The sequence below is a fragment of the Sphingomonas sp. BK481 genome (assembly GCF_014194875.1).
GTDB classification, from domain to species: Bacteria; Pseudomonadota; Alphaproteobacteria; order Sphingomonadales; family Sphingomonadaceae; genus Sphingomonas; species Sphingomonas aerolata.
The window spans coordinates 1-57,312 of the sequence record NZ_JACIAP010000014.1 but is presented as its reverse complement, the minus strand read 5'-3'; the positions used below and the strand labels follow the sequence as shown (position 1 = coordinate 57,312).

Genomic DNA, 57,312 nt, shown 5'->3' with positions numbered 1-57,312 from the left:
CGCGGCCTCGGCGACGGATGCGACGGGCAGGCAGCCCGCGGCCTTCGCCTTGGCCAGCGCGTCGGCGCTCAGGTCGAACGCGTGGACGTCATGGCCGTTCTTCGCGAGGTTCGCGGCCATGCCGCCGCCCATGTTGCCGAGCCCGATGAATCCGATCCGTGCCATGTTCTCTCTCCTAAATCTGCCGCGGCGACTGTGTCGCTCGCTTCAATCCCGTCACCTGCGGCTACGTCCTGCCCCCCAATCCCGTCATCCTGACGACAGTCAGGATCCAGAGCCAGGAACGACACCGCCAGTAACCCTGGATCCTGACTTTCGTCAGGATGACGGGCAGCGACGATGACGGGTGACCGCGTTACTTGCCCGTCCAGGCCCCCGCGCGCTTCTCGACGAACGCGGCCATGCCTTCGCTCTGGTCGGCGGTCCCGAACAGCCCGTGGAACAGCCGCCGCTCGAACTGCACACCCATGCCAAGCCCCGTCTCGAACGCCGCGTTGACCATCTCCTTGTTCGCCAGCACCGCGAGCGGCGCCATCGCGGCGATGGTGGCTGCGGTCTTCACCGCTTCCTCGACGAGGTCGTCGGCGGGGACGATCCGCGACACCAGCCCTGCGCGCTCGGCCTCGACCGCATCCATCATCCGCCCGGTCAGCACCATCTCCATCGCCTTGGCCTTGCCGACTGCATGCGTGAGGCGCTGCGATCCGCCCATGCCGGGGGAGACGGCGAGCTTGATCTCGGGCTGGCCGAACTTCGCGGTGTCGGCGGCGAGGATGAAGTCGCACATCATCGCGACCTCGCAGCCGCCGCCCAGCGCATAGCCAGCGACCGCGGCGATGATCGGCTTGCGCGTCCGCGTCACCTGCTCCCAGCCGGCGAAGAAATTGCTCGCATACATGTCGGCAAAGCCCTGGCTCTGCATCTCCTTGATGTCCGCCCCCGCCGCGAACGCCTTGGCCGAACCGGTCAGCACCGCGCAGCCCTGCGACGGATCCGCATCGAACGCGGCGAACGCGGCGATCAGGTCGGCGAGCACCTGCGAATTGAGCGCGTTGAGCGCCTGCGGGCGGTTGAGCGTGACGAGCGTCACCGCACCGCGCTGCTCGACGAGGATCGTTTCGTAATCGGCCATGTCAGTCTCCTGTTCCGTCACCTCAGCGAACGCTGGGGTGACGTGCTCTATGTTCAACCCGGCGTCCACGCCTCGGCAGCTGGCAACGGCGCGAAGATCTGGTCGATCACATGATCGCTCACCGCCTCGGGCGTTGCCGGATCCCAGCGCGGCGCATTGTCCTTGTCGACGATCACCGCGCGCACGCCCTCGACGAAGTCATGCCGCTGCACGACATGCGCGCCGACCGCATATTCCTGTTTCATCTCGTCTGCGAAACTCGCCATCGCCGCGCCCTCGTGAAGCAGCCGGAGCGACACCTTCATCGTCTGCGGCGACTTGGTTTTGAGCGTCGCAAGCGTCTTCGCGGCCCACTCACCACCATCGACGTCGAGCGCGGCATAGATTTCCTCGAGCACATCGGACGCGAACAGCCGGTCGATCTCGTCACGATGCGTCATAATCTCGGCATCGTCGGGTACGTCGGACGACCCTTCGAGTATGACGTCGATCTCGCGGGGACGCTCGACGATCCAGTCCTTCACGCTCTCGAGCTTGGCGCTCGTCAGATAATGCGTCGCCAGCCCCAGCGCCAGGCAATCGGCGCCGTTGATCCGGTGCCCGGTCAGCGCGAGATACTGCCCGATCCGCCCTGGCAGCCGCGACAGATACCATCCCCCGCCGACGTCGGGGAACAGCCCGATCCCCGTCTCGGGCATCGCGAACTTCGTGTTCTCCGTCGCGACGCGGTACGTGCACGGCAAGGCGAGCCCGACGCCGCCGCCCATCGTGATCCCGTCCATGAACGCGACGATCGGCTTGGCATAGACGAACAGCCGGTGGTTCATCCGATACTCGGCGTGAAAGAACGCGCGCGCTTCGGCGCCGTCGCCGGCTCCCGACGCGGCGAGCATCCGGATATCGCCCCCGGCGCAGAACCCGCGCCCCTCGGCATGATCCACGATGATCGCCTCAACTGACGCATCCCCGCGCCACGCCTCGAGCGCCTCCAGCACGCCTTCGCACATCGCCAGATTGAGCGCGTGCAACGCCTTGGGCCGGTTCAGCCGAATCCGGCCGACAGGCCCTTCGACGGTCGTGATCAGGTCATTCATAAATCACCTCCCCGGCGAAGGCCGGGGTCCAGTTGGAAAGGTCGACGTGACGGAGGATCTCACCAAGCCGATTCGCGTCCCCCACCTGGACCCCGGCCTCCGCCGGGGTGGCTGCTATTCGGCAGTTGGTGACCATATCCATCATTGCCGGGTCAGTTCGCGGCCGACGATCATGCGCATGACCTGATTGGTACCCTCGAGGATCGAATGCACGCGCAGGTCGCGCCAGAAGCGTTCGATCGGGTAATCCTGCAGATACCCGTAGCCGCCATGCAGCTGCAACGCGCGGTCGACCACCGACGAGCCGGTGTCGGTCGCGAGCCGCTTCGCCATCGCCGCGAACTTGGTCTTGTCGGGCGCGTTCGCCGTCACCTTGGCCGCCGCGATATAGAGCAGCGCGCGCGCCGCCTCCAATTCGGTCGCCATGTCGGCCAGCATGAACTGCGTGTTCTGGAAGTCCGCGATGGGCTTGCCGAACTGCTTGCGGTCGCGCGTATAGGCGATCGCCTCGTCGAGACACCGCTGCGCCCCGCCAAGCGAGCAGGCGCCGATGTTAAGCCGCCCGCCGTCGAGCCCCATCATCGCGATCCGAAACCCCTCGCCCTCGCCGCCGACCATGTTGGCCGCCGGCACGCGGACGCCGTCGAAGATCACCTGCCGAGTCGGCTGCGAATGCCAGCCGAGCTTCTTCTCGTTCGCACCGAACGACACGCCGGGCATGTCCTTCTCGATCACGAGGCAGGAAATACCCTTGGGCCCGTCCTCCCCGGTGCGGACCATGGTGACGTACACCTCATTCTCGCCCGCGCCCGAGATGAACTGCTTCGATCCTGTCACGATCCAGTCGTCGCCGTCGCGCACCGCGCGCGTCTTGAGCGCTGCGGCATCGGAGCCCGAACCCGGCTCGGTCAGGCAATAGCTCGCCAACCGGTCCATCGTCACCAGATCGGGGAGATACTTGTCCTTCACCGCAGCCGAGCCGAACCGGTCGATCATCCACGCCGCCATGTTGTGGATGCTGATGAACGCGCTCGTCGACGGACACCCATACGACATCGCCTCCATGATCAACGCGGCTTCGAGGCGCCCGAGCGCGATCCCGCCGCTCTCCTCGCTGACATAGATCGCCGCGAAGCCGAGCTCGGCCGCCGCCTTGATCGTGTCGCGCGGGAAGATGTGCTTCTCGTCCCACTCGGCCGCGTGCGGCGTGATCCGGTCGGCGGTAAAGCGGCGCGCGAGCTCCTGGATCTCGCGCTGGTCGTCGGTGAGGTCGAACTGGTTGGCGGCAAGCTGGTTCATCGTGATCCTATCTCCGTCATGCCTGGCTTGAACTTGGCGCCCAGAGCCACTGACACTGGCTTCATCTGCTCTGGGTCCTGACGTGCGTCAGGATGACGATTGGGGGAAATGCTGTGGAACGGCAACCGGCAGTCTACATCCTCGCAAGCTACCGCAACGGGACGATCAATATCGGGGTGACGTCCGACCTGCTGGCGCGGATCATTCAGCACCGTGCGGGGTCCTTCGGCGGCTTTACTACGCTGTACGACGTCAAGCGGCTCGTGTGGTTCGAAATGGCAGCTACGATGGAGGGTGCCATCGGACGCGAGAAACAGCTGAAGAACTGGCGCCGCGCCTGGAAGCTCGACCTGATCGAGGCCGTCAATCCGACATGGCGCGACCTCGCCGAGGATTGGGGTTTCGCGCCCCTCCCCCAGCCGTCATCCCGGGCTTGACCCGGGACCCAGAGCAACGCGCGCGGACGCTGCTGGCTCTGGGTCCTGACGTTCGTCAGGATGACGGAAGAAAGAGAGCGCACCCCACTCACCCCATCGTCGGAATGACGAACGCGTCGTTGTTACGCGCCGGACCGCCATCTTCGGCCATCGCCGGCAACGCGGAGCCGTCGGGCCAGCGTTGCGTGATCGTCTTGACCTTGGTCCAGAACTTCACGCCCTCCATGCCGTGCTGGTTGGTGTCGCCGAACGCCGAACGCTTCCAGCCGCCGAACGTGTGATACGCCACCGGCACCGGGATCGGCACGTTGATGCCGACCATCCCGACATTCACCCGCGCCGCGAACTCGCGCGCGGCGTGGCCGTTGCGCGTGAAGATCGCGACGCCGTTGCCGTACTGATGCTCGCTCGGCAGCCGCACCGCCTCCTCGAAATCCCTGGCGCGGACAATCTGCAGCACGGGCCCGAAGATCTCCTCCTTGTACGCCGACATCTCCGTGGTGACGTGATCGAACAGCGACGGGCCGATGAAGAACCCCTTCTCATGCCCCTGCAACTCGAACCCGCGCCCGTCGACGACGAGCTCTGCGCCCTCGTCGACACCCGTCTGGATCCAGTTCTCGATCCGGCTGCGATGCGCCGCATTCACCACCGGGCCGTAATGCGCGTCATTGTCGGTCGAGACACCCACGCGCAGTGCAGCGATCGCCGGGATCAGCTTCTCGCGCAGCGCGATCGCCGTCTTCTCGCCGACCGGCACCACCACCGGCAATGCCATGCACCGCTCGCCGGCGCTCCCGAACGCCGCGCCCGACAGATCGGCGACGACCTGGTCGAGGTCCGCGTCGGGCATGACGATGCCGTGGTTCTTGGCACCGCCCATCGCCTGGACGCGCTTCCCAGCCTCGACGCCGCGACGGTAGACGTAATGCGCGATGTCGGACGAGCCGACGAAGCTGACCGCCGAGATCGCCGGATGATCGAGGATCGCGTCGACCATCTCCTTGTCGCCGTGGACGACCTGGAAGATCCCCTCGGGCAGCCCCGCCTCGAGGAACAGCTCGCCGAGGCGCACCGGCACCGACGGATCGCGCTCGCTGGGCTTCAGGATGAACGCGTTGCCCGTCGCGATCGCGACCCCGCTCATCCACAGCGGAATCATCGCCGGGAAGTTGAACGGAGTGATGCCGGCGCCGATGCCGAGCGGCTGGCGCATCGAATAGACGTCGATCCCAGGCCCCGCGCCCTGCGTGTACTCGCCCTTGAGAATGTGCGGGATGCCGCAACAGAACTCGATCACCTCGAGCCCGCGCTGGATATCGCCCTTCGAATCCGCGATCACCTTGCCGTGCTCGGACGACAGCAGCCGCGCGAGCTCGTCCATGTTCACCTCGACGAGCCGCTTGAACTCGAACATCACACGCGCGCGGCGCTGCGGGTTGGTCGCTGCCCAGCCCGGCTGCGCCTTCTGCGCGGCGGCGACTGCCCGGTCGAGGTCGGCCTGCGTGCCCAGCGTCACGCGCGCCTGGATCTCGCCGCTATTGGGATCGAACACGTCGCCGCTGCGGCCGCCGCCGGAGGACGGTCCACCCGCGGTGCCGCCTGCGATCAGATGCTCGATGGTGCGAACGGTCATGGCGCCTCTCCTTGTTTTGCGGCCTCTACACCACCGCATCCCGAACGACACAAGCGATAGACTTGCAGGCGCTAGCTGCATATTTGCAGCCGGCATGGACTGGAGCGACCTGCCGATCTTCCTTGAAGTCGCCCGCGCGCAGCAGCTTGGCCGTGCCGCGGCGAGTCTCGGCGTCGATGCGACGACGGTCGGCCGCCGCCTCCGCCGGCTCGAGACCGCGGTTGGCCAGCGGCTGTTCGAACAGGGTCCCGACGGCCAGATCCTGACCAGCGCCGGCGAGGATCTGCTCGCGCGCGCGACCGCGATGGCGGCGATCGCGTCAGACATCCGCACCCCGCCCGCGGGCCGGACCGAGGTCGACGGCACGATCCGCGTCAGCGTCGCCGAGGGGTTCGGCACCTGGTTCGTCAGCCGACATCTCGGCACGCTCGCGCAGGCGCATCCCAAGCTCGCAGTCGATCTCGTCGCGACCAGCGGCTTCCTCAACCCGACGCGGCGCGAGACCGACGTCGCAGTCCTGCTCGCCCGCCCGCGCCGCGGTCCGCTGCGGACGCGCAAGCTCACCGACTATACGCTGCGGCTCTACGCATCGGCGGAGCATCTCGCGGCGCACGGGCCGGTGCACGGCATCGCCGACCTGCGCGACCGGCGGATGATCGGCTATGTGCCCGACATCGTCTATGCGCCCGAGTTGCGCTATCTCGACGAGATCCCGGGCGTCCGCAACCCCGTGCTGCGTTCGTCGAGCATCAACGCGCAGGCGCACATGATCGCGGCCGGCGCCGGCATCGGCGTGCTCCCCTGCTTCATCGGCGAGGCCTATCCCGGGCTTGTCGCGATCCTCCCCGACATCCGCATCAGCCGGGCCTTCTGGCTGGTCACGCACCAGGACACCGGCCGTTTCGACGCGATCCGCGCTTTTACCGACTGGCTCGTCGCGCTCGTCGGCCGCGAGCGCGCGGTGCTGGTCGCCGACTAGGGCTGACGCGGCTCACGCGAAAGGATCGCCTCGATCCGCGCGAGCGCCAGCTTGATCTCCTCCTGCTCGGCATGCGTAAAGGCGTCGCTGTCGACGATCATCTTGGCCGCCATCTTCGCGGTCAGCAACGGCACGAGGAACAGCGGTACCGCATGCATCAGCGCGACCGCGACGATCTTGCCCCCCATCGTCACCGGAAACACGTCGCCATAGCCGATCGTCATCGCGGTCACGAACGACCACCAGATGCCGACATCGACCGGCTTGCCCTCGAACGTCGCAAACAGCACCGCGCAGATCAGGATGGTCGAGACATAGCCGACGATCAGGATCGGCAACGCCTGGATGAACGGCCGCCACGATCCCTTTGCCCTGCGCGCCATGATACCCCCCGTTGTTTCGGCGCATCATCCAGCAAGCGGCCGACATTTCAAGCGGCACGCGCGCGGCTGGTCGATCACGAACCCGATTGCCCCCGCGCGACAATTGCGCCTAGCTTGGCCGCATCCCCTTCCGGAGCGATTGCATGACCCTCAAGCTTGTCCTTCTTGCCTCGATCGCGCTCGCCACCGTTTCGTCGGCGCAGGTGCCCCAGACTGTTTCTGACAAGACTGCCCCCGCCGGCGGCGACGTGCCGGCCAAGTTCGTCCCCGCCACCGCCAACCGCGACTACGTCAAGCGCGAGGTGATGGTCCCGATGCGCGACGGGACGAAGCTTTACACCGTCATCGTCTATCCCAAGGGGCTGACCAACGCGCCGATCGTGCTGACGCGCACGCCGTATGACGCGAAGTCGCGCGCGACGCGGATGGACAGCCCGAGCATCCTCTCGACGCTGCCGCTTGCCGACGAGATGTTCGTCAAGGGCGGGTATATTCGCGTCTATCAGGACGTCCGCGGCAAATATGGCTCGGAGGGCGAGTATGTCGTCACGCGCCCGGTGATGGGCCCGCTAAACCCGACCAAGGTCGATCATGTCACCGACGCCTATGACACGATCGACTGGCTGGTGAACAAGGCGAACCTGCCCGAATCGAACGGCCGCGTCGGCATGATCGGGTCGTCCTATGAGGGCTTCACCGTCGTCATGGCGCTGCTCAACCCGCACCCCGCGCTCAAGGCCGCGGTGCCAGAAAGCCCGATGATCGACGGCTGGATGGGCGACGACTGGTTCCATTACGGCGCGTTCCGCCTCGCCAACATCGCCTGGCTCGGCGGTCAGACCGGGTACAAGGGCGCGGGCAAGGCGCCGCCGACGGGCGGCTATGACGATTACGAGAATTTCCGCCGCATCGGCTCGGCGGGCGACTGGGCCAAGGCGTCGGGCTACGACCAGCTTCCCTATTGGCAGCGCATGGTCGCACATCCCGCCTATGACGGATTCTGGCAGGGTCAGGCGCTCGACAAGTTGCTCGCCGCCAACCCCTCGAACGTCCCCACGCTCTGGGAACAGGGGCTGTGGGATCAGGAGGACATGTACGGTGCTATCACCGCCTGGGAGGCGCTGAAGGCGAAGGGCAAGATGGGTAACAACCATCTCGTCATGGGTCCGTGGCGGCACAGCCAGGTCAATCGCGACGGCCGCAGCCTTGGTCCGTTCGAGTGGGACGGCGACACCGCGCAGCAGTTCCGCGAACAAATGGTGCTGCCGATGTTCGACCAGTATCTGAAGGACGGCCCCGCGGTCACGCTGCCCGCCGCCGCGATCTACAACACCGGCGAGAATCACTGGGACAAGCTGTCGACCTGGCCGCTCGCCTGCGAGAGCGGCTGTGCCGCACCGCTCAAGCCGATCTACCTCGGCGCCGAGGGCGGGCTGGGCTTCACCAAGGCGGCGAGCGGCGGCGACAGCTATGTCTCCGACCCCGCCAAGCCCGTCCCGCATCTGCCGCGCCCGGTCAATTTCGGCGACGGCCGCTGGGGCGACTGGCTGGTCAGCGACCAGCGCGGCGTCGATGGCCGCACCGACGTGATGACCTATACGACCGAGGTGCTGACGACGCCGGTCCGCGTCTCGGGCGCACCGATCGCGGACATCTATGCCAAGACGACCGGCACCGATGCCGATTTCGTCGTAAAGGTGATCGACGTCTATCCCGACGAGGTCGCGAGCGATCCGAAGATGGGCGGCTATGAACTGCCGATCAGCCTCGACATCTTCCGCGGCCGCTACCGCGACAGCTTCGCCAAGCCGAGCGCGATTCCGGCCGGCAAGACGCAGCGCTACAAGTTCCGTCTGCCGACTGTGAATCACGTGTTCCAGCCGGGGCACCGGATCATGGTGCAGGTCCAGTCGAGCCTGTTCCCGCTCTACGACCGCAACCCGCAGACCTTTGTCCCCAACATCTTCCTCGCGAAGAAGGCGGACTACAAGAAGGCGACGGTAACGATCGAACGCGGCGGCGCGTCGGCGAGCGCGGTGTGGCTGCCGGTGGTCGCGGTCGACCAGTCGGCGGTGCTGGCTAAGTGACCCCCCCGCCCCACCACCGTCATTCCCGCGAAGGCGGGAACCTAGACTGGCTGACCTCACGGTGCTGTCACCGAGGCCAGCCAGTATGGATCCCCGCCTTCGCGGGGATGACGGTTATGGGTTCAGGCAATAACCGGCGCGGGCCCGAACAGCCCCGCCTGGTAATCGCGGATCGCCTCGCCGATCTCCTCGCGCGTCGTCATCACGAACGGCCCGTGCGCGACGACCGGCTCGTCGATCGGATCCGCATGGCCGAAGACCAGCCGCACCGGGCCCGACGCCGCGACCTCGATTCCGTCGCCGTCCTGGTCGAACGTGACGAGATGCCACGGTTCGACGAGCGTCCCGCCGACCTCGGGCCGCCCCTCGATCACATAGAAGAAGACGCTTCGATCGCGCGGCGCAGGCAGTGTCACCTTGCCCCCGGCCGCCAGCTCGACCGTCATCATCGCGACTCGTGTCAGCGACTCAACCGGCCCCGCCTGCCCTTCAAACGTCCCCGCGATCACATTCACGACGCCGCCCTCGACCGCGACCACCGGAATATCCTCGCGCTGGAGCCCGGTATAGGCGGGCTTGGTCATCTTCAGCCGCCCCGGCAGGTTGACCCACAATTGCAGGATCTCGAGCGGCCCGCCGTCGCGCTTGAACGACGCGGGCGAGACCTCCGCATGGATCAGCCCCGATCCCGCGGTCATCCACTGCACCCCGCCCGCGCGCATCACGCTTTCGTGCCCGCCGCTGTCGAGATGCGCCATCGCGCCGCTGAGGATGAAGCTGACCGTCTCGAACCCGCGATGCGGATGCGGCCCGAACGGCAGGCCGTTATTGCCCGGCCGATAGGTCTGCGGCCCATGATGGTTGAGAAATAGGAACGGATCGACTTGCGGCAGTTGCGGCCCCGGCAGCGGGCGCCGCGTGACGAGATCGGCGATGTCGTCACGCTGGGCGGGATAGGTCCGCAGCACGCGCCGCATCTCAGTTCGCCTCGCGCACGGTCGACGCCGGACGCGCGATCTCCGCCAGCAGGGCGTCGATACCGCTCAACAGGAAGTCGAGCGTCGACGTGTCGCTCAGCCGCCCGTCGGCGATCTTCTCGTGCACCGCACCGATCACCGATTGCGGCCGCAGCAGCGTGCGCGCACCGATCGACGCCAGCGTCTCGTTCAGCTGCGCCTGCGCCCGCGCGCCGCCGACCGCGCCCGGCGACGAGGTCAGTGTAAACACCGGCTTCCCCGTCAGCGTCGCCTTGCCATAAGGCCGCGACGCCCAGTCGAGCGCGTTCTTCAGCACGCCGGGCATGCCGTGATTATATTCGGGCGACGCAATCACGATCCCGTCCGCCTCGCCGATCGCGGCGCGCAGTGCGGCGACCGCCTCGGGTGGCGTGTCGGTATCGGCATCCTGATCGTACATCGGGATCGCGTTGAGCGGGAAGATCCGCAAGCTCGCCTTGTCCCCCAGCGCATCGGCGAGCGAGTTGAGGATCGCGGCGTTGAACGACTGGCGGCGCAGGCTGCCGGAAATACCAAGAAGGACGGGCATGCAATAATCTCCTGTTGTCACGCGCGAGCGCCGGGCGACGGCGGCGGGCAAGATCTTGGTATGCAAATAGGCGACGGTACCGGCGCCCACCAGCGCAGGGTCGGCAACGCTGTGTTGCCCGGTTGGACGGCGATCACGTCCAGTAGAGGATCCGCGCCTCGGGCAGGCGCAGCGCGATCTCGTCGGCAAAGAAGGCGCGCAACGCCCGCATCGTGTCCGCGTCATAGACATATTTGACCGAGCCGAACTTGGTGCGCTTCTCGGTGCGGTTCGCCATGCCGAGATCGAGCGAGGAGCCGGGATACCAAGTCTGCAGCACCGCCTTGGACCCGGGCGTGTAGCGATGCGTGATCAGCTCGATCGTGAGGTCCGGGATATCGCCGAGCACCCGCCCCGCCTGCGCGATCAGCTCGGCATAGGCGTCGCGCCATCCCTCGGCGGCGATGATCGGCGCGATCGTCAGCCCGATCTTGTACCCCGCATCCGCCATCCGGCGCAGCGCGACCAGCCGGGCTGCGACCGGGCTCGTGCCGCCCTCGAACCGCGCATAGCCGGCGGGGTTGATCGAGGCGCGCATCCGCGTCCGTCCTGCGTGATCGAGCGCGAGCAGCGGCTCGACCGCGTCGAACTTCGTCGTGAAGCGCAGCTTCACGTCCGCCTCCCACGCGCCGAAATGCGCGATCAGCGCGGACAGCGACCCGGTGACATGATCGATCGCGAGCGGATCGGTGTAACAGGACGCCTCGAACGTCGTGCCCTCATGCGCGCGCGTGGCGGAGCGCGACGTGACTGTCCCCTGGCCGAGATGCGCAGGAAGCTCGGCCAGGATCTCGGGCAGGTTCGCATAGACCCGCGTGATCGGCGGCCCCTTCAAAGACCCCGCGAGATAGCAATAGCCGCAATGCGCAGGGCATCCTTCGGCGAGATCGATTCGCCAGTCGGCGCTCGGCGCGATCGGCTGCAACCGGCGTTTCGACGGCGGGGCGACGACCAGCGCCAGCGTCGCCTTCGCCTGTGCATATTGCTGCCGGGGATCGTCGGGCAGGTCGAGGCGGAGACGATCACTGGGCAGCGTCGTCACCGCCACGTCCAGCGCACGCGCGCGCGCGACGATCTGTTCGCCATGGTCCCAGAGGAGCGACGACGGCGTCGCGAGGAGGCGCCGCGGCACCCAGAGGCGGGAGGAAGAGGGCGACACCATCGCACCATAACGCCCGCCCCACGCCAAGCGTTGCGGCTATTTGACCGGCCGCTTCTCGAGTTTGCGCGCGAGCGTCCGCCGGTGCATCCCGAGCTGCCGCGCAGTCTCCGAGATGTTGAACCCGGTTTCCGCCAGCGTTGCGTGGATCCGCTCCCATTCGAGCGTCTTGATCGTCGCGCGGCGTTCGGTCACCGCGGTGTCGACCTTGCCCTCGGTCCGGTCGAACGCCGCCTCGATGTCATCGGTGTTCGACGGCTTGACCAGATAGTGCGAGGCGCCGAGCTTGATCGCCTCGACCGCGGTCGCGATGCTCGCAAAGCCGGTCAGCACGACGACGAGGATATCGGGGTCATGCGCGTGCAGCGTCTGGACGCAGACCAGCCCCGATGCCCCGCCGAGCTTCAGGTCGACCACCGCATATTGCGGCACGTCGTCGGCGAGCAGCACGACCAGATCCTCATGGCTCGCCGCAAGCCGGACCGCATAGCCGCGCCGCTCGAACGAGCGTTTCAGCGTGCGCGCAAACGTCTCGTCGTCCTCGACGATCACGAGGCGCTTGACCGGGGGGATATCAGTCTCGCTCATTCGTCACGCTCCAGGGCGATCGCCGCAAGCGGCAGCATCAACGTCACTTCCGCGCCACCCGTATCGCGGTTGGCGACCGCCACGCTGCCCCCCAGCTTGCGCATCGCATTGACCGCGAGGAACAGCCCCAGGCCATGGCCGGGATCGCGCTTGCTCGACTGATAGGGCTTGCCGAAGCTCGCCAGCTTGTCGCGCGTGAACCCCGGTCCGTGATCGCGCACGATCAGCGCCAGATGATCGCCCGACCGCTCGCCCGAAAACCCGACCCAGGCGGGCGATGCTTCGGCGGCATTGTCGAGCACGTTGGCGATCACCTGCTTGAGCGCGGGATCCGATACGATCAGCGGATCGTCGCCGAGCCGGCTGGTATAGTCGAACTCGACACCGGCGTGCAGCGCGCGCCAGTCCTCGACGATCGCGTCGAGGAAGACATGCAGCGGCACGACCTCGGGTGCCTCGCCGCGCGCCTCGCCCGCCGCGAGCAGGATGTTGGTGACGATCGTCTTGCAGCGCTGGACCTCGGCCTGCATCTCGCCGATCTCCTCGAGCATCCCCGCATCGGTGGCGAGCGCGGGCATCCGCTTCCAGTCGTTGAGGATGACGGCGAGCGACGCCAGCGGCGTGCCGAGTTCGTGCGCGGCGCCCGACGCGAGCAGGCCCATGCGGACGATGTGATCCTCCTCCGCCGCCTGCTGGCGCAGATCCGCCAGATGCTCGTCGCGGGCGCGCAGATTGCCCGTGATCCGCGTCATGAAGAGCACCAGCAGCGTCGCTACGAGCAGGAAATTGAGCAACGACCCGACGGTGTAGAGTGCGAAATACTCGCCCGCATAATCGGTCGGCAGGGCAAGCGGGCGATAGCGGATCGTCAGCAGCGCGAAACACCCGCCCGTCACCCCGACGATCGCCCAGCTCGACCAGCGATCGAGCAGCACCGCGCCCAGTACGACCTGCAACAGATACAACGCGATGAACGGGTTGGTCGCGCCGCCACTGAGGTAGAGCTGCACGGTCAGCAACCCGACATCAAGCAGCATCGCGAGCAGCAGCTGCGCATTCGCCCCGCGCTGCCAGCCATAGAGCCGCATGCTCGCCAGGTTGAGCGCGACCGACGCCGCCATCGCCATCAACATCGGCACCAGCGGCAGGTCGATCCCCAGCAGGAAGCGGACCGTCAGCACGGTGACCAGCTGTCCCGCCACCGCGATCCAACGCAGCGTGACCAGCTGCCGCATGTTCGCGTTGCCCGCGGCATCGGTATCCGCGCGCGCACGGCTGACCCAGGCCTGCCACCGCGAGGAGTCCATCGCCAATCTCATCGTGTCGTGCGCCGTCACGCGGTCCATCTCTCCTGCGACGCTCTCAACGCACGGCGTCGCCGGTCAGCGCTTATCACGACGACGATCGTGGCGCACGAACACGACGAACCCGATCACCGTCATCGCGGCGAGGCCGAACCATGTCAGCATGTAGACGAGATGATTGTTCGGAAACGCGATGACGGTCTGGCCGCCGACCGGTGCGCCGTCCCCGACCTTGTCCGCGTCGATGAAATAGGGCGCCGTGCGGCCAAGGCCACGCGCGCCCGCGATCGCAGCCACGTCGCGCGAATACCAGTTGTCGGTCGCGGGATCGTTCTTGCGCAGGAAGCCGCCGCCGGGTTCGGTGATCCGCAGATAGCCCGTCACGGTGACCGGCCCGACCGGCCGCGCATAGGCGCCGCGCTGTTCGGGCGAAACATAGCCGCGGTTGACCAGGACATCGAAGCCCTGCGCGGTCCGCAACGGCGTCATCACCCAGTATCCGCTGCCGAGTGCGGTCGCGGCGCGGACCAGCGTCGTGCGGTCATGCGCGAGGACGCCGCTAACCCGGATCCGTCGATACGCATCGCTGCTCGCCGTGATCGCCGGCCAGTACGCCGGGCCGGGCGGCGCGACCGGTGCGGCCTGTGACCGCGCGGCCACCTGCCGGATCAGGTCGAGCTTCCATGCGCGCCGCTCGACCTGCCACACACCCAGCGCGCAGAACCCGGCGAACAGCAGCAGCGCGATGAAGCCCGCCACCCAGATCGCCGGCCGCGGCCGGGCATGCCCTGTCATCACATATCTACCGCGGCCTGCATCGGCATCATGTTGGTGTTGAGGTGATACATGACCCAGATCGAGCCGCTGAGCGTGATCACGACCAGGATGATCGTGAAGATCAGCGCCATCATCGTCCAGCCATTCTCCGACTTCCCGTTCATGTGCAGGAAGTAGATCATGTGGACGACGATCTGGATCACCGCGAACAGCATGATCACCAGCGCGGCGGTCGACGGATCCTTGAACGCGCCGGTCATTACGGCCCAGAACGGGATCGCGGTCAGGATGACCGAGAGGAAGAACCCCTTGAGGTAGCTCTTGCGCGTCCCGTGCGACGCGTGGTCGTCGCCATGCCCATGATCGTCATGGGCGTGGTCGGCATGCGCGTCGTGCGCGGTGGCGGGGCGGTCGGTCATCGCAGCGAACCCATCAGATAGACGAAGGTGAAGACGCCGATCCAGATGACGTCGAGGAAATGCCAGAACATGCTGAGGCACATCAGGCGGCGCTTGTTCGCGGCGATCAGGCCGTGCTTCTGCACCTGCACCATCAGCGTGACGAGCCAGATGAAGCCCATCGTCACGTGCAGGCCGTGCGTGCCGACCAGCGTGAAGAAGGACGCCAGGAACGCACTGCGCGTCGGACCCGCGCCCTCATGGATGAGGGTGGCGAACTCGTACATTTCGATCGACAGGAAGGCGAGGCCGAACAGCCCGGTAAAGGCCAGCCACATCTGCATGATGCGCTGACGCCCTTCCTCCATCGACAGCATCGCGAAACCGTAGGTGATCGACGAGAACAGCAGCATCGCGGTGTTCACCGCGACGAGCGGCAGCTCGAAGATCTCCTTGGGCGTCGGTCCGCCGGCATAGCTGGTGCCGAGCACGCCGTAAGCTGCGAACAGCACCGCGAAGATGAGGCAATCGCTCATCAGGTACATCCAGAAGCCCAGCATCGTGCTGCTGCCCTCGGGATGATGATGCTCTTCGAGCTGGTAGAACGAGAGGGGCTCACCCTTCTCGTCCAGACCGTCCTTCTTCAATGATACCGAAGACATCGCGTCAGGCTCCCTGGGTCGCGAGCATGCGGGTGCGCGCGTCCTCGCTGGCGATCACGTCCTCGACCGGGATGTAGAAGTCGCGCTTGTAGTTGAAGGTGTGGAAGATCGTCGTGGCGAAGATCCCGACCAGCGTCAGACCCGCGAGCCACCACATGTACCAGATCATCGCGAAGCCGAAGGCGATGCTGAGCACGCCCAGCACGACGCCGGTACCCGTGTTGCTCGGCATGTGGATCGCGCGGAAGCCGCTGACCGGCCGCTGATGCTTGCGGTCCTTCATGTCGTACCAGGCGTCCAGGTCATGGACGACGGGCGTGAACGCGAAGTTATAGTCGGGCGGCGGCGACGAGGTTGCCCATTCCAGCGTCCGGCCACCCCAGGGGTCGCCGGTGTGATCGGCGAGCGCCTCGCGGTTGCGGATGCTGACGAAGATCTGGATCAGGAAGGCAGCGATGCCGACCGCGACCAGTGCAGCACCGAAGGCGGCGATGACGAACCAGATCTGCAGGTTCGGATCGTCGAAATAGCGCATGCGGCGGGTCACGCCCATCAGGCCGAGCACATAGAGCGGCATGAAGGCGAAGTAGAAGCCCGACACCCAGCACCAGAACGAGACCTTGCCCCACTTCTCGTCCAGCTTGAAGCCGAATGCCTTCGGGAACCAGTAGTTGATCCCTGCGAACATGCCGAACAGCGTGCCGCCGATGATCACGTTATGGAAATGCGCGACCAGGAACAGCGAGTTGTGCAGGACGAAGTCGGCCGGCGGCACCGCGAGCAGGACGCCGGTCATGCCGCCGATCGTGAAGGTCACCATGAAGGCGATCGTCCACATCATCGGCAGTTCGAACCGGATCCGCCCCTTGTACATGGTGAACAGCCAGTTGAAGATCTTGGCCCCGGTCGGGATCGAGATGATCATCGTGGTGATGCCGAAGAACGAGTTAACGCTCGCCCCCGACCCCATGGTGAAGAAGTGGTGCAGCCAGACAAGGTACGACAGGATCGTGATGACGAGCGTCGCATAGACCATCGAGCTGTAGCCGAAGAGGCGCTTGCCCGAGAAGGTCGAGGTGACCTCCGAGAAGATGCCGAATGCCGGCAGGACCAGGATGTAGACCTCGGGGTGACCCCAGATCCAGATCAGGTTGACGTACATCATCGGGTTGCCGCCCGCGTCGTTCGTGAAGAACGCGGTACCAATATAGCGGTCGAGCGACAGCATCGCGAGCACCGCGGTCAGCACCGGGAAGGCGGCAACGATCAGGATGTTGGTGCACAGTGCGGTCCAGGTGAAGATCGGCATCTTCATCATGCCCATGCCGGGCGCACGCATCTTGACGATGGTCGCGACCAGATTGACGCCGGACAGCAAGGTTCCGATGCCCGCGATCTGCAAGGCCCAGATATAGTAATCGACCCCGACATCGGGCGAATAGGCGATCCCCGACAGCGGCGGCATCGCAAGCCAGCCGGTCCGCGCGAACTCGCCGATGAACAGCGACATCATGACGATCACGGCACCCGCGGCGGTCATCCAGAAGCTGAAATTGTTGAGGAACGGGAAGGACACGTCGCGCGCACCGATCTGGAGCGGGACGACATAGTTCATCAGCCCCGTGACCATCGGCATCGCCACGAAGAAGATCATGATCACGCCGTGCGCGGTGAAGACCTGGTCATAGTGATGCGCGTTGAGATAGCCTTCGCTACCCCCGAACGCCATCGCCTGCTGCAGGCGCATCATGATCGCGTCGGAGAAGCCGCGCAGCAGCATGACGATCGCGAGGATCATGTACATGATCCCGATCTTCTTGTGGTCGACGCTGGTGAACCACTGGTTCCACAGATAGCCCCACACCTTGAAATAGGTGAGCGCGGCCAGCAGCGCGGCACCGCCGATCGCCACCATGCCGAACGTCGCGACGACGATCGGTTCATGCAGCGGCAGCGATTCCAGCGTCAGTCGGCCGAAGATCGTCTTCAATATGGAGTCTGACATGAGCTTTTCTCTAGCCGTTCGCGACGGGGCGCGAGCCCGGCATGGTTGAGGGGGTCAGCATTGTGTGATTGCGGTTGGCAGGCGAGCCGGGCGCGGCGTTGGCGCCGTCGCGTTTTATGTCGGCTGGCGCAGACCAGTGTTTCCCGCTCCCCTTTTCGTCGCCGTCCTTCATCAAGCCGCCCTCGGGTCGGGGGCCGGCGTCCTGCGGCCCGCTGCCGCCATTGACGCCGGGCATCGCCATGCCGTCATGCGGGTTCTTGCCCATCATGTCCGACATGCACGGCTTGCCGGGCTTAACGCACTGCTCGACGATCGCCTTGAACAGCGAGCTCTCGACACCGCCGAAATAGCGAACCGGGACCTTCTCGCTCGGCTTTTCGAGCTGCATGTAATTAGCACGGTTCAGACCGCCGCCGCCGTTGCGGACCTTCGCGACCCAGGCATCGAAGCCCGCGTCGGACACGCCGTGGAAGCGGAAGCGCATGCCCGAAAAGCCCGCGCCGCTATAGTTGGACGAGAAGCCTTCGTAATTGCCGGGCTTGTTGATCACCGCGTGCAGCGTCGTCTCCATCCCGGGCATGGTGTAGATCATGCCGGCGAGCGCGGGGATGTAGAAGGCGTTCATCACCGAGGACGAGGTCATCTTGAAGCGCAGCGGGCGATCGACCGGCGCAGCGAGTTCGTTGACCGTGGCGATGCCGTATTCGGGATAGATGAACAGCCATTTCCAGTCGAGCGCGACCACCTGGACGTCGAGCGGCTTGCCGCCCGTGATCATCTGCTGGTTGCCCGCAAGCTGCCCCACCGGCGTGTTCTCGCCGATATCGCCGCTCTGCGCCGAGATGCGGCCGAGCGGACGATAGGGATCGAGCAGATGCGTGCTGGTCCAGGTCAATGCGCCCAGTGCGATGATGATCAACAGCGGCACGCCCCAGATCAGCAGCTCGAGCCCGACCGAGTGATCCCAGGTCGGCTCGTACTTCGCGCTCTTGTTCGTCTGCCGGTAGTGATAGGCGAAGAACAGCGTCAGCGCGATCACCGGGACGATGATGATGAGCATCAGCCCGGTGGAGATGAGGACCAGGTCACGCTGCTGCACCGCAATATCGCCAGATGGCGACATCACGACCCAGTTGCATCCACTGATCAACAGCGCGGGCAGCAGGGCTGCTGCGCGTAAGAGCCAGGATCGAGGCCTGGAATTCGATAGCTCGGCGGTCATGTACTCGCCCCTACGCCGCTGTTAGATCATTCCATAGTGGACAATTTGTCCAATGGGCGCCGCACTGCAGCAAAGGCATGGCACTCATGATGCGACAGAGATAGGTCTCTCGGTGTGACTCCGAAAGGCCCTGCCCGCAGTCGACGAAAAGGCGTATGATCGGTGCGCCGTCCGAAAAGGCCATTGGGCGGCGAGCCGCCTCACGGAAGCGAGTTTGAGAATGAGTGCACACGCCGCATCGACGTCTTTTGAAGACGATGCCCGCGATCTTCACGATCACGGGAAAAAGGTGTCGCCGGGCGAGATCGCGATCGGCGTCGTCATCGGACGCACGTCCGAATTTTTCGACTTTTTCGTCTATGCGATCGCCTCGGTCATCGTCTTCCCGACGCTGGTCTTCCCCTATGTCGACCGGCTGCAGGGGACGATCTACTCGTTCGCGGTCTTCGCGCTCGCCTTCATCGCGCGCCCGCTCGGGTCGGTGATCTTCATCGCGGTCGATCGGCTCTATGGCCGCAGCGCCAAGCTGACGATCGCGCTGTTCCTGCTCGGCACGGCGACCGTGGCGATGGGCTTCCTCCCCGGCTATGCGCAGGTCGGCAACTGGTCGGTCGTGCTGCTGTCGATCCTGCGTATCGCGCAGGGCATCGCGCTCGCGGGTGCCTGGGACGGTCTCGCCTCGCTGCTCTCGCTCAACGCGCCCGAGGGTCGTCGCGGCTGGTACGCGATGCTGCCACAGCTCGGCGCGCCGTTCGGCCTGCTGGTGGCCAGTGGCCTGTTCGCCTTCTTCGTCGCGACGCTGCCCGCCGCCGACTTCATCGACTGGGGCTGGCGCTATCCGTTCTTCGTGGCCTTCGCGATCAACGTCGTCGCGCTCTTCGCCCGTCTCCGCCTTGTCGTCACGCCCGAGTTCACCACCCTGTTCGAATCGCGTGCGCTGCAGCCGGCGCCCGTGCTCGACACGATTCGCGCGGAAGGCCGCACCATCGTGCTCGGCGCCTTCGCCCCGCTCGCCAGCTTCGCGCTGTTCCACATGGTAACGGTGTTCCCGCTGTCGTGGATCGTGCTGTTCACCCGCGAGACGCCGGGCCGGTTCCTGACGATCGAAGTGATCGGCGCGGCAATCGGCCTGTGCGCGACGCTCGTGTCGGGACTGCTCGCGGATCGCATCGGTCGCCGTACGCTGCTCGGCAGCACCGCGGTGCTGATCGCGCTGTTCGCGATCGGCGCGCCGATGCTGCTCGACGGCGGCGCGACCGGTGAGTGGGTGTTCATGATCGTCGGCTTCGCGCTGTTCGGCCTGTCGTTCGGCCAGTCGTCGGGCTCGCTCGCGACCAGCCTCGGCAAGACGCACCGTTATACCGGGTCGGCGCTGACGACCGATCTGGCCTGGCTGTTCGGTGCGGGCTTCGCCCCGCTCGCCGCACTGCTCCTGTCGAGCAAGCTCGGCCTCGCTGCCAGCGGCGCCTATCTGTTCTCGGGTGCGGTCTGCACGCTGATCGCGCTTGGCGTGAACAAGGAACTGGCGAAGCGCGCCAACGAGGGCTGAGCCACCCCCCGGGCCGGCTTAAAGCTGCCCGCCAATCCAAGACTGCCCGACTGACGTCACTCGCCGCACCCGCGGCGGGTGACGTTACGGTTTTCAGGCCCGGTCGAAACCCTACCCGTCGGTACAAAAGGCGATTGACGCCCGTCCGCGCTTACTATACCGAGCGGTATCGAAGACGATCGGGGTCCAGGGATCCTGCTCCGGCCTTCACCGACCGATGATTTTGCTGCCGCCCCGAAGCGCTGCACCACAATTCGACCTGTTCCCACGCGGCACCTTCGCCGCGTGCCCCTTTGTCCATCCGAAGAGACCCGACCATGGCCTATCTCGACCTCGACAACCTGTTCGCCGCCCCCGTCGCCAGCCGGCCGACGATCAGCGCCGCGCAGACCGAAGACCGGGCCGGGTTCACGCAGCTCGAATGGCATGTCATCATGCTTGCGAAGCAGGACGGCCTGCGCAGCCTGGCGGTGCCGGGACGGCTGGACCGCGCGCTGCGGACGATCTTCGGCCTGTCCGAGCGCTCGCCGCTGGCCGACCCGCGGCTCGAGGCGCTGCGTCGGCTCTCGGTCCATGCGTGGCGCCACGGCTTCGCGCTGCCGGTCGCCGAGATCGAGCGGTTCCTCGCCGCCGGGTTCCATCGCGGCCAGATCGAAGTTCTGGTCCAGCGCGTGACGGGCCTGCGCGTCGCATTCTGAGCCGGCCCCGCCGATCGTCAGTCCGTACTGAGCGCCTTGCGTAACGCGGCGTGCCAGCCGGCGATCAGCGCGGCGCGGTCGCTCGGCCCCATCCGCGGTTCGAAACACGCCCCCCGCCGCCACGTCTGCGACAACGCATCGAGATCGGGCCAGACGCCGGTCGCCAGCCCCGCATGGAACGCCGCGCCCAGCGCGGTCGTCTCGAGATGCGTCGGCCGCTCGACCGGTGTCTCGAGCATGTCTGCGAGAAACTGACACAGCCAGTTGTTCGCCGCCATGCCGCCGTCGATCCTGAGCGTCGCGGGCGCCGCGCCGCCATCTGCGACCATCGCCTGCGCCAGATCGAGCGTCTGATAGCCGACCGCCTCGAGCGCGGCGCGTGCGAGATGCGCTCCCGTCGCCCCCAGCGTCAGCCCGGTGATGAGCCCGCGCGCGTCGGGATCCCAGTGGGGCGCGCCCAGCCCGACAAAGGCGGGGACCATGTAGACGCCGTGGCTGTCGGGAACCTCGGTCGCCATGTCGTGCGTCTGGTGCGCGCTGGTGATCACGCCGAGCCCGTCGCGCAGCCACTTGACCGCCGCCCCAGCGACGAAGATCGATCCCTCCAGTGCATAGGTCATCTGCCCGTTCAGCCGATAAGCGGGCGTGGTCAGCAACCGGTGGTCGGATGCGATCGCCGTGTCGCCGGTGTTGAGCAGCATGAAACATCCCGTTCCATAGGTCGACTTGACCATGCCGCGCGCGAAACAGGCCTGGCCGAACAACGCCGCCTGCTGATCCCCCGCCATCCCCGCGATCGGGATCGGGACGTCGAACAGCCCGGGCGCGGTCGTGCCGAACACATAGCTGTTGTCGTGCACCTCGGGCAGCATCGCCTGGGGCACGCGCAGCAGCCGGCACAGCGCATCGTCCCAGTCCTGCCGGCGAATGTCATAGAGGAGCGTGCGCCCGGCATTGGTCACGTCGGTCGCATGCACCGCGCCGCCGGTGAGCCGCCACAGCAGGAAACAGTCGATCGTGCCGAAGGCGAGCTCCCCCTTGTCCGCGCGCGCCCGCGCACCCGGCACGGTGTCGAGGATCCACGCGATCTTGGTCGCCGAGAAATAGGGATCGAGCAGCAAGCCGGTCTTGTCGCGGACCATCTGTTCCGCGCCCTCGGCCTTCAGGCTCTGACACACATCCGCGGTGCGGCGGTCCTGCCAGACGATCGCGGGGTAGATCGGCGTGCCCGTCGCGCGATCCCAGACGACGACGGTTTCGCGCTGGTTGGTGATGCCGATCGCCGCGATGTCGCGCGCGGCCACGCCGCCGCGTGCGATCGCCTCGCGCGCGGTCGCCAGCGTGTCGCGCCAGATGTCCTCGGGGTCATGCTCGACCCAGCCGAGTCGCGGATAATGCTGCGCGAATTCGCGCTGCGCCGTCGCGACCGGTCTGGCCCTCGCATCGAACAGGATGCTGCGCGTCGATGTCGTACCCTGATCGATCGCGAGGACGTGCGTGGCTTGGCCCATGCGGCTCTCCTTTGCGACCGCTCTAGGCCGCCCCACCGCCCCGCGTCGAGGCTAGCCACCGGTCGGCCCGCAGTGGTAAACGGCAGACGATGATGAAAACGCCCGCGAAATTCGACGTCGACCTGTTGATCGTCGGTGGCGGCATCAACGGCACCGGGATCGCGCGCGATGCTGCCGGGCGCGGACTGTCGGTCCTGCTGGTCGAGCAGGACGATCTCGCCAGCCATACCTCGTCAGCCAGCACCAAGCTGATCCATGGCGGATTGCGCTATCTCGAATATGGCGAGCTCCGGCTGGTGCGCGAGGCGCTGATCGAACGCGAGCGGCTGCTGGCGATCGCGCCGCACATCATCTGGCCGCTGCAGTTCGTCCTGCCGCAGACGCATTCGCCGCGTCCCGCCTGGATGGTCCGGCTCGGGCTGTTCCTCTACGACCATCTCGGCGGTCGCAAGATCCTGCCCGCGACACGGACCGTGCGTCTCGACCGCGATCCGCTGGGCGACGGGCTGAAACCCGGCGCAACGCGCGCCTTCGTCTATTCGGATTGCTGGGTGGAGGACAGCCGGCTGGTCGTCCTCAACGCGCGCGGTGCGGCGGAGCGGGGCGCGACGATCCTGACGCGCACCCGGCTGGTCGCGGCAGCCCGTCAGGATGGCGGCTGGTCCGCGACGATCGCCGATGCGCAGGGCGAGCGGACCGTCACCGCCCGCGTCCTCGTCAACGCGGCTGGGCCCTGGGTCGCCGATGTGCTGGGCAAGGTCCCCGATTCGCGCCGCGACCGCGGCGTCCGGCTGATCAAGGGCAGCCATATCGTCGTGCCGCACCTCTATGCGGGCGATCACGCCCTGCTGTTGCAGAACCCGGACAAGCGCGTCGTCTTCGCGATTCCCTATGAAGGTCGCTTCACGCTGATCGGCACCACCGACGAGGCGTGGCAGGGCGCGCCCGGCCCCGCGACGATCGACGCCGCCGAGACCGCCTATCTGTGCGACACCATCGACCGGTATTTCCAGCGTGGCATCACCCCCGCCGACATCGTCTGGAGCTATTCGGGGATCCGCCCGCTCTATGACGATCACGCCGCCAACGCGTCGGCGGTGACTCGCGACTATGTGCTCGATCTCGACGCCGCGGAGGATCGCGCGGCGATGCTGAGCATCTTCGGCGGCAAGATCACGACCTATCGCAAGCTTGCCGAGCACGCGATGACGCAGCTTGCCCCCTTCTTCCCCGATCGCGGCGCGGACTTGGCGAAGAGCTGGACCGCGACGGTCGCGCTGCCCGGTGGCGATCTGCCCGAGAGCAATTTCGACCGGTATCTCGAAGCGCTGATCCGGGCGTACCCCGACCTGCCGGCCGCACTGCTGCGCCGACTCGGCCGTGCCTACGGTACGCGGGTGGACCGGATCCTCGGTGCGGCGCGCACCACCGCCGAGCTTGGCGAGGATTTCGGCGCGGGGCTTCATGCTGCGGAAATCGACTATCTCGTCGATCAGGAATGGGCGCGATCGGCGGCCGATATCCTCTATCGCCGCAGCAAGCTCGGGCTGCACGTACCCGCCGACGCCGCCGCACGGATCGACGCGTATCTGGCCGATCGCATCGATGGGGCGGCGGGAGGCGCACCGCCCCCCGCCGCAGCGCCCGATCAGATCCGCGTGTCGCCCGCATAGGCGAACAGCAGGTCGGCGTCGTCGCTGGCCTCGATCCGCTCGGACCCGGTCACGGTGACGCATTCGCCCGCCTTGAACGCGACACCCGCGACGCTGCCTGATCCGGTGATCGGGATCAGCCAGGCGGTCCGCCCCTCGGGCAGGGTCACCGCATGCTCGCCACCGGTCCAGCGCTCGAGCACGAACTTGGGGCCTTCGACCTGGATCGTCCGACCTTCGGAGACGACGCCCGGTGACGTGATCGGCTGATAGGGCACCGGATCCGAGACCGCGATGCCGTCGTCGAGGTGCAGTTCGCGGTCGCTGCCATAATCATAGAGGCGATAGGTGGTTTCCGAGTTCTGCTGAACCTCGATCACCGTCAGGCCGCCGCCGATCGCGTGGATCGTGTCGGAGGCGCAGTACATGAAATCGCCCGCCTTGACCGGCTTCCAGTAAAGCTTGTCCTCGATGGTGCCGTCGATCGCGGCCGCGCGCAGGTCGTCGCGCGACATCGGCGCCTTGGTACCGACCGCGATCGTCGAATCGGGTTCGGCGGCCAGCACCGTCCAGCATTCGTCCTTGCCCCGCGGCAGGCCGCGCGCATGCGCCTGGTCGTCGTCGGGATGGACCTGCACCGACAACTTCTCGCTGGTGAACAGATATTTGATCAGCAGATCGGGGGTCGTGTCGCCGGGCTCCTGAAACCAGACCTCGCCGATCGCCGGCGCATCGGGGGCGGGATCGTCAAAGCCGGGCCACAGCGTGTGGCGTCCCCAGGGCTTCTCGACACGATGGGTGTGAAGCAGGGTGGCGGGCATCAAACGTTCCTTCTCAAGGCTGGCGGACTGGCGCGACATAGCGCCCCGGGGCCCAACTGGCGAGACGCCGGGAATGTCCCGTTGTCGACGCGGCATCGCGCCAGGCGTATCCCGCCCGTCGACCGGTGAATTGTGGCTGAATAGACCGCCCCGAAGGCCGCTGCTTCAGACGCCTCCAAACCCCCTCGCTAGGGGGGATTGTTCGCGTGCCCCCGGTTACGCTAAGGACGACGTCCATGCGTATCCCCCAGTCTCGCGCGCTCTCGATCGCGCTCCTCGCCGCCATAGCGCTCCCCATGGCCGGGTGCGCGAGTTCGCGCACCTCCACCGACATCCCGTATGTCGCGCGCGACGTGGGCACGCTCTACTCGCTGGCGAAGAAGCGGCTCGACCAGGGGCGCTACAAGGAATCGGCGCAGCTGTTCGACGAGGTCGAGCGCCAGCATCCCTATTCAATCTGGGCCCGCCGCGCGCAGATCATGAGCGCGTTCAGCTATTATCTCGACACCGACTATACCAAGTCGATCCAGTCGGCGCAGCGGTTCATCGCCGTCCACCCCGGCAACCGCGACGCGCCCTATGCCTATTACCTGATCGCACTCGGCTATTACGAGCAGATCACCGACGTCACGCGCGACCAGAAGATCACGCGCCAGGCGCTCGACGCACTGGGTGAACTGACGCGGCGGTATCCGAACACGCGCTATGCGTCGGATGCGCGGCTGAAGATCGATCTCGTCAACGATCACCTTGGCGGCAAGGAGATGGAGATTGGTCGCTTCTACGAGACGCGCGGCCAGTGGCTCGCGGCGAACGGGCGGTTCCGCACCGTGATCGACCAGTATCAGCAGACCACGCACACCCCCGAGGCGCTGATGCGTCTGACCGAGACCTATCTCGCGCTCGGCGTCCCGGTCGAGGCCGAGAAGGCCGCGGCCGTGCTGGGTCGCAACTATCCGGGCACGCCCTGGTATCAGCGTGCGTACAAGCTCATGCAGGAGCATCCGGTCAAGCCGCTGGCGCCGATCGCGACGGGCGCGCAGATCGTCCCCGCCGGCACCCCCGGCGCGCTCCCCGCCGCTGGCCTCGGCGAGACCCCGGCAATCCCCGGCTCGCCCGGCAATGGCGGCTCTGGTTCCGCTGCAGCAGGCGGGTCGGGCCCGGTCGGCCCCGCCGGCACCACGCGCACCACGCCCGGCAACTGAGGACATAGGGGCTCGGCCCCGTCCCCCGAGCAACGTCATCCTGACGAAAGTCAGGACCCAGAGCCATTAACGGCACGCTCGTTACCCTGGGTCCTGACGTTCGTCAGGATGACGATTGGCGTCGCGCGCTTGGAAAGAACGGACGGCCCCTAGCCCCGCTGACGAACCAGAACATTGGGGGATCATTTTCGCATCCGGATCGTCTAAGGGACGAACCGATGCTGACAGAACTCTCCATCCGCGACGTGGTATTGATCGAGGCGCTCGACCTCGGCTTCGGCCCGGGGCTCGGCGTGCTGACCGGCGAGACCGGCGCGGGCAAGTCCATCCTGCTCGATGCGCTCGGACTTGCGCTCGGCGGCCGCGGCGACAGCGGACTGGTCCGGCATGGTGCTGCGCAGGCGGTGGTGACCGCGACCTTCGACCCGCCCGCCCCCGGCACGCCGCTGATGGCGCTGCTCGATGAGAACGGGCTGACGATCGAGGCGGGCGAACCGCTGATCATCCGCCGCATCGTCAAGGCCGATGGCGGCAGCCGCGGCTTCGTCAACGACCAGCCGGCCTCCGCCGGGCTGCTGCGCGAGATGGCGCCGACGCTGGTCGAGATCCACGGCCAGCATGACGAGCGCGGCCTGCTCAACCCGCGCGGCCACCGCGCGCTGCTCGACATTTTCGGCCGCACCGAACCCGCCGCGACGACCCGCGCGTGGACCGCATTGCGCGAGGCCGAGGATGCGCTGGCGACCGCCCGCGCGGATATCGAGAGCGCCGCGCGCGACCGCGACTGGCTCGAACACACCGTCGCCGAACTGACCGCGCTCGGCGCCGAACCCGGCGAGGAGGAAACGCTCGCCGATACCCGCCGCTCGATGCAGCGCGCGGAGAAGATCGCGGACGACCTGTCGGCGATCGACGACTATCTCGAAGGGTCGGATGGCGGGCTCGCCAAGCTGCGCCAAGCCGCGCGCGTGCTGGAGCGGATTTCGGGCGATCATGTCGCGCTGGCCGACGCGCTCGCCGCGGTCGACCGCGCGGTGATCGAGGGATCGGTCGCCGAGGAGCGGATGCGCGATGCGCGGATCGACCTGGCCTATGACCCGCGCAGCCTCGAGGACGACGAGGCGCGGCTGTTCGAACTCCGCGCGATGGCACGCAAGCACCGCGTCCAGCCTGACGACCTCGCCGCGCTGGCCGACGAGATGCGCGCCCGGCTCGAACGACTCGACGCAGGCGAAGGCGGTATCGCGGTGCTCGAGGCGACGCTCGCCAAGGCGCGCGCCGCCTACGACAAGGCCGCGGACGCGCTCTCGGCCCGGCGCGCCAAGGCTGCGCTGCGACTCGACACCGCGGTCGCGGGCGAGCTTGCGCCGCTCAAGCTCGACGCCGCCCGCTTCCGCACCATCTGCGCCCCGCTCGGAGAGGACGGCTGGTCGGGCGCAGGCAAGGACCGTGTCGAATTCGAGATCTCGACCAACCCCGGCGCGCCCTTCGCCGGCCTCACCAAGATCGCCAGCGGCGGCGAATTGTCGCGCTTCATCCTCGCCTTGAAGGTCGCGCTCGCGGAAGAAGGCGGCGCGACGACGATGGTGTTCGACGAGATCGACCGCGGCGTCGGCGGCGCTGTCGCCAGCGCGATCGGCGAGCGACTCGCACGGCTCGCGCAGAGCACGCAGCTGCTCGTCGTCACGCACAGCCCGCAGGTCGCGGCACGCGGCGCCAAGCATCTGCTGATCGCGAAAAGCAACGACGGCACCGTCACGCGCACCGGCGTCCGCGCGCTCGACGAGGCCGAACGCCGCGAGGAGATCGCGCGCATGCTCTCGGGCGCGACGATCACCGACGAAGCGCGCGCGCAGGCCGAACGACTGCTCGAAACCGCCTGACACTCTTGCCGCGCGCGGGGCAGCTGCCTAACCCCGCGATCATGACCGCGCTGCCCACGTCCGCCCTTCCCGCCACCGAAGCGGAGGCCGCCGCCGAGCTGGCGACGCTCGCCGAGCGCATCGCCTATCACAATGCGCGCTATCACACCGACGACGCGCCCGAGATCAGCGACGCAGCCTATGACGCGCTGGTGCGCCGCAACAGCGCGATCGAGGCCGCCTTCCCCGCGAGCGTCCGCGCCGATTCGCCGAGCGGCAGCGTCGGCGCCGCGCCCGCCGGGCACCTGTCGAAGGTCGCGCATGCCAAACCGATGATGAGCCTCGACAACGCGTTCTCGGACGCGGAAGTCGAGGAGTTCGTCGGCCGCGTCCGCCGTTTCCTGAAACTCGCCGACGACGCCCCCGTCGCGCTCACCGCCGAGCCCAAGATCGACGGCCTGTCCTGCTCGCTGCGCTACGAGGACGGCCGGCTGGTCCAGGCGCTCACCCGCGGCGACGGCCAGGTCGGCGAGGACGTCACCGCCAATGTCCGCACGATCGCCGACATCCCGCAGACGCTCGCCGGCGAGCCCCCCTTCCCCGCGGTCTTCGAGATCCGCGGCGAGGTGTACATGGCAAAGGCCGACTTCGCCGCGCTCAATGCCCGCCTGCTCGCCGAGGCCGAGCACACCGGCAAGGAGGCGCGCCAGTTCGCCAACCCGCGCAACGCCGCCGCGGGCTCGCTCCGCCAGAAGGACGCGGGCATCACCGCCGAGCGCACGTTGCGCTTTCTCGCGCATGGCTGGGGCGAGGCGAGCGCGGTCCCCGGGGAGACGCAGTCCGCGATCGTCGACCAGTTCCGCGCCTGGGGCTTCGCGGTCGCCGACGCCTTCGCGCGCGTCGAGGACGAACGCGGCGCCTTGGGAATCTACCGTGCGATCGAGGCCGGACGGGCCGAGCTCCCCTTCGACATCGACGGTGTCGTGTACAAGGTCGACCGGCTCGATTGGCAGGCGCGACTCGGCCAAGTCGCGCGCGCGCCGCGCTGGGCGATCGCGCACAAATTCCCCGCGGAGCGCGCGCAGACCACGCTCAACGCGATCGACATCCAGGTCGGGCGCACCGGCGCGCTGACCCCCGTCGCGCGACTCGACCCCGTCACCGTCGGCGGCGTCGTCGTCACCAACGCGACGCTCCACAATTTCGACGAGATCGAGCGGCTCGGCGTCCGCGTCGGCGACCGCGTCCTCGTCCAGCGCGCGGGCGACGTCATCCCGCAGATCGTCGAGAGCCTGACCGTCGCCGAGGATCGCCCCGCCTATGTCTTCGACCGACTCTGCCCCGATTGCGGGTCGGCCGCCGAGCGCGAGGAGGGCGAGGTCGTCTATCGCTGCACCGGCGGGCTGATCTGCCCCGCGCAGCGCGTCGAGCGGCTCATCCATTTCACCTCGCGCCACGCCTTCGACATTGGCGGGCTCGGCCAGACCCTGGTCGAGGCGTTCTTCCGCGACGGGCTGATCGAATCGCCCGCCGACATCTTCCGCCTTACCGAGGAGCAACTCGTCGCGCGCAAGAAGGACGGCCGCGTCTGGGCGGCCAAGCTGATCGCGGCGATCGACGCGCGCCGCCAGATCGCGCTCGACCGCTTCCTCTTCTCGCTCGGCATCCGCCATGTCGGCGAGATCACCGCGCGCGACCTCGCCCGCCGCTATCGCTCGGCCAAGGCGCTCGGCAGCATGCTGCGCCGCGCGGTGTTCCTCTACCACAGCATCACGCCGGTGATCGGCGAGCCCGAACGCAAATATGTCCTGCGCCGCGACAAGCTGCTGGTCGGCGTGATCGAGACGGCGGGCGTCGGCCCCGAGGTTGCCAACGCGCTCATCGGCTTCTGCGCCGAGCCGCACAACCGCGCGGTCGTGTTCGACCTGCTGCGCGAGGTGACGCCCGCGGACGTCGTCCACGAAACCCGCGATTCGGACGTCAGCGGCCAGACCCTGGTCTTCACCGGCAGCCTCGAGACACTCAGCCGCGACGAGGCCAAGGCGCAGGCCGAGCTGCTCGGCGCACGCGTCGCGGCGTCGGTCTCGGCCAAGACCGACCTCGTCATCGCCGGCCCCGGCGCGGGGTCGAAGCTGAAGAAGGCGACCGACCTGGGGATTCGCGTGATCACCGAGGCGGAATGGGCGGCGATCGTCGCGGCGAGCTGAACGCGCAGCGTGCCACGCACTTGATCGAGATTGGTTCCGTCGTGGACCAGTCGATGCCGGGCCGTGGCTTTTTTGCAACGCAATATGACGGAGTGCGTCCGGCGCAACACGCGACTCGCCAATGTCATGGAACCGAAATATTTGGAGCGCAGGGGCGCGGCTGACCGAACGATCAAGTCGCGGATCTCGAGCATAAGCTCAAAGGGGACATTTCAAATGCGTAACAACCTTTTCCTGGGTGCGGCGGCGATTGCGCTGATCGCGCCGATGGCCGCGTCCGCGCAGGAGACGACCTCCTCGATCCGCGGCACTGTTACAGCCAATGGCGCGCCCGTAGCCGGCGCGACGGTGGTGATCCTGAACGTGCCGTCGGGTTCGCGCTCGACGCAGACGACCGACGCCTCGGGCAGCTTCAATGCCGGCGGCCTGCGCGTGGGTGGTCCGTTCACCGTCACGGTCACCGCGGCGGGCTATCCCGAAACGTCGATCACCGACATCCAGACCACCGTCGCGCAGACCTATGAACTGCCGATCGAGCTGGCCGCCGCCGAATCTGGTGGTGCGGACATCGTCATCACCGCGTCGTCGCTGCCCCGCGCGCGCAACGTCAGCCAGGGCCCGGCAACGGTCCTGAACGCCGAGCAGATCGGCTCGGTCGCATCCGTGAACCGCGACGTCCGCGACCTGATGCGCCGCGATCCGTTCGCGCGTCTCGACGACACCCCCTCGGGCGGTCGTGCCGTTTCGTTCGCCGGCCAGAATGCGCGCTTCAACCGCTTCTCGGTCGACGGCGTGCCGGTCACCGACAATTTCGGCCTCAACCCCGACGGCCTGCCGACCCGCCGCGCGCCTATCCCGTTCGATTCGATCGGCCAGTTCCAGACCAAGGTCGCGCCCTATGACGTCCGCGAAGGCAACTTCCAGGGCGGCGCGATCAACGCAATCCTGAAGTCGGGCACCAACGAATTCCACGGCACGGGCTTCTATGCCTATTCGGACGACAGCCTGACCGGCAACCGCACGAAGGCAGGCCCCGGCGTTCCCACCGGCCGCGTCAACATTCCCGACTTCAAGTACGAGAATTTCGGCGCGGAGCTGTCCGGGCCGATCATCAAGGACAAGCTGTTCTTCATGATCGCGGGCGAGCGCATCCGTGCGAACACCCCGATCGTCGAGGGTACCGCCGGCACCAACGCCGGTACGGTCGTCCCCAACATCACCGACGCACAGGTCGCCCAGATCCAGCAGATCGCGGACTCGCGCTACGGCTATGACACCGGCGGTGTGCTGCAGGATTCGAACGATCGCGACGATCGCCTCGTCGCCCGTATCGACGCCAACCTGTCGGATACGCAGCGCGCGTCGCTGACCTATCTCTACACGAAGGATTCGATCCAGCTCGGTCAGAACACCTTCGTCACGGGCACGCCCGGGCTCGGCCTCGAGTCGAACGGCTATATATCGTCGAACCGCCTCCACACCGGCGTCGCGCAGCTGAACAGCGACTGGAGCGAGGAATTCTCGACCGAAATCCGCGGTTTCTACAAGGACTACAAGCGCGGTCAGGACCCGATCCTCGGCCGCGGCTTCGCCCAGATGCAGGTCTGCACCGCGCCGACCTCGGATCGCAGCACCGGCACCGCCACCAACAACGACCTGTCCAACACCTGCCAGTCGGGCTTTGGCAACGTCTCGTTCGGACCGGACATCTCGCGCCAGTCGAACGAACTGACCAGCCGCAGCTTCGGCGGCCTCGTGCAGGGACGCCTGACGCGGGACAATCATGACGTCCGCGTGTTCGGTGAGTTCACCGATTCGAAGATCAACAACCTGTTCGTCCAGCGGACCGCGGGCGATTACTACTTCGACTCGATCGCCGATTTCCAGGCCGGCAACGCGCAGCGTTTCCGCTATGGCAATGCCGTTCCGTCACTCGACCCGGTCAACGGTGCCGCGCGCTTCCGCTACCAGTCCTACAGCTTCGGCGTTCAGGACACGTGGCGCCTGAGCGACCTGTTCACGCTGTCCTACGGTGCACGCTACGACACGTTCGGCGGCCATAGCCGTCCCGAGCTGAACTCGGCATTCCTGTCGCGCTACAACTTCCCGAACACCGCCTATATCTCGGGCCGCGGCGTGTTCCAGCCCCGCATCGGGTTCGACTTCAAGCCGGTGTCGGCGGTGTCGCTGCGCGGCGGTATCGGCATCTTCTCGGGCGGTGCGCCCGACGTCTATGTCTCGAACAGCTTCTCGAACACGGGCTTCCTGACCAACGCGATCGACGTCCGCCAGAACAACAACAACAGCTACACGATCGCCGGGCTGTCCGCGGCGGACGCGCAGACCAACGGCGGCGCGATCCTGACCAACGTGAACGGCACGGCGGTCCCGGCGGCGGCCAATGGCGTGCTCACCAACGCGACGGTCAACACGCTTTCGCCGACCAACGCACTCGATCCGAACTTCAAGGTGCCGTCGCAGTGGCGTGGCACGCTGTCGGCCGACTATGATCCCAACTGGGGTGGCACGTTCGGCGATGGCTGGCACTTCGGCGCCGACTTCCTGTGGTCCGACGTCCGCAACCAGGTGTTTTTCACCGATCTGCGCGTCGCGCCGACGGCATTGCGGACGCCAGATGGCCGCGTACGCTATGCCTCGCGGACCACGTTCGCCGACACCAATTCGGACCTGTATCTGACGAACACCACGCGTGGCCGCAGCTACATCGGCGTCGCGCGCGTCAGCAAGGACTTCGATTTCGGCCTCAACCTGGGCGTCAGCTACACCTATCAGGACATCAAGGATCAGGCGCCGGCAACCTCGTCGACCGCGTCGTCCAACTACGGCAATGGCGCGTTCCTCGATGCCAATGGCGCCGCCTATGGCATCTCGAACGACCAGGTGAAGCACAACATCAAGTATAACGTCAGCTTCAACCACGCGTTCTTCGGCGACTACAAGACCAACTTCACGCTGTTCGGCGAGACGCGTATCGGTCGCCCGTACAGCTACACGATGCAGGATCTGTCCTCGAACCGGTCGCCGGTGTTCGGCACGATCGGCAGCGCATCGCGCTACCTCCTCTACGTGCCGACCTCGACCACCGATGCGCTGGTGTCGTATGACAGCGTGGCAACGCGGGACACGTTCGAGGCGCTGATCAACTCGACCGACCTGAAGAAGTATCGTGGCAAGATCACGCCGCGCAACGGCTTCAACTCGAAGTGGTTCACGCGTTTCGACCTTCATCTGTCGCAGGAAATCCCGACCTTCGTCGGCGCCAGCCGCGTCCAGCTGTTCGCGGATATCGAGAACGTCACCAACTTCCTGAACAAGAACTGGGGCCAGATCCGCGAATACCAGTTCCCGTACACGATCCCGGCGGTTCGCGTTCAGTGCCTTCAGACGGCGGTCGCGACCGGCACCGCGCCGGGCGCAGCGGTCACGGCGAATTCGAGCCAGGCCTGCGCACAATATCGGTACAGCGCGCCCGCATCGGCGCCGAGCGACACGATCTATTCGCGTCAGTCGCTCTACTCGATCCGCGTCGGCGCACGGTTCAGCTTCTGAGCCCTATCGCCTCGACGTGACGACCGGGCCGCCGTTTCCAGATGGGAAACGGCGGCCCTTTCGCGTCTGGTCGCCGGCCCTTCGCCGCTGGCACGAAAATCTCCTGGAGCTGCAAGCGCTTTTGCGCCCGCCGCCGCCCGCGTGTTAGACCGCGAGCAACCATGGCCAGCTCCCCCGCCCCGTCTTCCACCCAGCCCCCCGGCACGCCCCCCCGCCTGCCCTTTTCCGCACGGCCGTTCTTCGAGAACAAGGCGCGTGCGTTCTGGACGCTGCAGGCGGTCGGCTGGAGCGGCTATCTGATGCTGCGCGGCGTGTCGTCGGTGTCGAATGGCCTCACGCTCACCTCGATCATCCCGGTCATCATCGAGGCGATCGTCGGCTATTGCATCACGCTGCTGCTCTCGACGCTCTATGGCTATTACCGCCGCATTCCGCGCGTGATCGGGCTGTTCCTGACGATCGCGACGCTGGCGGCGGCGACGTTTCTCTACGCGGTGCTCGACGCCTTTTCCTTCTCGTTCATCCAGACCGCGACGCCGGGGATCACGATCACCCGCATGCTCGGCTTCGTGTTCCTCAACTTCGTCACGCTCGCGGGCTGGTCGGCGCTGTATTTCGGGATCAACTTCTACCTGATCGTCGAGGAGCAGATCGATCAGATGCAGCATCTGGAGAATCAGGCCTCCTCGGCGCAGCTGGCGATGCTGCGCTATCAGCTCAACCCGCATTTCCTGTTCAACACGCTGAACTCGATCTCGACGCTCGTGCTGCTCAAACAGACCGAGCGGGCGAACGCGATGCTGTCGCGGCTGTCGTCGTTCCTGCGCTACACGCTGGCCAATGAGCCGACCGCGCACGTCACCGTCGCGCAGGAGATGGAGACGCTGAAGCTGTATCTCGAGATCGAGAAGATGCGGTTCGAGGACCGGATGCGGCCGAAATTCGACATCGACCCGCGCGCCGAGCGCGCCCGCCTGCCCTCGCTTCTGCTGCAACCGCTGGTCGAGAATGCGATCAAATATGCGGTCACGCCGCAGGAGGAAGGCGCCGAAATCTGCGTCACGGTGCGGCTGGCCGGGGAACGGGTGCAGATCGCCGTATCCGATACCGGACCGGGCTTGATCGAGGGCCGGATCAGTCCAAGCCTTTCAACAGGCGTCGGGCTCGCTAATATTAGAGACAGGTTGGCGCAGGCATATGGCCCCGACCATCGTTTTGAAACCCGCTCCACGCCCGCTGGCGGCTTCTCGGTCGAGATCGAGATTCCCTACCAGCTTGAAGACGTGAACAGAGAGGCCGCATGACCATCCGTACCATTCTCGTCGACGACGAGCCGCTGGCGATCCAGGGGCTCGAACTCCGCCTCCAGGCGCATGAAGACGTCGAGATCATCGAAAAATGCTCGAACGGCCGCGAGGCGATTCGCGCTATCAAGACGCACAAGCCCGATCTCGTCTTCCTCGATATCCAGATGCCCGGCTTTGACGGCTTCTCCGTCGTCCAGGGGCTGATGGAGGTCGAACCACCGCTGTTCGTCTTCGTCACCGCCTATTCGGACCACGCGCTGCGCGCGTTCGAGGCGCAGGCGGTCGATTATCTGATGAAGCCGGTCGAGGAATCGCGGCTTGCCGACACGATCGAACGCGTCCGCCAGCGCCTGTCGGAAAAGCGCGGCGTCGAGGAGGTCGACCGGTTGCGCGAAGTGCTTGCCGACGTGGCGCCGGATGCGGCGGCCGACATGCCGGACGGCGATGCGGTGTCCGCCAACCGCTTCGAAAAGCTCATCAACATCAAGGATCGCGGCCAGATCTTCCGCGTCGATGTCGACACGATCGAGCGGATCGACGCGGCCGGCGATTATATGTGCATCTACACCGGCGACAACACGCTGATCCTGCGCGAGACGATGAAGGATCTGGAGAAGCGCCTCGACCCGCGCCGGTTCCAGCGCGTGCATCGCTCGACGATCGTCAATCTCGACCTCGTCAAGCAGGTGAAGCCGCACACCAATGGCGAATGCTTCCTGGTGCTCAATTCGGGTGCCAGCGTGAAGGTGTCGCGCTCCTATCGCGACGTGGTGGCGCGCTTCGTCCACTAGTACGCGGCGGGTCGTCTCCCGCCGCTCCATACTCCCCTCCCGTCATCCTGACGAAAGTCAGGATGACGGCGGGGCGAGAGGCGCCGCCCCGCGATCGGCGCTGCCCCGCCTCGCCCGCCCTCTCGCAAAACCATGCTGCATCTGCTAACGCCCGCGGCATGCTGAACCTGAACAATATCACGGTGCGCCTTGGCGGACGCGTTATCCTCGACGGCGCCAGTGCGGCGCTGCCGCCGGGCAGCCGCGTCGGGCTGATCGGCCGCAACGGCGCGGGCAAGTCGACGATGGTGCGCGTGATCGCAGGGCAGTTGGAGCCCGATGACGGCTCCGCAGACATGCCCAAGGGTGCGCGCATCGGCTATCTCGCGCAGGAAGCGCCGCACGGCGTGAAGACCCCGTTCGAGACCGTGCTCGAGGCCGATCTCGAACGTGCCGCGCTGATGATCGAGAGCGAGACGAGCGAGGATCCCGACCGGCTCGGCGACGTGTACGAGCGGCTGATCGCGATCGACGCCTATACCGCGCCCGCGCGCGCCGCGCAGATCCTGCTCGGCCTCGGCTTTGACGAGGAGATGCAGGCACGCACGCTCGACAGCTTCTCGGGTGGCTGGAAGATGCGCGTCGCGCTCGCCGCGTTGCTGTTCTCGCAGCCCGACCTGCTGCTGCTCGACGAGCCATCGAACCATCTCGATCTCGAAGCGGTGATGTGGCTCGAGGACTTCCTCAAGAGCTACAAGGCGACGATCGTCGTCGTCAGCCACGAACGCGATTTCCTCAACAACGTCGTCGATCACATCCTGCATCTGCAGGGCGGCAAGATCACGCTCTATCCCGGCGGCTATGACGCGTTCGAACGCCAGCGTGCCGAGCGGCTTGCGCAGATCGAGGCGGCGCGCGCCAACCAGGCGGTGCAGCGCGAGAAGCTGCAGGAGTATATCGCGAAGAACAGCGCGCGCGCCTCGACCGCCAAGCAGGCCCAGTCACGCCAGAAGATGCTGGCGAAGATGCAGCCGATCGCCGAGAGCTACAATGATCCGACGCTCTCGTTCGGCTTCCCCAACCCCACCGAGCTCCGCCCGCCGCTGATCACGCTCGACATGGCGACCGTGGGTTATGCGGACGTACCGATCCTGAAGCGGCTCAACATGCGGCTTGATCCCGACGACCGGGTCGCGCTGCTCGGCCGCAACGGCAACGGCAAGACCACACTCGCGCGGCTGCTCGCGGCGCAGCTGACCCCGATGGACGGCGACATGGCGTCGTCGAACAAGATGAAGGTCGGCTATTTCACCCAGTATCAGGTCGAGGAACTCGATCCGCACGATACGCCGATCGAGCATATGGCGCATCTGATGAAGGGCGCGACGCCCGCCGCGGTGCGCGGCCAGCTCGGCCGGTTCGGTTTCTCCGGCGACAAGGCAACGACCAAGGTCGGCAAGCTGTCGGGTGGCGAACGCGCCCGGCTCGCGCTCGCGCTCATCACGCGCGACGCGCCGCATTTGCTGATCCTCGACGAGCCGACCAACCATCTCGACGTCGACGCGCGCGAGGCGCTCGTGCAGGCGCTCAACGCCTATACCGGCGCCGTCGTGCTGGTCAGCCATGACCGTCACATGCTCGAGCTGACCGCCGACCGGCTCGTGCTGGTCGATGGCGGCACGGCGAAGGAATTCGACGGCAGCCTCGACGATTACATCGCGTTCGTCCTGAAGGGCGATGCGGGCAAGGGCGATGCGGCGTCGAAGGCCGACAAGAAGGCGGGCAAGAAAGCCGCGGCGGAGGCCAAGAGCAACGACGCGGCGCTGCGCAAGACGCTGCGCGAGGTCGAGGAGCAGACCGCGAAGTTCACCAAGGAACGCAACGCGATCGACCGCGCGATGGTCGACCCGGCCAATGCCGAGCCGCGCTTCTCACGGATGTCGATGGGTGATCTCAGCAAGCGTCGCGCCGAGGTGAATGCGAAGCTCGAGGCGAGCGAAGCCAAGTGGCTCGAGGCGAGCGAGGCGCTGGAGGGCGTGGCGGCGTAAGCCACGCCCCTTCCCCGTCATCCTGACGAAAGTCAGGATCCAGAGTTAGGCAGGGTGGCGCCTGTGACTCTGGATCCTGGGTCAAGCCCAGGATGACGGGGTAGGTTACGTGAACGCGAGGCTCAGCCCTCGTCGGCGTCGCTCGCCGCAGGCCGCTCGAACCATGCCTCGACCGGCCCCGACAGCTTCAGCGTCAGCGGGTTGCCGTTGCGATCGACCTTCTTGCCGAGCGCGACGCGGATCCAGCCTTCGGAGATGCAATATTCCTCGACGTCGTGGCGCACGCCATCCTTGAAGCGGATGCCGATCCCGCGCTCCAGCAGCTCCTGCTGGAAGAACGGGCTGCGATGGTTGGTCGAAAGGCGATCTGGGGGCGTGTCGGTCATCGCGCGCGCTTAGCCGCAAGCGGGCGGGTGGCGCCACAAAAAAACGGCGCCGGGATTGCTCCCGACGCCGCGTTCTCCGTCAGATCAGATCAGCTGCACACCTGCACCTGGACCTGATCGCCATAATAGGGATCGACCCGCCACTCGCTCCAGCACCGCGGGCGATAATCCTGGCGGTAATAGGTCCGTACCGGCGGACCGTCGTAATAGCCGCCATTATAATAGCCGCGGTCGACATAGCGGTCGCGGTTGCTGCTCGCGATCGCTGCACCCACGCCGAGCCCGAGAATACCGCCGAGCACTGCCGCACCCGCGACATTGCCGCCGCCGCGATGGTGATACCCACCCCAGCCGCCGCCGCGATAGCCGCGACCCCAACGCTGCGCATCGGCTGGCGCTGCCGCCGTCAGCGCGGTCGCTGCAAGGGCGATGCCGAGACCTGCCTTCTTCATCAATCCGTTCATCGAGAACCTCCTCTACGTCCGGTCCGCATGAAGCAAACGCATGAACCGCGACCGTGGTCCCGCTCTATCCGAGTCGGTCTGAACCGAAGCGGAATGTGCTGTTAAGCTGAGGTTTAACGGCATGGAGAGCATCCCCGCCCCGCCATGACCGCCTGCTAGGTCTCGTCGCGATATTTCATCTCGAGGAAGCGACCGCGCGTCGCCAGCGTGTCGAGATCGTCCTGCGCGAGCCTCTGTGTCATCTCGCCAATCTCCTGCTCGATCAGCGACAGCCCCGCGACGAGTTCGGCATCGGGCGTGCGGCCATTGCGCGGCGTCGTACGCAGCGCCTGGGGCACGCGTTCGTAATCCTTGACGAACGCGGGCAGCTGCTCGCCGACCAGCTTGCGCACCTCGATCGCCTCGGGCGCGTCGTCGGCGAACCGCGCGAGCTGCGGCGCGAGCGTTTCGAGCCGCACGCCGATCCGGTCGACCAGGGTCACCGCGGGCGCGGGCAAGGCGGGGCGCTGCGCCTCCAGCCAGCGTTCGGTCTGCCGCGGCAGTGCCTTGATATCGACCGATGCGAGCCGCTCGGGCGTCGGCGCGCGCTCGGCGGGCCACACCGCGAACAGCAATGTCGCCGCGACCAACAACGCGGTGACCAACATAAAACCGCCGATCCCGAGCGGGACGATCCAGCCGATCACCATCGCCGCAATAAGGATCGCGACGTCGGCGATCGCGATCCGCGTCAGCCTCTTACCGATCGTCTGAGTCCGGCGTGTCCGCCCCCGCGTCGGCAGCCGGGCCGCGCCGACCGCGCCGCGGTCATCCGAGATCCGCGACCAGGAGGCGCGCGCGCTGGCGATGGCGTCGTCGACTTCGCTCACGCCTTACATCGCCTCCAGCTTGAACGCGCTCGGCGACGGGCCGCCCAGCTGCCCCCCATTTTGACCTTGGGTGGCCCCCTCAGCCCGCGCGATATAGCCGCGCGACTTGTCGACCTCGTTCGACAGCGCGCCGACCGTGGTCTTCATGCTGTCGAGCGCCTTCAGCTTGAACACGTCGATCGCGTCCATCGTGTCGTAGATATTCTGGAACGCGCGTTGCAGCGTCTCGAGCGGGATGGTTGCGGAAGCCGCCTGCTCGTGGATCTGCGCAGTCTGCGATTTCAGCAGCTTGCCGGTCGAGTCGATGATGTTCGCGGTCGTCGTGTTGAGCGCGGTGATCTGTTCGAGCACCAGCTTCTGGTTGGTCAGCGCCTGCGCGACCGTCACCGCGGTGCGCAGCGCGGACACGGTCGTGGTCGAGGCGCGGTCGACGCCCTTCACCAGCTCGACATTGTTCTTCTTGACCAGGTCGAGCGCGAGATAGCCCTGCACGGTGACCGCCATCTGCGTCAGCAGATCCTGCGTGCGCTGGCGGGTGTAGAACAGCGCGGTCTCGCGGATCGCCTTGGCCTTGGCCGGATCGCTGTGGTCGAGATCATTCGCGACATCCTCGAGCTTCGCATCCATCGTCTTCGACAGATGGATCATCTGTTCGAGCCGCCCCATCGCCGCCCACAGATTGGCGCGCTCGGTATCGATCGCGGCATTGTCCATCAGCAGCTCGTCCTTGCCCGACGACAGGCTCTTCAGGATCTGCGCGATATGCGTCTGCGACGATTTGTAACCGTCAAAATAATTGCGCATCTTGCCGCCGAACGGGATGATCCCGAACAGCTTCTGCGGCGCGGTCAGGTTGCCCTTCTTGCCGGGATCGAGATCCTCGACGACGCGGCGCAGCTCGGCCAGATCCTTGCCGACGCCGGTTTCCTGATCCATCGCGCGGACCGGGCGATCGAGGAACCGGTTCGACTGGCCCGCCGCCTCGCGGATTTCCTTCGCCCCCATCGCGGTGATCGCATCGACGCGCTTGCCGAATTCAGGGCTGTTGACGTCCTGCGCGACCAGATCGGTGACAAAGCCTGCGACGCGATCGTCGAGCTGCGACTTCACTCCCGCATCGACCGGCACGAGCCCGGCGGCCTTCGTCGCGGAGACGGTCGGCACGGGGTCGGGCGGCGTCAGGACCAGGCCAGGCTCGGTCGTCAGCGTCTCGGGTGTCGTCGCCATGCAATCCTCCAATCGGTGCCGCATCCTAGGGGAACGACACCCGCATTCAACTGTGGTGTCTAGATAATACACGCAAGCCACGCAATCGTCTTGGCGGCTCGCCCGGAAGCTGGTGCGGGCCACCCCGAAACAGGCTCGTGATCGGCGATTTTTCCGGCAGCGGGGAACCATTCGGGCGGCAATCGAAACGCCAAACTTGCCGCATCGCGGAATAAACGCTAAGCGCGCCTGCAAATTCCGTCCAAACCGAAAGCATTCCCATGAGCCTCCGCAACGTGGCGATCATTGCGCACGTCGATCACGGCAAGACGACGCTGGTCGACCAGCTCTTCCGCCAGTCCGGCACCTTCCGCGACAACCAGCGTGTCGAAGAGCGCGCAATGGATTCCAACGACCTCGAAAAGGAGCGCGGGATCACGATTCTCGCCAAGCCGACCTCGGTCGACTGGACGCCCCCGGGCGAGAGCGAGAGCATCCGCATCAACATCGTCGACACGCCCGGCCACGCCGATTTCGGCGGCGAAGTCGAGCGCATCCTGTCGATGGTCGACGGCGTCGTCCTGCTGGTCGATTCGTCGGAAGGCGCGATGCCGCAGACCAAGTTCGTCACCGGCAAGGCGCTGGCCCTCGGCCTGAAGCCGATCGTCGTCGTCAACAAGGTCGACCGTAACGACGCGCGCATCCAGGAAGTGCTCGACGAAGTGTTCGATCTGTTCGTGTCGCTCGACGCGAACGACGACCAGCTCGATTTCCCCGTGCTCTACGCCTCGGGCCGCAACGGCTATGCCTCGACCGACATGGATGCGCGCGAAGGCACGCTGATCCCGATGTTCGAGACGATCGTGAAGCACGTGCCGCCTCCCGCCGTGGAAGTCGCCGGCGTGCCCTTCACCTTCCTCGTCACGCTGCTCGACCGCGATCCGTTCCTCGGCCGCGTTCTCACCGGTCGCGTCAATTCGGGTACCGTGAAGACCAACCAGGCGATCCACGCGCTCGATAACGACGGCAAGATCATCGAGACGGGTCGCGCGTCCAAGATCATGTCGTTCCGCGGCCTCGACCGCGTGCCGGTCGACGAAGCCAAGGCCGGCGACATCATCTCGCTGGCAGGGCTTTCGGTTGCGACCGTCGCCGACACGATCGCCGACATCACGGTGACCGAGCCGCTGCACGCGCAGCCGATCGATCCCCCCACGCTGTCGATGCGCTTTGCCGTGAACGACTCACCGATGGCGGGCCGCGAGGGCACCAAGGTGACCAGCCGCATGATCCGCGAGCGTCTGTTCCGCGAAGCCGAGTCGAACGTCGCCGTGAAGGTGACCGAGGCGGCCGACAAGGACAGCTTCGAAGTCGCCGGTCGTGGCGAGCTTCAGCTGGGCGTGCTGATCGAGACGATGCGCCGCGAAGGCTTCGAGCTCGGCATCTCGCGTCCGCGCGTGCTGTTCGGCGAGGACGAGGACGGCAAGAAGACCGAGCCGTACGAGACCGTCATCATCGACGTCGACGAGGAGCATTCGGGCACCGTCGTCGAGAAGATGAACATCCGTAAGGCCGAGATGACCGACATGCGTCCGTCGACCGGTGGCAAGACCCGCATCACGTTCTCGGCGCCAAGCCGCGGGATGATCGGCTATCATGGTGAATTCCTGTCCGACACGCGCGGCACGGGCATCATGAACCGGCTGTTCGAGAAGTACGGTCCGCACAAGGGCCAGATCGAAGGCCGCAAGAACGGCGTTCTGATCTCGAACGGCTCGGGCGAAGCGAACAACTATGCCCTCGGTCCGCTCGAAGAGCGCGGCATCCTGTTCGTGGGCCATGGCGAGGCACTCTATGAGGGCATGATCGTCGGCGAGAACGCCAAGCCGGACGACCTCGAGGTCAACCCGATGAAGACCAAGGCGCTGACCAACTTCCGCGCTTCGGGCGGCAAGGACGACCAGGTCCGCCTGTCCCCGCCGAAGCGCGCGACGCTGGAGCAGGCGATCGCCTATATCGACGACGACGAGATGGTCGAAGTCACGCCAAAGTCGATCCGTCTGCGCAAGCGCTTCCTCGACGCGAACGAGCGTAAGCGCGCGAGCCGGGCAAAGCAGAGCGCGTAAGCCTGGCATGGCGAAGCCGGCCAGGCTTACAAGCTCGGCCGGCCTCGCTCAGGCGAGGTCCGACGACGCGGCTCCGCCGCGGCGCTCCCCAAAACAAAAAGGGCCGGAGGGAAACCTCCGGCCTTTTTCGTGTCCAGCGAAGCGCCCAGCCCTACCCCAGAATAGCCGCCGCCCGATCCGCCAGCCGCGCGATCGCCGCGCGGTGGATCCCGCGCGTGCTCGCGACGACCCCGAACGCCTGCGGGCGCGGCTTGTTGAACACCAGCGGGATCCCGACTGCGTCGGTCACTGCCGCGCCGGCCTCGCTCGCGACCAGCGCGGCGGCGGCGATGTCCCACTCATTACCCCAGCGCAGCGTCGCCACCAGGTCGGCACGGTCGGCCGCGACCATCGCGATCCTGAGCGCGATCGAATTGGGCTTGTCGACCACCACCAGATCGCGATCCGCCTTGGGCAGCGCATCGGTCGGCACGCGCGATCCGGGAAAGTCGGTGCGCGATCCGGCCTGCAATGCCGCACCGTTGAGCGTCGCGCCTTCGCCCAGCGCCGCCGACCAGATCTCGCCTCGCGCCGGCGCATCGAGCACGCCGATCACCACCCGCCCGCGCTCGACCAGCGCGATCGACACGCACCAGCCCGGACGTGCCCGGATATAGTCGCGCGTGCCGTCGATCGGGTCGACGACCCAGAGCCGGTCGCGCGCGAGTCGCGCGGGATTGTCGGCGGTTTCCTCCGACAGCCAGCCGGCGTCGGGCAAAAGTGCGGACAGCCGCACCTTCAACATCCGGTCGATATCGATATCGACCTCACACACCGGGCTGCCCGGGGTCTTCTCCCAGCGGTGGAAATCGGTCCCGAACCGCGCGAGCGCCATCTGCCCGGCTTCGGCAGCGATAGATTCAACCGCCTCGCGCAACGTCGTGACGGGACCCGGGGGCGGTTCAGCCACTCGCCACCGTCATCCCCTCCACGCGCAACGTGGGCACGTTGATACCGTAGCGGAATTCGAGGTCGTTGGCGGGGGTCATCGCCAGGAACATGTCCTTCGCATTGCCCGCGATCGTGAATTCGGCGACCGGCCCGGTGATGACGCCATTCTCGATTCTGAAACCCGCCGCGCCACGGCTGTAATCGCCGGTGACGCCGTTCGCGCCGCCGCCCATCAGTTCGGTGACATAGACGCCCGACACGATATCCTCGATCAGCGTCTCGGGGGGCATCGTGCCCGCTTCCATGAAGACGTTGCTCGTCGACACGCCCGGCGCGCCGTTGACGCCGCGTGCGGCATGGCCGGTCGGCTCGAGCCCCAGTTGGCGTGCCGAGGCCGAGTCGAGCAGCCAGCTTTCGAGCATGCCGTGCTCGATGATAGCGGTCGGCGACACCGGCAGGCCTTCGCCATCGAACGGCCGCGACCGCAATCCGTAAGGCCGATGCGGATCGTCGCGGATCGTGATGCCATGCGCAAACACCTGCGAGCCGAGCGAATCGAGCAGGAAGCTGGTCTTGCGCGTGATCGCCTGCCCCGCGATCGCCGCGATCAGATGGCCGAGCAGCGAGCTGCCGACACGCGGATCATACACCACCGTCATCGGCCCGCTCGCGAGCCGCCCCGGATTCAGCCGCGCGACTGCCTGCTCGCCCGCGCGCTGCCCGATCGCCTCGGGCGATTCGAGATGCTGGCGGTGCCGCACGCTATGATAGGCATAGTCGCGCTGCATCGCGCCGCCCTCGCCCGCCAGCACGCTCGCCGACACGCCATAGGCGGTCGAGGCATAGGCACCCGCGAATCCATGGCTGGTGGCCAGCGCCCAGACGCTGCTCGACGCGCTCGCGCCGCCGCCTTCGCTGTTCGTCACACCGGGCACCGCGCGCGCCGCATCCTCCGCTGCAGTCGCCGCATCGCGCAGCTGCTCGGGCGAGACCTCACCGTGATCGGCAAGCCCGAGCATCGGCGGTACGCCGTGCAACAGGCGGTTTTCGGGGGCGAGGCCGGCCCAGGCGTCCTCGGGGGCCTCGCGCGCCATCGCCACCGCGCGCGCCGCGAGCGCGTCCATCGCCGCGGACGACAGGTCGGAGGTCGAGACGCTCGCCGACCGCTTGCCGACGAACACGCGCAACCCCAGGTCCTCGCTTTCCGACCGGCCGATATCCTCGAGCTTGCCGAGGCGGATCGAAACGTCGAGCGAGGCATCGGCGGCGAAGACCGCATCGGCGGCGTCCGCGCCGGCGGCCTTGGCGCGCGCTACGATGTCATGGGCGCGGTCGCGGGCTTGATCGGGTGTGAGCATGTCGCCGATCTAGGGTCACAGGCTCGTGCCGACAACCACGCAGGCGAGGAAGATCAGCAACCCGGTGAAGCGGTTGGCGCGGAATCGGGCGAGCGCGCCGGCGCCGTCGTCCGCGCGCAGCGTGACGACCTGCCACCCCAGATGCAGCGCGGCGGGCGCCAGCGCGGCGATCGCGAGCGGATCGGGCCGCATCGTCCAGAACGCCGCCGCCCAGAACCCGACCGCGATCGCATAGAAAATCCCGACCCCCGCCTTTACATGCCGCCCCATGCGCAAGGCGGACGACCGGACGCCGATCATCGCATCGTCCTCGCGGTCCTGCAGCGCATAGATCGTGTCGTAGCCGATCACCCAGGCGATCGACCCCGCATAGAGCAGCCACATCGGCAACGTCAGCGCGCCGGCGATGTCGCTCCACCCGACCAGCAACGCCCAGCTGAACACCAGCCCGAGCCATGCCTGCGGCCACCAGGTGATGCGCTTCATGAACGGATAGGCGGCGACCGGCGCGAGGCTCGCCAGGGCGACGACCGCGGCGAGCGGCGTCAGCTGCAGCAGCACGACCAGCCCGACGAGCGCCAGCACGCCCAGCCAGATCCACGCCAGCCGCAACGAGACGAGCCCGCTCGGGATCGGTCTCGCGCGCGTCCGCGCGACCTGCGCGTCGAGATCGCGGTCGACGATGTCGTTGAACACGCAGCCTGCGCCGCGCATCGCGATGCTGCCGAGCAGGAACCACGCGATCAGATCCCAGCGCGCCCACGCCCCGCCCGCCAGCGCGATCCCCCAGGCGCCGGGCCAGAACAACAGCCACCAGCCGATCGGCCGGTCGAACCGCGCGAGCAGCGCCAGCCCGCGCAGCGTCGGCGGCAGCCGCGCGACCAGGCCGCGATGTTCGCTGTCGGGGACGATGTCCAACGGGCTCGGTGTGGTCTGCATGACGCGGGGCGTAGGAAGACGGCGTTTGGCGCGCAAGCCCGCAGCGGCTAGGATAGCGTCAGTGTCGCGTTCGAACCCCTTTGCATGATCGGCCTGTCGGTCGCGGTCGGCCGTTTCGTCGAGGCGCTCTTCTGGGGCATCTTCCGCGTCGCCGGCGCGGTCGCGGGCGCGCTGATCCTCGGCATCGCGGTCGCGATCATCGTATGGATCGTCGCCCGCAAACTCTGGAACCGCCGCTAACCAATCCCCCTGACGGCGGAGGATAGCGAACGAGCGAAACGCCCTCCCCGCATGCGGCGGGATTTGCTAGGCCCCCGCCATGCCTGCAACCCCAGCCTGGCCGCCGCAATCCACGCCGCGGCTGTTCGTCGACACCCCGCTCAGCCCCGGCCCGCTGCCGGTCGACGGCCCCGCCGCGCATTATCTCGCCGGCGTCATGCGGCTGAAGATCGGCGACCCGGTCAAGCTGTTCGACGACCGCACCGGCGAATGGCTCGCCACCGCGGCCAGCGTCGGCAAGCGCGACCTCGTCCTCGACGTGACCGAACGGCTCCGCGAACGCGAGGCGGTACCCGATCTGTGGCTCTGTGCCGCGCCTATCAAGAAGGGCCGGGTCGACTGGCTGGCGGAGAAGGCGTGCGAGCTCGGCGTCGACCGGCTCGTCCCCGTCGTCACGCGGCGCACCGTGGTCGACAAGCCCAATACCGACCGTCTGCGCACGCACATGATCGAGGCGGCCGAGCAATGCGGCCGCACCGCGCTGCCGCAGGTCGCCGAACCGGTCAAGCTCGCAGCGTTGCTCCGCGACTGGCCCGCCGATCGCACGCTGTTCTTTGCGGACGAGACGGGCGGCGCGCCCGCGCTCGCGGCAATGCGCGCGCATGCCGGTCCCGCGGCGATCCTGATCGGCCCCGAGGGCGGTTTCGACGCCGACGAGCGCGCGGCGATTCGTGCGCACCCGCAGGCGGTCGGCATCGGGCTCGGCCCGCGCATCCTCCGCGCAGAAACCGCAGCGGCGGCGGCGGTCGCGCTATGGATGGCGGCGGCGGGCGATTGGGCGGCCGAACCGCCCGTCCCGTCACCCGTCGCGTGACATTGCTACCGACCGGTCCGAATCCCCTCTAGCACCCTCGTTCATCGCCGCGTAAGGCGCGGCGATGACGAGCAAGACCGCCCCTGCAAAGACCAGCCCGACGATCGAGTCGCGCGACCAGTTGATCGCCAGCTTCGCGCGCGGTGAAAAGCCCAAGGACCGCTGGCGGATCGGCACCGAGCACGAGAAATTTGTGTACGCGAAGGACGACCATCGCGCGCCTTCGTACACCGAGGCGGGTGGCATCCGCGCGCTGCTCGGCGAGCTCGAGCAATATGGCTGGGCCCCCGTGTTCGAACGCGGCCCCGACGGTACCGAGAACGTCATCGCCATGACCGGTGCGGACGGCAGCATCAGCCTCGAGCCCGCGGGCCAGTTCGAACTCTCGGGCGCGCCGCTCGAGACCCTTCACGAAACCTGCGCCGAGACCGGCCGCCATCTCGAACAGGTCAAGGCCGCGGGCGAGAAGCTCGGCATCGGCTTCCTCGGCCTCGGCATGTGGCCCGACAAGACCCGCGCGGAGCTGCCGATCATGCCCAAGGGGCGCTATGCGATCATGCTGCGGCACATGCCGCGCGTCGGCAGCATGGGGCTCGACATGATGCTGCGGACCTGCACGATCCAGGTGAACCTGGATTATGCATCCGAAGCGGACATGGTGAAGAAATTCCGCGTCGGCCTCGCGCTTCAGCCGCTCGCGACCGCGCTGTTCGCCAATTCGCCGTTTACCGAGGGCAAGCCCAACGGCATGCTGTCCTATCGCAGCCATATCTGGTCCGACACCGACCCGCACCGCACCGGCATGCTGCCCTTCGTGTTCGAGGATGGCTTCGGTTACGACCGCTACACCGACTATGCGCTCGATGTGCCGATGTACTTCGTCTACCGCGACGGCAAATATATCGACGCGGCGGGGCTCAGCTTCCGCGACTTCCTGAAGGGCGAGCTCAGTGTCCTGCCCGGCGAGAAGCCGACGCTCGACGACTGGACCGATCATCTCTCGACCGCCTTTCCCGAGGTGCGGCTGAAGACCTTCCTCGAGATGCGCGGCGCCGATGGCGGACCGTGGAACCGGATCTGCGCGCTGCCCGCGCTCTGGGTCGGGCTGCTCTACGATCAGGGTGCGCTCGATGCGGCCTGGGATCTGGTCAAGGACTGGACGATCGACGAACGCCAGTCGCTGCGCGATGCCGTGCCCAAGCTTGGGCTGAATGCGCCGATCGCAGGTGGCGGCCAGTTGCGCGACATCGCTGCACAGGTGCTCGATATCGCGGGTGCCGGCCTGTCGTCGCGCGCACGCCTCAACAAGGCGGGCGACAACGAGACCGGCTTCCTCGACCCGCTGCGCGAGATCGTCCGTTCGGGCAAGGTCCCCGCCGAGCTGCTGCTCGACAAGTATAACGGCGCCTGGGGCGGCGATATCGCCAAGGTCTACGGCGTGGAAAGCTTCTAGGCGCCTGACGCTCGGCGCGACCCGGCCACCCACGCCAGAAGGCGCGGTACCGGTCCGTTGCGCGCCATCCAGTCGCTATAGGCGCGGTAATCGGGGTCGAGGCCCAGATGCCGCTCCTCGGTCCGCGCACGCCAGTAATAGACCCCGCTGACCGCCGCGAGCAGCAGGGTCGCGCGCATCGCGTCGATCGGCGTCCCCGTCGTCAGCACGGGGATCGTCGACAGCCACCAGAACAGGTTCTTCGACAGATAGGCGGGGTGCCGCGACCAGGCATAGGGACCGTGCGTCAGGATCCCGCGGTTGGTGAGATTGGAGAATCGCAAGCCGAACGCCATCGTCGCCCACGCATAGATCGCGGTCAGCACGACCAGCACCGCGCCGATCAGCACCAGCAGGACGGGGTGATACTGGAACCAGACGTCCCATTCCTGCGTGCCCGGGTGATAGTCCATCGGCCCGCCGTCACTCATCAGGATGATCGGCGGATAGCACATCAACGCCGCCATCCACGCCGCCGCAAACGGATTGGCGCTGCGGATATGCGAATCGAGCGGTCGCAGCGTCAGGACATAGCCGACCGTCGCAAAGGCGACGTCGATCAGGAACATGAAGGTGATCAGCCACCTGGCGAGCGCGACAGGGTCGCGCAGGATCGCGCTTGTGTCGCCGCGGATGAACTCGCCAAACCCGCCCGGCACGATCGCGAGCATGAAGGCGAGGAAGAACGCCTTCACTCCCCAGCTGCGCAGGTGGTTGTGGAGCGCAGCACGGTCGACCCCCGGCTGCCCGGTCAGCCATGCCCCGAGCGACCATGCCCCGTCCTTCGGCTCCACCAGATAGCGGTCGAGCCAGAGGACATAGGGGATCGACACGAGCACGAGGATCGGCGCGGCGTTGGTGAAGCACCACATCGCAAAGGCGAAATTCCCCTCCCAATAGAATCGCCCGGTGCCATAGATCACCGCGATCCCCGCCCAGGTCACCCAGAAGGCGGCGAGCTTGGTCAGGCTGACATCGATCGTCTCGCGCCATGGCCGGGGCCGCGACCAGTCCAGCCCGGTGCTCGGCCGGCGATGGACCTTGTCGACCAGCACCGACCACAGGATCATCGGGACCGCGCAGGCGAGCAAATTGACCAGCGCGGCATAGGGCCCGTCCATCCCCCAGCCGCGCGCGCACGCCACCCAGCCGAGCACCCCCGCCAGCCCCGCCAGCCCGGCGCCATGACTGACCGCGGACGCGGGGCGCGGATCCGCGGCGCGGCGACGCTGCAGGGTCAGGCTCGTCGTCTCGGGAAGCACAGGCGCGTCGGACATGGCGCCAGGGGTAGCCGATTTTTGTCAGCAAACCATGAACCATCCTGCCCCGGCTTGCACCACCCCACGACCCGCGCTATCGCGACCCTACACCTTCTGCCACCCGTCTCGCCTTCGCGACGGTCAGAGCGGGGGCGCAGGCCGCGGCAACGCCGGCTTCGCGGGTATAGTACAATGGTAGTACAGCAGCCTTCCAAGCTGAATACACGGGTTCGATTCCCGTTACCCGCTCCATCGTTTCCAATAGCGCCGACCAGTCTCGACGGGCGTGACCCGATCATTGCCTGACTATGCCGTGAGATGCGCTGTTATAAGCAGCGATAGCCGGCATGGCGAACTCTCTGCCTCACAGCACCCGCCCCGCCGCATTTTGTGATTGTTCGAAATCCGGCTGCCCATTCCGATTTTGACATGACCCATTTGCTGATTTCTGGTAGCTCTATAGCGCATATTACCGATGATTTCGGGATGAAATACTATTAGCAAGTCTTTTCAACGATGGGACGTCGACTTCACCCTCTCGCTTCACAATCGAACCGGGAAGTATTTTATCGGCAGGGACATTATCGACACGCTGCCGGAGGTATTTCGCAGCGTGAAGATATGGAGACTTCCCGAAAGGGTCGGCGTCAATGCCTTGTCCCGCAAAGTCATCGGTCGATTATGGGCCGAAGAAGATCGCCTCAGAACCCGGTATCCTAGGCTGGTGCCGCGACAGCGGAGCCGACGCGCGGTACTTCATCTTGATCCGATGACCGTGCTGGGCTGGCACGTCGCGTCGCATGATGCCGTGCTGTGCCATGATCTCGGCCCCCTGACGCATCCCGAGCTCTTCGCCCCGTCCGTCACCGCGCTCTACGAGCGGGTCTATGCACGCATCGCCGAACGCCAGCCCCGCATGGCCTTTGTCAGCCAGGCATCGCGGACAGCATTTCAGCGGCTCTATGGCACCGGGTCCCCCGCCACCGTGATCTATCCACCGATCCGCACCGGCGTGGCGGGTGGCGCGCAACACGCCGTGGACGGCGTCGAAGGCCTGTTTCTGCTGACCGTGGGCAGCATCGGGCGCCGCAAGAACCAGCTGGCCAGCATCCGCGCATTCGCACGTGCGGGCCTCGCCGATGCGGGCTATCGCTATGTCATCTGCGGCAGTCGCGAGCCGGGATCCGAGGCCGTCATCGCCGAGGCGGAGCAAACCCCCGGCGTCATCCTCCTGCCCTATGTCTCGGACGAACAGTTGCGCTGGCTCTATGCGCATGCGCGGGGGTTCGTGCTGGTGAGCCTTCTCGAAGGATTCGGCGTCCCCGTCGCGGAAGCGATGCGCAACGGACTGGTGCCGCTGATCAGCGCCAACAGCGTCCTCGAAGAGGTCGCGGGACCAAGTGCGATCGCGGTCGATCCGCACTCCGTCGAGGCCATCGCCGCGGGAATGACACAGCTCGCCGAACTCCGCCCGGACCAGATCGCAGCACGGCGGGTCGATCTCGAGGCGCGTCTCGACGCGTTCTCGATGCCGACCTTTGTCGATGCGTGGAGGGCCTTTCTGCGTGCCGAGGCCCAGCATCGGCCGGCGCCGCTCGTCGCCTCGCTCTAGCCGACCGAAACGGCGCGACGCGGGACGAGCAGGCGCGCGCTCAGAAAGGCGAGCGCCGGCTTTTCGACGAAGCGGCGGACGACCTCCGCCACGATCAGCGCAGCCCCCACAATACCGACCGCTGCGATCAGTCGCTCGGCGAGCGGCTGGCCCGCCATCAATCGAGAGAGCAGCATGACGACCGGCAGATGCGTGGCATATAGCGGGAAGGAGATATTCCCCAGCCATGTCAGCACGCGCGACTGCTCTCGTTGCCCAAGTGCGCCGAGCAATACGATCATCGGGTTGGCGCACAGGATGTAGAAGAGCGACAGCGGGACGCCAAACCAGGAGACGCCGGGCACGATCATCGGAAAGAGGAGTGCGGCGATCAGGATCACGGGCGCAACATCCGCCTTCACGCGACGCGCCTCGTAGATCCGGTATGCGACCACCCCCATGCAGAAGGACGCCAAGGCCCTGACCGTCGTTGGCACGATCATATCGACCGACTGATAAAAGAAATGGACGCTATTATGCTCGATGGCGATCCAGGTGATCGCGACCGAAAGGACGAAGGCGATCGCGATCAGCCGCCGATTGCCAAGCGCCTTGACGGATACCGCCCAAAGCAGATTGACGAGGATCTCTGCAAAAAGCGACCAGTAGACGCCGTTGAACCAGACCAGATTTTGCCCCTCGAGCCGCGGCAGGACGACGAGGGACAGGGCAAACGCCCGATAGGCGGATGACGCCCCCGGACCGCCCGCCATGCCGAGCGCCACGAGCACGGCCACCACCGATCCGGCGAGCACGCTTGGCCAGAGCCGAACGACCCGTGACACCAGAAAGCGCGCCAGCTCACCCCCGCCCTCGCGCAACCGCCGCTCGTGGGCGAAGGCGAGGACAAAACCGCTAAGACACAGAAAAAAGTCCACCGCGATATTGCCATGGACCGTCATTCCGCTCGGGAACTTCAAGAAGATACCGATATGGTATGCCACGACCATCAGCGCCGCGACCCCCCTCAACCCATCCAGTGCGACAAAGCGACGTTTCGAGTGTTCGGCGGCCCGGACAGGCTGCATATACATTCCCCCAGCGCTTATCCCGATTAGGCGGGGCAAAACACGAATATTAGGAGAACTGTCGGGGGCATCAACAGACAAGTCTATCGTGTTTTTTGACCAAGACCGTCCCAGGTCGACATGATTTCGACGGCTTTACTATTCTGGCGTTCTGATGTTCGCTCGCGCATGACCGCAAGGTGGCCGATCTTCGTTAGCGGGGTGGATCGGATATGGGGCATTTCCCGCCAGCAGGGCCCGCGTGCGCGCCATAGCTTACCCCTCCCCGGCAATGCCGGGGAGGGCGCGATCAAGGACAGAGGTCAGAGGGCGAGGTCGGGGCTGCGGTCCGGCTTGACGCGCATCGCGGCGGGCCGGGGCTTCGTCGCGACATGGACCGCCGGCGAGGCGATGGCGAGTTGCAACGTGTCGGCAGTATTGCCCCAGTGATCGGCGAGCAGTTCGGGATGCTCGTTGAGCTTGATGCCGTAGCTCGGCACGATCTCGCTGATCTTGGCCTGCCAGCCGGCAGTCGACAGCCGGTTCGGAAACACCTTCTTGAGCAGGTCGAGCATGATCGACGGCGCGGTCGATGCACCCGGCGACGCGCCGAGCAGCGCCGCGATCGAGCCGTCCTTCGACGCGACGATCTCGGTGCCGAGCTTGAGCACGCCGCCCTTTTCAGGATCGCGCTTGATGATCTGCACGCGCTGGCCCGCCTGCCACAGGCGCCAGTCACCGTCCTTGGCGCCGGGGAAATACTCGCGCAGCGCCTCCATCCGGTCGGCATCCGACATGATCAGCTGCCCCGCGAGATATTCGACCAGCGCGAAATCGTCCCAGCCGACCGCGACCATCGGCCGGAAATTGTCGATCGTCACCGATGCAGGCAGATCGAAATAGGACCCCTGCTTCAGGAACTTGGTCGAGAAGGTCGCGAACGGTCCGAACAGCAACGCCTGCTTGCCGTCGAGATAGCGGGTGTCGAGATGCGGCACCGACATGGGCGGCGAGCCGACCGCGGCCTTGCCGTAAACCTTGGCGAGATGGCGATGCGTGATCTCCGGCTTGTCCGCGACCAGGAAGGATCCGCCGACCGGAAAGCCGGCATAATCGTCCGCCTCGGGGATGCCCGACTTCTGCAGGATCGGCAGTGCGCCGCCACCCGCGCCGGCAAAGACGAAGCGCGCATTGATGACCTGCTTGTCGTCGGTCTTCATGTCGCGCGCGGTGACTTCCCAGCCGCCCTTGGCGTTGCGCTCGAGCGACCGGACCTCATGCCCCGTCGTCAGCGTGAAGTTCGCCTGCTTGTCGAGCGCGGCGATATATTGCCGCGTCACCGCACCCCAGTCGCAATCCGTGCCGAGCGGCGAGCGGGTCGCTGCAAGCGGCAGCGCCGGATCGCGGCCCTGCATCATCAGCGGCACCCATTTGGCGATCTGGGCGCGGTCGGTGGAGAACTCCATGCCGGAGAAGAGCGGGCTGGCGCCCAGCGCTTCCCAGCGCTTGCGCAGGAAGGCGACATTGGCGTCGTCCCAGACGAGGTTCATGTGCGGGGTCGAGTTGATGAACGTCCGCGGTGCGCCGAGCATGCCGGCCTTGACCTGGTGGCTGAGAAACTGGCGCGTGACCTGGAACTGCTCGTTGATCTCGACCGCCTTGGCGATCTCAACACGGCCGTCGGCCGCGTTGACCGGCGTATAGTTCAGTTCGCACAGCGCCGAATGGCCGGTGCCCGCGTTGTTCCAGCCGCCCGAGCTCTCTTCGGCAACCTTGTCGAGCCGCTCGACCAGCTCGATCGTCCAGCTCGGCTCGAGCTGGCGCAGCAGCACGGCGAGCGTCGCGCTCATGATGCCGCCGCCGATCAGCAGCACGTCGACCGACCGCTCCGTCGTCGCGGCCTGCGCCGGCGACAGGGGGACCATGGCGGAGGACCCTGCGACGCCCGCAACGATCGCCGAGCCTAGAAGATTGCGGCGCGTTACGCCCGTGCCGGCCGCCGGAGCGTCGCCTGACTGCTCGGCGGTCCGCGTGTCGTCGTTCGATCCAATTCGCACTATGATGCCTTTTTCGTTACCGCCTGCCCGCCCCCGATCCCGGCCCCCGAGGGGCGGAGACGGCTAAGGGCGCATCGCCGGATGATGGATGGGCTGCGCAGGATCGGCCGAAAGACGCACAGAAGCGATCGACCGAGCACAACCGTTGCTCAAAGTCCTCGCCCATTTGCAGGAATTTATTGGGAGGCCCGCAAACCAGTAAAATTCACGGGTATCCGAGACTTACATGCCATCGCAGGCGCAATTTTTCAAGCTTTGGATGGCGGAGGGGCGGATCGGGGCCCGCCATGCGCGCCGTATCGAGCCGCGCTACAGCCGGTGCGAAGACGCCCGGTCGGCGCCGGCCGCAGGGATCTTGTTCGTCCGTCCGCCAAGCTCGACCGGTCACCCGGCCGGCTTGCGGATCAGCAATCCACCAGACCCGCGAGCAGATCGCTCATCCGCTGACGCCCGACGACCGACAGCTGGATATGCGATCGTCGACCGTCATTCTTGTCGCGGGTCCGCAGGACGAGACCCGCCTCCTGCAGGATCGCAAGGTAGCGCAGCGCCGTCGCCGAGGGCGCCCGCGCGCCGATGCACACCGCGGACACGCTGAGCTGACGCCCCTCGTGATGCGAGATGAACAGGTCGAGCAGCATGTCCCAGGCGGGTTCGGAGAACAGGTCCGCGCCGAATGCCGCGTCGCGCTGGCGACGCAGTTCGTACAGATGCTTGGCAGCGCTCACCAGGCGGGCGGGATCGACGGCGGCGGGTGCAAGAGCCGGCCCGGGCCGTGCGCCGTTCAAGAGTCGCATGAAAGGAATGGCATAAGACATTTAAAGCCTCAGATGCAGGGCTAAGGAAGGGTCGGGTCCTGGCGGCTCCAGTCGAGATCCCAGCCTCGCGACCGGACCCGTCTGGCATGCCGCATCGTTCCGACGGCGAGCAGCAGGACGATGGGGTAGCTCCACATGACCGACAGGACCGCATAAGCGAGCCGGATCACGTCGGGGTTAATCGCCCGGGCCAGATGCGCTCCGGTCCCCAGTGCATGGAGCGCGGTGACCCAGGCCGGCCAGAACCGATCGGCGTGCAGCGTGATGGCGATCATCACGCCGAGCAGGACGATGTCGACGGTCATGATACCGATCTCGACGTCGACGAACTCGCCTGCGCCGAGCTGGTGAAACATCCGCGTGGCCAGTGCCGCGAGCAGCAGGGCAAGCCCGGTCAGCCGCTCGGGGGCACCGCCACGCCAGAATGCATAGCCGGTCGCCGCCAGTTGCAACGCGTTGAAGATCCAGACGCGGTCCACGTTATCGGGTCAAGCGATCCACCGGCCGCGTCGTCAGGCGGCAACGACGAGGTGCAGCCGCGCATCGTCGCGCAGAGCCCCTTCGTTGGGCGGACACTCGCCCTCGTCACCATAGGCATAAAAGGCACCGAGGCCGATTTCGCTGCGTACCGCGACCAGCGCCTGGTGCGCGTCGACGAAGCGCTGGCGGGCCTTGATCAGATCGGACGATGCATCCGCGACGAGTTGCAGCGCGGCGATCCCGGTCGCGACCGGCAATTTTGCCGCCGCACGCTGCTGCAACAAGGTCGCCACGCACGATGCGGCGAGCAACGCGGCCTGGTCGACCGCTGCCTCTGCCTTTAGAAAGTCCGCGGTGACCCTGTCGGTTGCCTGACGACGTTCCTTCAACATGTCGAATTTCCCACCCCAGCGCGACGAATGCTCGACCCGGGGAGAGGCGGCGCTGCCGCGAACCTGCCTGAACAGGCTCGTCATGGTCATCGTCATCGTCACCAGCGCCACCGTGGTGATCGCCAGCAACGCCATGAGCCCGACCAGCCGGATCAGCCTGTCCCCCTTGGACAGGCGGTTCCGCGCCGCTCCCTCCGGTCCGCCTCCGGGCGTCATCCCCATGAAGCGGCGGACGAGCCCCCATGGATCGTCCTGGCCGACCTGTGGCGGATGCGACGGCGCGCGCGCTACGTCGATTGGTTCGGATGGGAGCCGATCATACGTCGCGACCAGCAGGTCGGACGACGGCATTGGCGACGTCCCGTCCTCCGTCCTGTCGCTCGCGGCCCGGGGCTCGGGCGTGGCGGAGGGCGTGACGCGGGGCTCTGCGGGCACATCGAAATCCCCGGCGGTTTCGTGCCGTTGCAACAGCCGCGCAGCCTCGAACCGCGACCCCGCGCCCAGCATCTGAACCGCGCGCTCGATCCGCTTGTCGATCGCCGACGGCGACACGCCGAGCAGCGCTGCGATCTCCTTCGAATTGTGATGCGTCAGGACCAGTCGAAGACAGGCCCGTTGCGCTTCGGTCAGGAGATCAATGCGGCTGGCAGACATAGACCTACATTAACCGCAATTCCGCGGTTAGGCATCCCTGTTTGAAGCGCGCCGAATGCCGTCGCGGGACGCGTTTTCGCGCACAATGTCGGTCGTGTCCCGCGTGGTGGTGTAGCTCAGCGGTAGTGAAGCTGACCGGCCGCGCGCTATCATCCAGCGCTGTAGCGGCCGGTCAGGTTCACGGG

At 66.6% G+C, this 57,312-nt stretch carries 50 protein-coding genes and 1 tRNA gene (1 of these 51 only partly in view); 19 read left to right on the top strand and 32 right to left on the bottom strand.

The genetic code is table 11. The features are described from left to right. The 5 genes from mmsB to FHY04_RS19400 form a co-directional block, all read right to left on the bottom strand. Positions 1 to 165: the start of a 3-hydroxyisobutyrate dehydrogenase gene (gene mmsB / locus FHY04_RS19420; RefSeq protein WP_183937512.1), read on the bottom strand. Its footprint begins 717 nt before the window's first position; 165 of the gene's 882 nt are visible here — the first part of the coding sequence; its start codon is at positions 163 to 165; the stop codon falls past the left edge of the window. A gap of 190 nt (positions 166 to 355) precedes the next feature. Continuing rightward, on the bottom strand, positions 356 to 1,132 hold the full coding sequence (locus FHY04_RS19415) for an enoyl-CoA hydratase (protein ID WP_183937511.1): 777 nt from the start codon (positions 1,130 to 1,132) through the stop codon (positions 356 to 358). Positions 1,133 to 1,185: 53 nt separating this feature from the next. Next, positions 1,186 to 2,226, bottom strand: coding sequence for an enoyl-CoA hydratase/isomerase family protein (locus tag FHY04_RS19410; RefSeq protein ID WP_183937510.1), 1,041 nt, complete (start codon positions 2,224 to 2,226; stop codon positions 1,186 to 1,188). Further along, positions 2,219 to 2,371 (bottom strand): hypothetical protein, encoded by a 153-nt coding sequence (locus FHY04_RS19405; RefSeq protein ID WP_183937509.1) that lies wholly within the window; start codon positions 2,369 to 2,371, stop codon positions 2,219 to 2,221. Before FHY04_RS19405 ends, FHY04_RS19410 begins: the two co-directional genes overlap by 8 nt. After that, positions 2,368 to 3,525, bottom strand: coding sequence for an acyl-CoA dehydrogenase family protein (locus FHY04_RS19400; RefSeq protein WP_183937508.1), 1,158 nt, complete (start codon positions 3,523 to 3,525; stop codon positions 2,368 to 2,370). Before FHY04_RS19400 ends, FHY04_RS19405 begins: the two co-directional genes overlap by 4 nt. 113 nt (positions 3,526 to 3,638) lie before the next feature. On the opposite strand from FHY04_RS19400, the gene FHY04_RS19395 reads away from it, so the two are divergent. Next, the gene (locus tag FHY04_RS19395) at positions 3,639 to 3,962 is read left to right on the top strand and encodes a GIY-YIG nuclease family protein (protein WP_311725663.1); all 324 of its coding nucleotides are present in this window, start codon (positions 3,639 to 3,641) and stop codon (positions 3,960 to 3,962) included. An 88-nt stretch (positions 3,963 to 4,050) separates the two neighbouring features. Here FHY04_RS19395 and FHY04_RS19390 read toward each other — a convergent pair whose 3' ends face one another. After that, positions 4,051 to 5,598: a CoA-acylating methylmalonate-semialdehyde dehydrogenase gene (locus FHY04_RS19390; protein ID WP_183937506.1), complete on the bottom strand. Its 1,548-nt coding sequence runs from the start codon at positions 5,596 to 5,598 to the stop codon at positions 4,051 to 4,053. A 94-nt stretch (positions 5,599 to 5,692) separates the two neighbouring features. On the opposite strand from FHY04_RS19390, the gene FHY04_RS19385 reads away from it, so the two are divergent. Beyond that, positions 5,693 to 6,577 (top strand): LysR family transcriptional regulator, encoded by an 885-nt coding sequence (locus FHY04_RS19385; RefSeq protein WP_183937505.1) that lies wholly within the window; start codon positions 5,693 to 5,695, stop codon positions 6,575 to 6,577. Here FHY04_RS19385 and FHY04_RS19380 read toward each other — a convergent pair. Next, entirely contained in the window at positions 6,574 to 6,960 is a 387-nt protein-coding gene (locus tag FHY04_RS19380; RefSeq protein ID WP_051916390.1) for a potassium channel family protein, read from the bottom strand. The genes FHY04_RS19385 and FHY04_RS19380 overlap by 4 nt on opposite strands. Positions 6,961 to 7,103: 143 nt before the next feature. On the opposite strand from FHY04_RS19380, the gene FHY04_RS19375 reads away from it, so the two are divergent. Further along, a complete protein-coding gene (locus FHY04_RS19375; protein WP_183937504.1) occupies positions 7,104 to 9,047 on the top strand; it encodes a CocE/NonD family hydrolase in 1,944 nt (647 codons plus the stop codon). Between the two features lie 122 nt (positions 9,048 to 9,169). Here FHY04_RS19375 and FHY04_RS19370 read toward each other — a convergent pair whose 3' ends face one another. The 10 genes from FHY04_RS19370 to FHY04_RS19325 form a co-directional block, all read right to left on the bottom strand. Continuing rightward, complete coding sequence (locus FHY04_RS19370; RefSeq protein WP_183937503.1) at positions 9,170 to 10,024, bottom strand: pirin family protein; 855 nt, start codon at positions 10,022 to 10,024, stop codon at positions 9,170 to 9,172. A 1-nt stretch (position 10,025) separates the two neighbouring features. Continuing rightward, a complete protein-coding gene (locus tag FHY04_RS19365; protein ID WP_183937502.1) occupies positions 10,026 to 10,592 on the bottom strand; it encodes an NADPH-dependent FMN reductase in 567 nt (188 codons plus the stop codon). Positions 10,593 to 10,725: 133 nt separating this feature from the next. Then, positions 10,726 to 11,763 carry a spore photoproduct lyase family protein gene (locus FHY04_RS19360; RefSeq protein WP_311725660.1) on the bottom strand — a complete coding sequence of 346 codons (1,038 nt, stop codon included), beginning with the start codon at positions 11,761 to 11,763 and terminating at the stop codon, positions 10,726 to 10,728. 66 nt (positions 11,764 to 11,829) lie between these two features. After that, positions 11,830 to 12,378: a response regulator transcription factor gene (locus FHY04_RS19355; RefSeq protein WP_183937501.1), complete on the bottom strand. Its 549-nt coding sequence runs from the start codon at positions 12,376 to 12,378 to the stop codon at positions 11,830 to 11,832. Further along, positions 12,375 to 13,724 (bottom strand): ATP-binding protein, encoded by a 1,350-nt coding sequence (locus FHY04_RS19350; RefSeq protein ID WP_409349180.1) that lies wholly within the window; start codon positions 13,722 to 13,724, stop codon positions 12,375 to 12,377. Before FHY04_RS19350 ends, FHY04_RS19355 begins: the two co-directional genes overlap by 4 nt. A gap of 36 nt (positions 13,725 to 13,760) precedes the next feature. Then, positions 13,761 to 14,477 carry an SURF1 family protein gene (locus FHY04_RS19345; RefSeq protein ID WP_183937500.1) on the bottom strand — a complete coding sequence of 239 codons (717 nt, stop codon included), beginning with the start codon at positions 14,475 to 14,477 and terminating at the stop codon, positions 13,761 to 13,763. Then, positions 14,477 to 14,878 carry a cytochrome o ubiquinol oxidase subunit IV gene (gene cyoD / locus FHY04_RS19340; RefSeq protein WP_031395868.1) on the bottom strand — a complete coding sequence of 134 codons (402 nt, stop codon included), beginning with the start codon at positions 14,876 to 14,878 and terminating at the stop codon, positions 14,477 to 14,479. Before cyoD ends, FHY04_RS19345 begins: the two co-directional genes overlap by 1 nt. Next, entirely contained in the window at positions 14,875 to 15,519 is a 645-nt protein-coding gene (gene cyoC / locus FHY04_RS19335) for a cytochrome o ubiquinol oxidase subunit III (protein ID WP_183937499.1), read from the bottom strand. The genes cyoD and cyoC overlap by 4 nt, the downstream gene beginning before the upstream one ends. Before the next feature lie 4 nt (positions 15,520 to 15,523). Continuing rightward, positions 15,524 to 17,524, bottom strand: a complete 2,001-nt coding sequence (gene cyoB, locus FHY04_RS19330; RefSeq protein ID WP_031395866.1) for a cytochrome o ubiquinol oxidase subunit I — start codon at positions 17,522 to 17,524, stop codon at positions 15,524 to 15,526. 10 nt (positions 17,525 to 17,534) lie between these two features. Then, entirely contained in the window at positions 17,535 to 18,746 is a 1,212-nt protein-coding gene (locus FHY04_RS19325) for a ubiquinol oxidase subunit II (RefSeq protein WP_183937498.1), read from the bottom strand. Positions 18,747 to 18,966: 220 nt separating this feature from the next. On the opposite strand from FHY04_RS19325, the gene FHY04_RS19320 reads away from it, so the two are divergent. Both FHY04_RS19320 and FHY04_RS19315 read left to right on the top strand, forming a co-directional pair. Next, positions 18,967 to 20,295: an MFS transporter gene (locus FHY04_RS19320; RefSeq protein WP_031395864.1), complete on the top strand. Its 1,329-nt coding sequence runs from the start codon at positions 18,967 to 18,969 to the stop codon at positions 20,293 to 20,295. A 317-nt stretch (positions 20,296 to 20,612) separates the two neighbouring features. Then, positions 20,613 to 20,993 (top strand): hypothetical protein, encoded by a 381-nt coding sequence (locus FHY04_RS19315; protein WP_183937497.1) that lies wholly within the window; start codon positions 20,613 to 20,615, stop codon positions 20,991 to 20,993. A 17-nt stretch (positions 20,994 to 21,010) separates the two neighbouring features. Here FHY04_RS19315 and glpK read toward each other — a convergent pair whose 3' ends face one another. Next, on the bottom strand, positions 21,011 to 22,504 hold the full coding sequence (glpK, locus tag FHY04_RS19310) for a glycerol kinase GlpK (protein WP_183937496.1): 1,494 nt from the start codon (positions 22,502 to 22,504) through the stop codon (positions 21,011 to 21,013). 89 nt (positions 22,505 to 22,593) lie between these two features. On the opposite strand from glpK, the gene FHY04_RS19305 reads away from it, so the two are divergent. Further along, a complete protein-coding gene (locus tag FHY04_RS19305) occupies positions 22,594 to 24,177 on the top strand; it encodes a glycerol-3-phosphate dehydrogenase (protein ID WP_183937495.1) in 1,584 nt (527 codons plus the stop codon). Here the strand turns inward: FHY04_RS19305 and FHY04_RS19300 are convergent. Next, complete coding sequence (locus FHY04_RS19300; RefSeq protein ID WP_056407511.1) at positions 24,153 to 24,977, bottom strand: hypothetical protein; 825 nt, start codon at positions 24,975 to 24,977, stop codon at positions 24,153 to 24,155. The two genes, FHY04_RS19305 and FHY04_RS19300, sit on opposite strands and share 25 nt — an antisense overlap. Positions 24,978 to 25,213: 236 nt before the next feature. Here FHY04_RS19300 and FHY04_RS19295 point away from each other — a divergent pair, with 236 nt between their 5' ends. From FHY04_RS19295 to FHY04_RS19265, 7 genes are all read left to right on the top strand, one after another. Further along, complete coding sequence (locus FHY04_RS19295) at positions 25,214 to 26,182, top strand: outer membrane protein assembly factor BamD (protein WP_107045237.1); 969 nt, start codon at positions 25,214 to 25,216, stop codon at positions 26,180 to 26,182. 218 nt (positions 26,183 to 26,400) lie between these two features. Then, positions 26,401 to 28,065: a DNA repair protein RecN gene (gene recN, locus FHY04_RS19290; protein ID WP_183937494.1), complete on the top strand. Its 1,665-nt coding sequence runs from the start codon at positions 26,401 to 26,403 to the stop codon at positions 28,063 to 28,065. Between the two features lie 41 nt (positions 28,066 to 28,106). Beyond that, positions 28,107 to 30,251, top strand: a complete 2,145-nt coding sequence (gene ligA, locus FHY04_RS19285) for an NAD-dependent DNA ligase LigA (RefSeq protein WP_183937493.1) — start codon at positions 28,107 to 28,109, stop codon at positions 30,249 to 30,251. A 216-nt stretch (positions 30,252 to 30,467) separates the two neighbouring features. Further along, entirely contained in the window at positions 30,468 to 33,821 is a 3,354-nt protein-coding gene (locus FHY04_RS19280) for a carboxypeptidase regulatory-like domain-containing protein (RefSeq protein ID WP_183937492.1), read from the top strand. Between the two features lie 161 nt (positions 33,822 to 33,982). Beyond that, entirely contained in the window at positions 33,983 to 35,125 is a 1,143-nt protein-coding gene (locus FHY04_RS19275) for a sensor histidine kinase (RefSeq protein WP_051916213.1), read from the top strand. After that, the gene (locus FHY04_RS19270; protein ID WP_031393111.1) at positions 35,122 to 35,919 is read left to right on the top strand and encodes a LytTR family DNA-binding domain-containing protein; all 798 of its coding nucleotides are present in this window, start codon (positions 35,122 to 35,124) and stop codon (positions 35,917 to 35,919) included. Before FHY04_RS19275 ends, FHY04_RS19270 begins: the two co-directional genes overlap by 4 nt. Before the next feature lie 158 nt (positions 35,920 to 36,077). Continuing rightward, complete coding sequence (locus tag FHY04_RS19265) at positions 36,078 to 37,946, top strand: ABC-F family ATP-binding cassette domain-containing protein (RefSeq protein ID WP_031440648.1); 1,869 nt, start codon at positions 36,078 to 36,080, stop codon at positions 37,944 to 37,946. Between the two features lie 122 nt (positions 37,947 to 38,068). On the opposite strand, the gene FHY04_RS19260 is transcribed toward FHY04_RS19265, so the two are convergent. From FHY04_RS19260 to FHY04_RS19245, 4 genes are all read right to left on the bottom strand, one after another. Continuing rightward, positions 38,069 to 38,332, bottom strand: coding sequence for a DUF3297 family protein (locus FHY04_RS19260; protein ID WP_037529686.1), 264 nt, complete (start codon positions 38,330 to 38,332; stop codon positions 38,069 to 38,071). An 89-nt stretch (positions 38,333 to 38,421) separates the two neighbouring features. After that, positions 38,422 to 38,796, bottom strand: coding sequence for a hypothetical protein (locus tag FHY04_RS19255; RefSeq protein WP_031393114.1), 375 nt, complete (start codon positions 38,794 to 38,796; stop codon positions 38,422 to 38,424). A 155-nt stretch (positions 38,797 to 38,951) separates the two neighbouring features. Next, a complete protein-coding gene (locus tag FHY04_RS19250) occupies positions 38,952 to 39,665 on the bottom strand; it encodes a hypothetical protein (RefSeq protein WP_056407255.1) in 714 nt (237 codons plus the stop codon). A 3-nt stretch (positions 39,666 to 39,668) separates the two neighbouring features. After that, positions 39,669 to 40,892, bottom strand: coding sequence for a toxic anion resistance protein (locus FHY04_RS19245; RefSeq protein ID WP_056407253.1), 1,224 nt, complete (start codon positions 40,890 to 40,892; stop codon positions 39,669 to 39,671). Between the two features lie 260 nt (positions 40,893 to 41,152). On the opposite strand from FHY04_RS19245, the gene typA reads away from it, so the two are divergent. Then, complete coding sequence (gene typA, locus FHY04_RS19240) at positions 41,153 to 42,997, top strand: translational GTPase TypA (RefSeq protein ID WP_056674093.1); 1,845 nt, start codon at positions 41,153 to 41,155, stop codon at positions 42,995 to 42,997. A gap of 151 nt (positions 42,998 to 43,148) precedes the next feature. Here typA and FHY04_RS19235 read toward each other — a convergent pair whose 3' ends face one another. Genes FHY04_RS19235 through ubiA form a run of 3 tightly spaced genes read right to left on the bottom strand, consistent with a single transcriptional unit; the run spans position 43,149 to position 46,224 of the window. After that, positions 43,149 to 43,946: a 3'(2'),5'-bisphosphate nucleotidase CysQ gene (locus FHY04_RS19235; RefSeq protein WP_311725644.1), complete on the bottom strand. Its 798-nt coding sequence runs from the start codon at positions 43,944 to 43,946 to the stop codon at positions 43,149 to 43,151. Beyond that, positions 43,939 to 45,285 carry a TldD/PmbA family protein gene (locus FHY04_RS19230; RefSeq protein WP_056407249.1) on the bottom strand — a complete coding sequence of 449 codons (1,347 nt, stop codon included), beginning with the start codon at positions 45,283 to 45,285 and terminating at the stop codon, positions 43,939 to 43,941. The genes FHY04_RS19235 and FHY04_RS19230 overlap by 8 nt, the downstream gene beginning before the upstream one ends. Positions 45,286 to 45,300: 15 nt before the next feature. Beyond that, a complete protein-coding gene (gene ubiA, locus FHY04_RS19225; protein WP_183937491.1) occupies positions 45,301 to 46,224 on the bottom strand; it encodes a 4-hydroxybenzoate octaprenyltransferase in 924 nt (307 codons plus the stop codon). Between the two features lie 84 nt (positions 46,225 to 46,308). On the opposite strand from ubiA, the gene FHY04_RS19220 reads away from it, so the two are divergent. The 3 genes from FHY04_RS19220 to FHY04_RS19210 all read left to right on the top strand — a co-directional run bounded on the left by FHY04_RS19220 (position 46,309) and on the right by FHY04_RS19210 (position 48,770). Beyond that, a complete protein-coding gene (locus FHY04_RS19220) occupies positions 46,309 to 46,464 on the top strand; it encodes a hypothetical protein (protein ID WP_166746254.1) in 156 nt (51 codons plus the stop codon). Between the two features lie 79 nt (positions 46,465 to 46,543). Beyond that, positions 46,544 to 47,317, top strand: coding sequence for a 16S rRNA (uracil(1498)-N(3))-methyltransferase (locus FHY04_RS19215; RefSeq protein ID WP_183937490.1), 774 nt, complete (start codon positions 46,544 to 46,546; stop codon positions 47,315 to 47,317). A gap of 64 nt (positions 47,318 to 47,381) precedes the next feature. Further along, positions 47,382 to 48,770 (top strand): glutamate--cysteine ligase, encoded by a 1,389-nt coding sequence (locus tag FHY04_RS19210; RefSeq protein ID WP_183937489.1) that lies wholly within the window; start codon positions 47,382 to 47,384, stop codon positions 48,768 to 48,770. Here the strand turns inward: FHY04_RS19210 and FHY04_RS19205 are convergent. Beyond that, positions 48,767 to 50,086 (bottom strand): isoprenylcysteine carboxylmethyltransferase family protein, encoded by a 1,320-nt coding sequence (locus FHY04_RS19205; protein ID WP_183937488.1) that lies wholly within the window; start codon positions 50,084 to 50,086, stop codon positions 48,767 to 48,769. The genes FHY04_RS19210 and FHY04_RS19205 overlap by 4 nt on opposite strands. 160 nt (positions 50,087 to 50,246) lie before the next feature. Between FHY04_RS19205 and FHY04_RS19200 the strand changes: the two genes are divergently transcribed. Further along, positions 50,247 to 50,320 (top strand) — tRNA-Gly (locus tag FHY04_RS19200). A gap of 517 nt (positions 50,321 to 50,837) precedes the next feature. Next, entirely contained in the window at positions 50,838 to 51,680 is an 843-nt protein-coding gene (locus FHY04_RS19195; protein ID WP_183937487.1) for a glycosyltransferase family 1 protein, read from the top strand. Here the strand turns inward: FHY04_RS19195 and FHY04_RS19190 are convergent. From FHY04_RS19190 to FHY04_RS19170, 5 genes are all read right to left on the bottom strand, one after another. Beyond that, positions 51,677 to 52,828 carry an acyltransferase gene (locus FHY04_RS19190; protein WP_183937486.1) on the bottom strand — a complete coding sequence of 384 codons (1,152 nt, stop codon included), beginning with the start codon at positions 52,826 to 52,828 and terminating at the stop codon, positions 51,677 to 51,679. The genes FHY04_RS19195 and FHY04_RS19190 overlap by 4 nt on opposite strands. A 221-nt stretch (positions 52,829 to 53,049) precedes the next feature. Continuing rightward, positions 53,050 to 54,783 carry a malate dehydrogenase (quinone) gene (gene mqo / locus FHY04_RS19185; RefSeq protein ID WP_311725637.1) on the bottom strand — a complete coding sequence of 578 codons (1,734 nt, stop codon included), beginning with the start codon at positions 54,781 to 54,783 and terminating at the stop codon, positions 53,050 to 53,052. Between the two features lie 404 nt (positions 54,784 to 55,187). Next, entirely contained in the window at positions 55,188 to 55,580 is a 393-nt protein-coding gene (locus tag FHY04_RS19180; RefSeq protein ID WP_042467029.1) for a hypothetical protein, read from the bottom strand. 41 nt (positions 55,581 to 55,621) lie between these two features. After that, positions 55,622 to 56,080 carry a hypothetical protein gene (locus tag FHY04_RS19175; protein WP_042467030.1) on the bottom strand — a complete coding sequence of 153 codons (459 nt, stop codon included), beginning with the start codon at positions 56,078 to 56,080 and terminating at the stop codon, positions 55,622 to 55,624. Between the two features lie 33 nt (positions 56,081 to 56,113). Beyond that, the gene (locus tag FHY04_RS19170) at positions 56,114 to 57,127 is read right to left on the bottom strand and encodes a sigma factor-like helix-turn-helix DNA-binding protein (RefSeq protein WP_183937485.1); all 1,014 of its coding nucleotides are present in this window, start codon (positions 57,125 to 57,127) and stop codon (positions 56,114 to 56,116) included. Between the last annotated feature and the right edge of the window lie 185 nt (positions 57,128 to 57,312).

What these genes read in the sequence shown, in the direction of transcription:
- FHY04_RS19415 (WP_183937511.1), bottom strand. Translation starts at nt 1,132, where the DNA reads ATGGCCGATTACGAAACGATCCTCGTCGAGCAGCGCGGTGCGGTGACG.
- FHY04_RS19410 (WP_183937510.1), bottom strand. Translation starts at nt 2,226, where the DNA reads ATGAATGACCTGATCACGACCGTCGAAGGGCCTGTCGGCCGGATTCGG.
- FHY04_RS19405 (WP_183937509.1), bottom strand. Translation starts at nt 2,371, where the DNA reads ATGATGGATATGGTCACCAACTGCCGAATAGCAGCCACCCCGGCGGAG.
- FHY04_RS19400 (WP_183937508.1), bottom strand. Translation starts at nt 3,525, where the DNA reads ATGAACCAGCTTGCCGCCAACCAGTTCGACCTCACCGACGACCAGCGC.
- FHY04_RS19390 (WP_183937506.1), bottom strand. Translation starts at nt 5,598, where the DNA reads ATGACCGTTCGCACCATCGAGCATCTGATCGCAGGCGGCACCGCGGGT.
- FHY04_RS19385 (WP_183937505.1), top strand. Translation starts at nt 5,693, where the DNA reads ATGGACTGGAGCGACCTGCCGATCTTCCTTGAAGTCGCCCGCGCGCAG.
- FHY04_RS19380 (WP_051916390.1), bottom strand. Translation starts at nt 6,960, where the DNA reads ATGGCGCGCAGGGCAAAGGGATCGTGGCGGCCGTTCATCCAGGCGTTG.
- FHY04_RS19375 (WP_183937504.1), top strand. Translation starts at nt 7,104, where the DNA reads ATGACCCTCAAGCTTGTCCTTCTTGCCTCGATCGCGCTCGCCACCGTT.
- FHY04_RS19370 (WP_183937503.1), bottom strand. Translation starts at nt 10,024, where the DNA reads ATGCGGCGCGTGCTGCGGACCTATCCCGCCCAGCGTGACGACATCGCC.
- FHY04_RS19365 (WP_183937502.1), bottom strand. Translation starts at nt 10,592, where the DNA reads ATGCCCGTCCTTCTTGGTATTTCCGGCAGCCTGCGCCGCCAGTCGTTC.
- FHY04_RS19355 (WP_183937501.1), bottom strand. Translation starts at nt 12,378, where the DNA reads ATGAGCGAGACTGATATCCCCCCGGTCAAGCGCCTCGTGATCGTCGAG.
- FHY04_RS19350 (WP_409349180.1), bottom strand. Translation starts at nt 13,724, where the DNA reads ATGGACCGCGTGACGGCGCACGACACGATGAGATTGGCGATGGACTCC.
- FHY04_RS19345 (WP_183937500.1), bottom strand. Translation starts at nt 14,477, where the DNA reads ATGACAGGGCATGCCCGGCCGCGGCCGGCGATCTGGGTGGCGGGCTTC.
- cyoD (WP_031395868.1), bottom strand. Translation starts at nt 14,878, where the DNA reads ATGACCGACCGCCCCGCCACCGCGCACGACGCGCATGCCGACCACGCC.
- cyoC (WP_183937499.1), bottom strand. Translation starts at nt 15,519, where the DNA reads ATGTCTTCGGTATCATTGAAGAAGGACGGTCTGGACGAGAAGGGTGAG.
- cyoB (WP_031395866.1), bottom strand. Translation starts at nt 17,524, where the DNA reads ATGTCAGACTCCATATTGAAGACGATCTTCGGCCGACTGACGCTGGAA.
- FHY04_RS19325 (WP_183937498.1), bottom strand. Translation starts at nt 18,746, where the DNA reads ATGACCGCCGAGCTATCGAATTCCAGGCCTCGATCCTGGCTCTTACGC.
- FHY04_RS19320 (WP_031395864.1), top strand. Translation starts at nt 18,967, where the DNA reads ATGAGTGCACACGCCGCATCGACGTCTTTTGAAGACGATGCCCGCGAT.
- FHY04_RS19315 (WP_183937497.1), top strand. Translation starts at nt 20,613, where the DNA reads ATGGCCTATCTCGACCTCGACAACCTGTTCGCCGCCCCCGTCGCCAGC.
- glpK (WP_183937496.1), bottom strand. Translation starts at nt 22,504, where the DNA reads ATGGGCCAAGCCACGCACGTCCTCGCGATCGATCAGGGTACGACATCG.
- FHY04_RS19305 (WP_183937495.1), top strand. Translation starts at nt 22,594, where the DNA reads ATGATGAAAACGCCCGCGAAATTCGACGTCGACCTGTTGATCGTCGGT.
- FHY04_RS19300 (WP_056407511.1), bottom strand. Translation starts at nt 24,977, where the DNA reads ATGCCCGCCACCCTGCTTCACACCCATCGTGTCGAGAAGCCCTGGGGA.
- FHY04_RS19295 (WP_107045237.1), top strand. Translation starts at nt 25,214, where the DNA reads ATGCGTATCCCCCAGTCTCGCGCGCTCTCGATCGCGCTCCTCGCCGCC.
- recN (WP_183937494.1), top strand. Translation starts at nt 26,401, where the DNA reads ATGCTGACAGAACTCTCCATCCGCGACGTGGTATTGATCGAGGCGCTC.
- ligA (WP_183937493.1), top strand. Translation starts at nt 28,107, where the DNA reads ATGACCGCGCTGCCCACGTCCGCCCTTCCCGCCACCGAAGCGGAGGCC.
- FHY04_RS19280 (WP_183937492.1), top strand. Translation starts at nt 30,468, where the DNA reads ATGCGTAACAACCTTTTCCTGGGTGCGGCGGCGATTGCGCTGATCGCG.
- FHY04_RS19275 (WP_051916213.1), top strand. Translation starts at nt 33,983, where the DNA reads ATGGCCAGCTCCCCCGCCCCGTCTTCCACCCAGCCCCCCGGCACGCCC.
- FHY04_RS19270 (WP_031393111.1), top strand. Translation starts at nt 35,122, where the DNA reads ATGACCATCCGTACCATTCTCGTCGACGACGAGCCGCTGGCGATCCAG.
- FHY04_RS19265 (WP_031440648.1), top strand. Translation starts at nt 36,078, where the DNA reads ATGCTGAACCTGAACAATATCACGGTGCGCCTTGGCGGACGCGTTATC.
- FHY04_RS19260 (WP_037529686.1), bottom strand. Translation starts at nt 38,332, where the DNA reads ATGACCGACACGCCCCCAGATCGCCTTTCGACCAACCATCGCAGCCCG.
- FHY04_RS19255 (WP_031393114.1), bottom strand. Translation starts at nt 38,796, where the DNA reads ATGAACGGATTGATGAAGAAGGCAGGTCTCGGCATCGCCCTTGCAGCG.
- FHY04_RS19245 (WP_056407253.1), bottom strand. Translation starts at nt 40,892, where the DNA reads ATGGCGACGACACCCGAGACGCTGACGACCGAGCCTGGCCTGGTCCTG.
- typA (WP_056674093.1), top strand. Translation starts at nt 41,153, where the DNA reads ATGAGCCTCCGCAACGTGGCGATCATTGCGCACGTCGATCACGGCAAG.
- FHY04_RS19230 (WP_056407249.1), bottom strand. Translation starts at nt 45,285, where the DNA reads ATGCTCACACCCGATCAAGCCCGCGACCGCGCCCATGACATCGTAGCG.
- ubiA (WP_183937491.1), bottom strand. Translation starts at nt 46,224, where the DNA reads ATGCAGACCACACCGAGCCCGTTGGACATCGTCCCCGACAGCGAACAT.
- FHY04_RS19220 (WP_166746254.1), top strand. Translation starts at nt 46,309, where the DNA reads ATGATCGGCCTGTCGGTCGCGGTCGGCCGTTTCGTCGAGGCGCTCTTC.
- FHY04_RS19215 (WP_183937490.1), top strand. Translation starts at nt 46,544, where the DNA reads ATGCCTGCAACCCCAGCCTGGCCGCCGCAATCCACGCCGCGGCTGTTC.
- FHY04_RS19210 (WP_183937489.1), top strand. Translation starts at nt 47,382, where the DNA reads ATGACGAGCAAGACCGCCCCTGCAAAGACCAGCCCGACGATCGAGTCG.
- FHY04_RS19205 (WP_183937488.1), bottom strand. Translation starts at nt 50,086, where the DNA reads ATGTCCGACGCGCCTGTGCTTCCCGAGACGACGAGCCTGACCCTGCAG.
- FHY04_RS19195 (WP_183937487.1), top strand. Translation starts at nt 50,838, where the DNA reads ATGACCGTGCTGGGCTGGCACGTCGCGTCGCATGATGCCGTGCTGTGC.
- FHY04_RS19180 (WP_042467029.1), bottom strand. Translation starts at nt 55,580, where the DNA reads ATGCGACTCTTGAACGGCGCACGGCCCGGGCCGGCTCTTGCACCCGCC.
- FHY04_RS19170 (WP_183937485.1), bottom strand. Translation starts at nt 57,127, where the DNA reads ATGTCTGCCAGCCGCATTGATCTCCTGACCGAAGCGCAACGGGCCTGT.